This is a genomic window from Rhizobium sp. BR 250, assembly GCF_047445855.1.
In the GTDB taxonomy this organism is placed as follows: domain Bacteria; phylum Pseudomonadota; class Alphaproteobacteria; order Rhizobiales; family Rhizobiaceae; genus Agrobacterium; species Agrobacterium tumefaciens_I.
Window position 1 is genome coordinate 339,409 of sequence record NZ_JARWKW010000003.1, and the last position, 57,671, is coordinate 397,079.

51 protein-coding genes, 1 tRNA gene and 1 other RNA gene (2 of these 53 only partly in view) are annotated in these 57,671 nt (G+C 59.6%); 25 read left to right on the forward strand and 28 right to left on the reverse strand.

The window, feature by feature from the left end; all coding sequences use genetic code 11:
* From QD336_RS06970 to QD336_RS06980, 3 genes are all read right to left on the reverse strand, one after another.
* On the reverse strand, positions 1 to 857 hold the 5' portion of the coding sequence (locus QD336_RS06970) for a diflavin oxidoreductase (RefSeq protein WP_499169971.1). Its footprint begins 913 nt before the window's first position; only the first 857 of its 1,770 coding nucleotides appear in the window; its start codon is at positions 855 to 857; its stop codon lies beyond the left edge, outside the window.
* Positions 854 to 6,358, reverse strand: a complete 5,505-nt coding sequence (locus tag QD336_RS06975) for a glutamate synthase-related protein (RefSeq protein ID WP_499169972.1) — start codon at positions 6,356 to 6,358, stop codon at positions 854 to 856. Before QD336_RS06975 ends, QD336_RS06970 begins: the two co-directional genes overlap by 4 nt.
* 406 nt (positions 6,359 to 6,764) lie before the next feature.
* Positions 6,765 to 8,087: an MFS transporter gene (locus QD336_RS06980; protein WP_269341474.1), complete on the reverse strand. Its 1,323-nt coding sequence runs from the start codon at positions 8,085 to 8,087 to the stop codon at positions 6,765 to 6,767.
* A 306-nt stretch (positions 8,088 to 8,393) separates the two neighbouring features.
* Here QD336_RS06980 and cyoA point away from each other — a divergent pair, with 306 nt between their 5' ends.
* From cyoA to QD336_RS07025, 9 genes are all read left to right on the forward strand, one after another.
* Entirely contained in the window at positions 8,394 to 9,467 is a 1,074-nt protein-coding gene (cyoA, locus tag QD336_RS06985; protein WP_269341473.1) for a ubiquinol oxidase subunit II, read from the forward strand.
* Positions 9,468 to 9,543: 76 nt separating this feature from the next.
* The gene (gene cyoB / locus QD336_RS06990; RefSeq protein WP_269341472.1) at positions 9,544 to 11,547 is read left to right on the forward strand and encodes a cytochrome o ubiquinol oxidase subunit I; all 2,004 of its coding nucleotides are present in this window, start codon (positions 9,544 to 9,546) and stop codon (positions 11,545 to 11,547) included.
* Positions 11,548 to 11,553: 6 nt separating this feature from the next.
* Positions 11,554 to 12,180 carry a cytochrome o ubiquinol oxidase subunit III gene (gene cyoC / locus QD336_RS06995; RefSeq protein ID WP_499169975.1) on the forward strand — a complete coding sequence of 209 codons (627 nt, stop codon included), beginning with the start codon at positions 11,554 to 11,556 and terminating at the stop codon, positions 12,178 to 12,180.
* Positions 12,180 to 12,575 carry a cytochrome o ubiquinol oxidase subunit IV gene (cyoD, locus tag QD336_RS07000; RefSeq protein WP_499169976.1) on the forward strand — a complete coding sequence of 132 codons (396 nt, stop codon included), beginning with the start codon at positions 12,180 to 12,182 and terminating at the stop codon, positions 12,573 to 12,575. Before cyoC ends, cyoD begins: the two co-directional genes overlap by 1 nt.
* Before the next feature lie 179 nt (positions 12,576 to 12,754).
* On the forward strand, positions 12,755 to 13,516 hold the full coding sequence (locus QD336_RS07005; RefSeq protein WP_499170031.1) for an SURF1 family protein: 762 nt from the start codon (positions 12,755 to 12,757) through the stop codon (positions 13,514 to 13,516).
* A gap of 114 nt (positions 13,517 to 13,630) precedes the next feature.
* Positions 13,631 to 14,851 carry a phosphopentomutase gene (locus QD336_RS07010; RefSeq protein WP_499169977.1) on the forward strand — a complete coding sequence of 407 codons (1,221 nt, stop codon included), beginning with the start codon at positions 13,631 to 13,633 and terminating at the stop codon, positions 14,849 to 14,851.
* Complete coding sequence (locus QD336_RS07015) at positions 14,848 to 15,825, forward strand: adenosine deaminase (RefSeq protein WP_499169978.1); 978 nt, start codon at positions 14,848 to 14,850, stop codon at positions 15,823 to 15,825. Before QD336_RS07010 ends, QD336_RS07015 begins: the two co-directional genes overlap by 4 nt.
* Positions 15,826 to 15,920: 95 nt before the next feature.
* Positions 15,921 to 16,550, forward strand: a complete 630-nt coding sequence (gene upp / locus QD336_RS07020; RefSeq protein ID WP_269341467.1) for a uracil phosphoribosyltransferase — start codon at positions 15,921 to 15,923, stop codon at positions 16,548 to 16,550.
* A 133-nt stretch (positions 16,551 to 16,683) separates the two neighbouring features.
* Positions 16,684 to 17,205: a TIGR02281 family clan AA aspartic protease gene (locus QD336_RS07025; protein WP_499169980.1), complete on the forward strand. Its 522-nt coding sequence runs from the start codon at positions 16,684 to 16,686 to the stop codon at positions 17,203 to 17,205.
* On the opposite strand, the gene deoA is transcribed toward QD336_RS07025, so the two are convergent.
* From deoA to QD336_RS07075, 10 genes are all read right to left on the reverse strand, one after another.
* On the reverse strand, positions 17,198 to 18,514 hold the full coding sequence (gene deoA, locus QD336_RS07030; protein WP_499169981.1) for a thymidine phosphorylase: 1,317 nt from the start codon (positions 18,512 to 18,514) through the stop codon (positions 17,198 to 17,200). The two genes, QD336_RS07025 and deoA, sit on opposite strands and share 8 nt — an antisense overlap.
* On the reverse strand, positions 18,511 to 19,284 hold the full coding sequence (gene deoC, locus QD336_RS07035; protein ID WP_269341464.1) for a deoxyribose-phosphate aldolase: 774 nt from the start codon (positions 19,282 to 19,284) through the stop codon (positions 18,511 to 18,513). Before deoC ends, deoA begins: the two co-directional genes overlap by 4 nt.
* Positions 19,285 to 19,286: 2 nt before the next feature.
* Positions 19,287 to 20,087, reverse strand: a complete 801-nt coding sequence (locus tag QD336_RS07040; RefSeq protein ID WP_006309954.1) for a purine-nucleoside phosphorylase — start codon at positions 20,085 to 20,087, stop codon at positions 19,287 to 19,289.
* Complete coding sequence (locus tag QD336_RS07045) at positions 20,087 to 20,491, reverse strand: cytidine deaminase (protein WP_269341463.1); 405 nt, start codon at positions 20,489 to 20,491, stop codon at positions 20,087 to 20,089. Before QD336_RS07045 ends, QD336_RS07040 begins: the two co-directional genes overlap by 1 nt.
* 4 nt (positions 20,492 to 20,495) lie before the next feature.
* Entirely contained in the window at positions 20,496 to 21,467 is a 972-nt protein-coding gene (locus QD336_RS07050; RefSeq protein ID WP_499169984.1) for an ABC transporter permease, read from the reverse strand.
* 6 nt (positions 21,468 to 21,473) lie between these two features.
* Entirely contained in the window at positions 21,474 to 22,577 is a 1,104-nt protein-coding gene (locus tag QD336_RS07055; protein WP_269341461.1) for an ABC transporter permease, read from the reverse strand.
* A gap of 7 nt (positions 22,578 to 22,584) precedes the next feature.
* The gene (locus QD336_RS07060; RefSeq protein WP_499170032.1) at positions 22,585 to 24,090 is read right to left on the reverse strand and encodes an ABC transporter ATP-binding protein; all 1,506 of its coding nucleotides are present in this window, start codon (positions 24,088 to 24,090) and stop codon (positions 22,585 to 22,587) included.
* 83 nt (positions 24,091 to 24,173) lie between these two features.
* Positions 24,174 to 25,166 carry a BMP family lipoprotein gene (locus QD336_RS07065; RefSeq protein ID WP_269341460.1) on the reverse strand — a complete coding sequence of 331 codons (993 nt, stop codon included), beginning with the start codon at positions 25,164 to 25,166 and terminating at the stop codon, positions 24,174 to 24,176.
* A 213-nt stretch (positions 25,167 to 25,379) separates the two neighbouring features.
* Positions 25,380 to 26,030 (reverse strand): peptide-methionine (S)-S-oxide reductase MsrA, encoded by a 651-nt coding sequence (gene msrA / locus QD336_RS07070; RefSeq protein ID WP_499169986.1) that lies wholly within the window; start codon positions 26,028 to 26,030, stop codon positions 25,380 to 25,382.
* Positions 26,031 to 26,098: 68 nt separating this feature from the next.
* Positions 26,099 to 26,416 carry a hypothetical protein gene (locus QD336_RS07075; RefSeq protein ID WP_269341458.1) on the reverse strand — a complete coding sequence of 106 codons (318 nt, stop codon included), beginning with the start codon at positions 26,414 to 26,416 and terminating at the stop codon, positions 26,099 to 26,101.
* Positions 26,417 to 26,638: 222 nt separating this feature from the next.
* Between QD336_RS07075 and QD336_RS07080 the strand changes: the two genes are divergently transcribed.
* The 5 genes from QD336_RS07080 to dnaJ all read left to right on the forward strand — a co-directional run bounded on the left by QD336_RS07080 (position 26,639) and on the right by dnaJ (position 31,327).
* Positions 26,639 to 26,728 (forward strand) — tRNA-Ser (locus QD336_RS07080).
* A gap of 116 nt (positions 26,729 to 26,844) precedes the next feature.
* Positions 26,845 to 27,660 (forward strand): APH(3')-I family aminoglycoside O-phosphotransferase, encoded by an 816-nt coding sequence (locus tag QD336_RS07085; RefSeq protein ID WP_499169988.1) that lies wholly within the window; start codon positions 26,845 to 26,847, stop codon positions 27,658 to 27,660.
* An 88-nt stretch (positions 27,661 to 27,748) separates the two neighbouring features.
* Positions 27,749 to 27,916 (forward strand): hypothetical protein, encoded by a 168-nt coding sequence (locus QD336_RS07090; protein ID WP_499169989.1) that lies wholly within the window; start codon positions 27,749 to 27,751, stop codon positions 27,914 to 27,916.
* A 282-nt stretch (positions 27,917 to 28,198) separates the two neighbouring features.
* Positions 28,199 to 30,100 carry a molecular chaperone DnaK gene (gene dnaK / locus QD336_RS07095; protein ID WP_499169990.1) on the forward strand — a complete coding sequence of 634 codons (1,902 nt, stop codon included), beginning with the start codon at positions 28,199 to 28,201 and terminating at the stop codon, positions 30,098 to 30,100.
* 90 nt (positions 30,101 to 30,190) lie between these two features.
* Positions 30,191 to 31,327 carry a molecular chaperone DnaJ gene (gene dnaJ / locus QD336_RS07100; RefSeq protein ID WP_003507223.1) on the forward strand — a complete coding sequence of 379 codons (1,137 nt, stop codon included), beginning with the start codon at positions 30,191 to 30,193 and terminating at the stop codon, positions 31,325 to 31,327.
* Between the two features lie 67 nt (positions 31,328 to 31,394).
* Here the strand turns inward: dnaJ and QD336_RS07105 are convergent, their stop codons facing one another.
* The 10 genes from QD336_RS07105 to polA form a co-directional block, all read right to left on the reverse strand.
* Positions 31,395 to 31,946, reverse strand: a complete 552-nt coding sequence (locus tag QD336_RS07105; protein WP_269341456.1) for a DUF924 family protein — start codon at positions 31,944 to 31,946, stop codon at positions 31,395 to 31,397.
* An 11-nt stretch (positions 31,947 to 31,957) separates the two neighbouring features.
* The gene (locus QD336_RS07110; protein ID WP_269341455.1) at positions 31,958 to 32,170 is read right to left on the reverse strand and encodes a SlyX family protein; all 213 of its coding nucleotides are present in this window, start codon (positions 32,168 to 32,170) and stop codon (positions 31,958 to 31,960) included.
* 149 nt (positions 32,171 to 32,319) lie between these two features.
* Entirely contained in the window at positions 32,320 to 33,825 is a 1,506-nt protein-coding gene (locus QD336_RS07115; protein ID WP_269341454.1) for a tripartite tricarboxylate transporter permease, read from the reverse strand.
* A gap of 9 nt (positions 33,826 to 33,834) precedes the next feature.
* Positions 33,835 to 34,296, reverse strand: a complete 462-nt coding sequence (locus tag QD336_RS07120; RefSeq protein ID WP_269341453.1) for a tripartite tricarboxylate transporter TctB family protein — start codon at positions 34,294 to 34,296, stop codon at positions 33,835 to 33,837.
* A gap of 99 nt (positions 34,297 to 34,395) precedes the next feature.
* Positions 34,396 to 35,379 (reverse strand): tripartite tricarboxylate transporter substrate-binding protein, encoded by a 984-nt coding sequence (locus QD336_RS07125; RefSeq protein WP_269341452.1) that lies wholly within the window; start codon positions 35,377 to 35,379, stop codon positions 34,396 to 34,398.
* 198 nt (positions 35,380 to 35,577) lie between these two features.
* On the reverse strand, positions 35,578 to 36,924 hold the full coding sequence (locus QD336_RS07130) for a sigma-54-dependent transcriptional regulator (RefSeq protein WP_269341451.1): 1,347 nt from the start codon (positions 36,922 to 36,924) through the stop codon (positions 35,578 to 35,580).
* Positions 36,921 to 38,723, reverse strand: a complete 1,803-nt coding sequence (locus QD336_RS07135) for a sensor histidine kinase (protein ID WP_499170034.1) — start codon at positions 38,721 to 38,723, stop codon at positions 36,921 to 36,923. Before QD336_RS07135 ends, QD336_RS07130 begins: the two co-directional genes overlap by 4 nt.
* Positions 38,724 to 38,909: 186 nt before the next feature.
* Entirely contained in the window at positions 38,910 to 39,095 is a 186-nt protein-coding gene (gene rpmF / locus QD336_RS07140; protein WP_003507205.1) for a 50S ribosomal protein L32, read from the reverse strand.
* 192 nt (positions 39,096 to 39,287) lie between these two features.
* Positions 39,288 to 40,007: a DUF1868 domain-containing protein gene (locus QD336_RS07145; RefSeq protein ID WP_499169992.1), complete on the reverse strand. Its 720-nt coding sequence runs from the start codon at positions 40,005 to 40,007 to the stop codon at positions 39,288 to 39,290.
* Between the two features lie 75 nt (positions 40,008 to 40,082).
* Positions 40,083 to 43,079 (reverse strand): DNA polymerase I, encoded by a 2,997-nt coding sequence (gene polA / locus QD336_RS07150; protein ID WP_499169993.1) that lies wholly within the window; start codon positions 43,077 to 43,079, stop codon positions 40,083 to 40,085.
* 416 nt (positions 43,080 to 43,495) lie between these two features.
* Between polA and QD336_RS07155 the strand changes: the two genes are divergently transcribed.
* Positions 43,496 to 43,930 carry a MarR family winged helix-turn-helix transcriptional regulator gene (locus QD336_RS07155; protein ID WP_499169994.1) on the forward strand — a complete coding sequence of 145 codons (435 nt, stop codon included), beginning with the start codon at positions 43,496 to 43,498 and terminating at the stop codon, positions 43,928 to 43,930.
* A gap of 227 nt (positions 43,931 to 44,157) precedes the next feature.
* Positions 44,158 to 45,549 carry a dipeptidase gene (locus QD336_RS07160; RefSeq protein WP_499169995.1) on the forward strand — a complete coding sequence of 464 codons (1,392 nt, stop codon included), beginning with the start codon at positions 44,158 to 44,160 and terminating at the stop codon, positions 45,547 to 45,549.
* A 405-nt stretch (positions 45,550 to 45,954) separates the two neighbouring features.
* Here the strand turns inward: QD336_RS07160 and QD336_RS07165 are convergent, their stop codons facing one another.
* Positions 45,955 to 46,164, reverse strand: coding sequence for a cold-shock protein (locus QD336_RS07165; RefSeq protein WP_003492998.1), 210 nt, complete (start codon positions 46,162 to 46,164; stop codon positions 45,955 to 45,957).
* Positions 46,165 to 46,632: 468 nt separating this feature from the next.
* Between QD336_RS07165 and QD336_RS07170 the strand changes: the two genes are divergently transcribed.
* The 3 genes from QD336_RS07170 (at position 46,633) to QD336_RS07180 (ending at position 50,554) form a co-directional block, all read left to right on the forward strand.
* Positions 46,633 to 47,091, forward strand: coding sequence for a YbaK/EbsC family protein (locus tag QD336_RS07170; RefSeq protein WP_269341447.1), 459 nt, complete (start codon positions 46,633 to 46,635; stop codon positions 47,089 to 47,091).
* Positions 47,092 to 47,237: 146 nt separating this feature from the next.
* Positions 47,238 to 49,538 carry a transglycosylase domain-containing protein gene (locus QD336_RS07175; protein WP_499169996.1) on the forward strand — a complete coding sequence of 767 codons (2,301 nt, stop codon included), beginning with the start codon at positions 47,238 to 47,240 and terminating at the stop codon, positions 49,536 to 49,538.
* A gap of 290 nt (positions 49,539 to 49,828) precedes the next feature.
* Positions 49,829 to 50,554: a sugar transferase gene (locus QD336_RS07180; RefSeq protein WP_499169997.1), complete on the forward strand. Its 726-nt coding sequence runs from the start codon at positions 49,829 to 49,831 to the stop codon at positions 50,552 to 50,554.
* A 96-nt stretch (positions 50,555 to 50,650) separates the two neighbouring features.
* Here the strand turns inward: QD336_RS07180 and QD336_RS07185 are convergent, their stop codons facing one another.
* Positions 50,651 to 51,232, reverse strand: a complete 582-nt coding sequence (locus QD336_RS07185; RefSeq protein ID WP_269341444.1) for a c-type cytochrome — start codon at positions 51,230 to 51,232, stop codon at positions 50,651 to 50,653.
* A 150-nt stretch (positions 51,233 to 51,382) separates the two neighbouring features.
* On the opposite strand from QD336_RS07185, the gene QD336_RS07190 reads away from it, so the two are divergent.
* Both QD336_RS07190 and QD336_RS07195 read left to right on the forward strand, forming a co-directional pair.
* Positions 51,383 to 52,138 carry a 3-deoxy-manno-octulosonate cytidylyltransferase gene (locus tag QD336_RS07190; protein WP_269341443.1) on the forward strand — a complete coding sequence of 252 codons (756 nt, stop codon included), beginning with the start codon at positions 51,383 to 51,385 and terminating at the stop codon, positions 52,136 to 52,138.
* An 11-nt stretch (positions 52,139 to 52,149) separates the two neighbouring features.
* Positions 52,150 to 53,013, forward strand: coding sequence for a prephenate dehydratase (locus tag QD336_RS07195; protein ID WP_269341442.1), 864 nt, complete (start codon positions 52,150 to 52,152; stop codon positions 53,011 to 53,013).
* 15 nt (positions 53,014 to 53,028) lie between these two features.
* On the opposite strand, the gene nudC is transcribed toward QD336_RS07195, so the two are convergent.
* Complete coding sequence (gene nudC, locus QD336_RS07200) at positions 53,029 to 53,991, reverse strand: NAD(+) diphosphatase (protein ID WP_499169998.1); 963 nt, start codon at positions 53,989 to 53,991, stop codon at positions 53,029 to 53,031.
* A complete protein-coding gene (locus QD336_RS07205) occupies positions 53,991 to 54,419 on the reverse strand; it encodes an HIT domain-containing protein (RefSeq protein WP_003524313.1) in 429 nt (142 codons plus the stop codon). The genes nudC and QD336_RS07205 overlap by 1 nt, the downstream gene beginning before the upstream one ends.
* Before the next feature lie 65 nt (positions 54,420 to 54,484).
* Here QD336_RS07205 and ffs point away from each other — a divergent pair.
* The 3 genes from ffs to QD336_RS07220 all read left to right on the forward strand — a co-directional run bounded on the left by ffs (position 54,485) and on the right by QD336_RS07220 (position 56,883).
* Positions 54,485 to 54,581: signal recognition particle sRNA small type (gene ffs, locus QD336_RS07210), an RNA gene on the forward strand.
* 79 nt (positions 54,582 to 54,660) lie between these two features.
* Entirely contained in the window at positions 54,661 to 56,535 is a 1,875-nt protein-coding gene (locus tag QD336_RS07215; RefSeq protein WP_499169999.1) for a DNA polymerase III subunit gamma/tau, read from the forward strand.
* Between the two features lie 24 nt (positions 56,536 to 56,559).
* Entirely contained in the window at positions 56,560 to 56,883 is a 324-nt protein-coding gene (locus QD336_RS07220; RefSeq protein WP_269341439.1) for a YbaB/EbfC family nucleoid-associated protein, read from the forward strand.
* A gap of 88 nt (positions 56,884 to 56,971) precedes the next feature.
* Here QD336_RS07220 and QD336_RS07225 read toward each other — a convergent pair whose 3' ends face one another.
* Complete coding sequence (locus QD336_RS07225) at positions 56,972 to 57,607, reverse strand: MOSC domain-containing protein (protein ID WP_499170001.1); 636 nt, start codon at positions 57,605 to 57,607, stop codon at positions 56,972 to 56,974.
* 37 nt (positions 57,608 to 57,644) lie between these two features.
* On the opposite strand from QD336_RS07225, the gene recR reads away from it, so the two are divergent.
* Positions 57,645 to 57,671: the start of a recombination mediator RecR gene (gene recR, locus QD336_RS07230; protein WP_077983270.1), read on the forward strand. It continues 579 nt past the right edge of the window; 27 of the gene's 606 nt are visible here — the first part of the coding sequence; it begins with the start codon at positions 57,645 to 57,647; its stop codon lies beyond the right edge, outside the window.

The following is a 57,671-nucleotide window of genomic DNA, read 5'->3' on the forward strand; positions in this document are numbered from 1 at the left end:
CCTATGCCGAAGTGTTCGAGCAGCGCGCCGGCCAGTTTCGGGTCGTTAAGGGGAACGACGCCAAGCGCATCACCCGCCTCATAGTCGAGCCCGCTTTCGCCGAGACCGAATTCATAGTGACGGATTTCCTTGGACGAGCCGGGACCGGACAGGCGGCGATTGACGCTCACCGCGGCCGAATAGGGGTTCTTGCGGTTCCAGCCCGGTTTTGCCCGCGCGGGCGGCTCGGCGATGTCCGGCATGGTGACAACGGCCGCCTTGCCGCCATCGACCGCAAGGGCAAGCGGCAGGGTCTCACCAATCCACGCGGCGGCCGCATCTTCAAAATCGATATCGCAATCGATACGCGTCTTCATGCGTTTGCCGCCGAGTTGCTCGAAGCGCGTGTCGATGAGCTTGCCCGCCTGGCAGAAACCATCATAACCGGTGTCACCAAGCGCAAGCACGGCGAAATTCATCTCATCCAGCCGTGGCGCGCCGTCAGCTGCAAGCGCCTCCCAGAAAAGCTGGGCATTATCGGGCATTTCGCCTTCACCATAGGTCGAGGTGACGACAATGACCCGCTTCATGGAGCCAAGACTATCCATGGAAACATCGTCCAGTGCGGCCACCACCGGCTGCATGCCCTGCGCCCGGGCAGCGGCGGCGATATCCATTGCCAGAGCCTCGGCATTACCGGTCTGGGTGCCGAACAGGATGTTGAGCACGCTGGCCGCCGCTTTGGGAGTGGCGGCGGCAACGGATGCCTCCATGCCGATGGCGACGCGGGAATGCAGCCCGGCCAGAAAGCCGGCAAGCCAGGCGCGCTGGTCGCCATTGAAGGGCGCATCTTCGGGTATGTAAGGTATCTTCATCATGCTGCCCTGTTCTGGCTGGATACGGTGGCGAGGTCCGGAATGGCACGGGCCGCGAAAAGCTCCTCGAAGCCCGGCAGGCGGCCGATCTTCTCGATGTTTTTCCGGTTCTGCTGGATGATCCAGCCATAGGTGCCGGGGCTGTCCACCGACCAGATGTTGCGTCGCGCCAGCGCCTGCTTGTAATCATCGAGGCGCTTGGCGGCGATCATCACCGCAAGCTGTTCGTCGTCATGATCGGAAAGCGCCTCACGCGCATATTTCAACAGACGCTGCATCAATGCGTAGTCTTCCGTGAGGATGAGATTGCGCACGGCTTTTTCGATTGCCGGATCGGAAGGGCCTGACGCAATCGGCAGCCGCTGAAGGGCAATCGCCTGCGCCATGCTCAACACCGTGTAGTTGTTGATGAGCGCATACATGTCCTCCGTGTCCGTCTCGCCATAACCCGGCACCGTTCCGTTCAACACGGACTTGCGATCGCGATAGGCGAGCTTGAACTTGCGCAGCTGATGAGCGGCAAGCGCGGAGGCCAGTTCTTCCAGAAGTTCCTTGCGGGGCTTAGCCTTCAGAATTTCGTCGCTGTCCTGATAGAGTAGCAGGGCGCGCGGCATGCCGTAGACGAAATTGTGCTGTTCGCTCTCCCAGTTTTCCAGAAGCCATGCCGCCTTGGCCGAGCCGGTTTCCGCCACATGCCAGCTCAGAAGCTGATGAACGGCCTGATTATGGATCGCGGCCTGTTCATCCTCACCCGTGATCGAGCCGAGCAGGATCGAATCATGACTGACCTTCTTCGGCAGATCGCCATAGGGATCATATTGGTAGACGAAACCGCCGCTCATGCCGTTGCCGAAACCCTTGCCGAAACTGCCGAGGTTCAAGACTGCGCCATTGGTCATATATTCGCAGGCGAAGTCACCCACACCTTCGACCACGGCGGTGGCGCCCGAGTTACGCACTGCGAAACGGTCACCCGCCTGACCTTCCACAAAGGTGCGGCCGCCGGTGGCGCCGAACAGCGCAAAATTGCCGACCAGCACATTGCCGCCCGCCTCTTGCGAACCGCCGCCGGGAGAGCGCACGACGATGGTGCCGCCGCAGGCGCTTTTGCCGACGCCGTCATTGCAGGTGCCGGTATGGACCATGACCATGCCGTCATTGCAGAAAGCGCCGAAAGACTGTCCTGCCGAACCGGATGTGTCGATGCGCACCGACCCCGCTTCCAGGAACCGGCGGCCACGGCTGTCCCGCTTCACCGCCGGCAGCGCATCCACCTCTTCGTCGGAAAGCTCATAGTTCAGCATGCGTTCAATATCGACGGCGAGCTGGCCGCCAACGCTCTTGTTGCAATTGTTGAGGAAACGGTTGCCGCCAAGCTCGATGCTTTCCCGCTTGCTGTCGACCAGCGCCGAACGCACGAGTTCGATGAAGGCATCGTCCAGCGCGAAATCCTTTTCCATGTAGACAGGACTGTCGATCTTCACCTCTTCGACCACGGCAAGCATTGCCCGGAGGTCAAGCTGGCCGACGCTCGCCGGATGATCGAGGAGGTGAAGAAGATCGGAACGGCCGCGTGCCTCCCGCAACGAGCGCAGCCCGAGTGCGGCCAGAATTTCACGCGTTTCGTGGGCGATATTCATGAGATATTGCGCCAGCGCGCGCGGGTCACCGTTGAAGGCTTCCTGATTGGTGGTGAGACCGGCCGGGCACTTGATGTTGCAGTTCTTCGCCATGACGCATTTCAGCATCATCAGCGCCGTGGTGCCGAATTCGAAGCTGTCGCCGCCGAGAAGAGCCGATTTCACCACATCGCTCGCCGTCTGGTGCGCGCCGGAGCAGCGCAGCAGCACCTTGGCGCGCAGGCCAGTGGCGCACAGCGCCTGATGCACTTCCGCGATACCGATTTCCGCAGCACGGCCGGTATATTTGAGGCTGGTGACGGCAGCAGCCCCCGTGCCGCCGGTATTCCCGGCGACATTGATGACATCCGCACCCGCCTTGGCGACACCGACCGCGATCGTGCCGATACCCTCCGACGAGACGAGCTTGACGATGACGCGCACGCGCGCCGCCTTGGCGTCATGGATGAGCTGGGCCAGATCCTCGATCGAATAAGTATCGTGATGCGGCGGTGGCGAGACGAGCTCTACGCCGGGCGTGCCACCACGCGCGGCGGCGATTTCCACCGTCACCTTGGGAGATGGCAGCTGCCCGCCCTCGCCCGGCTTTGCGCCCTGGCCGATCTTGATCTCGATCTCTTCCAGCATCGGATCGGCAAGATAACCGGCCCATACACCGAAGCGGCCCGAGGCGAACTGCTTGATGCGGGAAGCACGGATGGTGCCGTAACGGGAAATATGCTCGCCGCCCTCACCCGAATTCGACATGCCACCGACCATGTTGGTGCCATGCGCCACCGCCTCATGGGCAGCGGCGACCAGCGCGCCATGGCTCATGGCGCCCGATGCAAGCGTCCTGGTGATCTTGCTTGCCTTCTGCACCGTGTCGAGCGGAATGCTCTGTGGCGCGGTGCGGATCAGCGACAGATAGGCGGAGGCCTCACCCCTGGCCTGAACCAGCAGCGCGCCGCCTTCCAGCCAATGGCCGGCGATATCGTCACCAAAACGGTCGAGCAGTGACTGGCCAAGCGCCGCAAGGCGGGCAAGTTCGTGGCCGTGCGAGCCGGTCAATTGCAGCCGGAACGTACCTTCTTGAGCCTCTTCGCAGCGCAATCCGCGCACCATGAAGCTGTTATTGCCCTGCCGGGAAAAACGGCCCATTTCCCGGCGGAATTCTTCCGCCGACCCCGCGAACGTCACGTCCGCCGGCAGCTCCAGAACATCGCGCAGGGCGGCAGGGCGGCGCGCCCTTTCTTCCGCCATCATGCGGGCGAAGGCGCGATAGCCGGGCGTCACCTCGAATTTATCGATCGCTTCCGGAGTCAGCCGGTCGAAGCTGTTGTGATAATAGGCAGCATCGTTAAGACCGAAGGCATCTTCCAGCCGGTTGAGCGGCAGCAGGCGCAGTGCCTCCTCGTTTTCGGTCCCCTCATCGAAACCGATCTTTTCCTCCGTCATGTCCACGAAACCGCGAACCGCCGTCGTGCCATAGGAATGGCCCGCACCTTCGGCACGCTCCTTGAAGAGACCCAGCAGCGGAATGTCGTTTTCACCCTTCACGGACAGCGCCTTGCGGTGCCAGTCCGCCACCGCCTGGGCGATGACGGTGAAATTGACGCCACCAACCGGGGTCTTCACATTCGGGAAATAACGCTTCAGCACCGGATCGTCGGTATCGAGGAAATTCGGCTCGAAGAACTCACCACCGATGTAGCTTTCCGCCGTGCACAGGCCAACCTTGCCCATGGTCTTCATCAGCGACTTTTCTGCCGCCTTGGCGAAGCGCTTGAAGGCCTTGTCGGCCTCGGCGCCGAACTTCTCCTCGGCGCGGAACTGCACGCCGAGCGGATAGATCGCCGAAGCGCCGAAGCCCAGGCCGGCTGCGATGTGATGCGAGGAGGAAAACTGCCCGCTTTCGACGATCAGGGAAACACGCAGCCGCAGGCCTTCCTCGATCAGCCGCTGATTGATGGCGGAAACGACCATGATCATCGGCAGAGCCGCACGGCCGGCCGAAACGTGCCGGTCGGTGACGACGGCAATGCCGCCTTCGTCAGCCGCGAAAGCGACGACCTCGTCGCAGAGACCGTCGATAGCCTGCCGCAAGGCCGCTTCATTGGCCTCCGCAACATCGAAGACTGGCGTATAGAGCATTTCGAAACGGCGAACCGGCGTCTCGGGCTGTTCGCGAATGCGCAGCATATCGAGGTGGGTCAGGATGGGCGACCGCACGACGATCTGGCGGGCCTTCTTCGCACCGCTGTTCGGCTTGGCGCCGAGAGCCACCCGCAGCGTCATGCCATCGGCCTCGCGAATACTGTCAAGCGGCGGGTTGGTGACCTGCGCGAAACGCTGCGAGAAATATTTGGCGACCCCACCTTCCTGATCGGAAAGCGCGTTGATGGCATTGCCATAACCCATCGCCGATATTTTTTCCGCGCCGGAGGCCAGCATCGGGTCCATCAGGAACTTGAAGCTTTCCTGATTGTGCGAGTAGGCGACGTAACGCTGGTGCCGTTCCAGATCACCATTGTAACGCAGCGGCGAGCCCTGCTTTTCCGCCAGCACTTCCGGCAAATCTTCCAGCATGACTCGCGCTTCGGACAGCAGCGACGGATAGTCCCGCCGCGAGGCGAGAAGCTCCAGTGCCTCAACGGTGGAAAAAGCGCGCCGTTCGGCGTGATCGTAATAGAGCATGCCGCCCGCCTCGATACGGCCGCGGCGGATGACTATTTCTGCGGGAAAGGCTATCTGCCCCGCTTCCGACATGACACAGAGATAATCCTCCGTCTCGACCGTGCGTAGCGGGCGCAGACCGAGGCGGTCAAGACGCGCGCCGATGATGGTGCCGTCGCCGAAGATCAGTGCGGCCGGGCCGTCATTCTTCTCCTCATAGAGCGAGAAATATTCCAACATCGCCTTCACGCCCGGCGACAGCGTGTCGTCGTTTTCCCATGCCGGCGGCATCATGGAAACCACGGCGGTCACGAGGTCGAGCCCGTCCTCCATCACCCGCGCCTGCAAGGTCTGGTCCAGACGGCAGCTATCCGACTGGCCCTTCGGCCGGATGATGCTGGCATTCTTCGCCAGCGCCACGGCCGCTTCCGACAGGCGGTTCTTCTTGTCTGTATTGAGCTCGCCATTATGCGCCATCAGGCGGAAGGGCTGCGCCATGGAAGGGTGCGGATCGGTATTGGTGGAGAACCGCGTGTGGAAATACATCGTATGCACTTCATGACGCGGGTCGGTAAGGTCGCAGAAATAGGGCATGACCTCATGCGAGTTCAGGCGCCCTTTCAGAACCTGTGTCCGCGCGCTGAGCGACAGCGGATAAAAGCCTGCAAGGTCCGGCACGGTATAGGCAAGCGCCTCGATGGCGAGCAGCGCCTTGTGGATGCGCCAGTCGAATTCGACAAGGCTTGCACATTCGGCCGGGGCAGCGAAAACCCATTGCCGGATCGGCAACTGATAGGGGATGGCGGCGGGACGGATGGCCGCGTCATTCACCGGCGCATCGCGGACGAGGAGGACCGAAAAGCCCTGCTCCTGCAATGCGTCGCCGATGATGGCAACCGCCTGATCGTGAAAAGCGACGTTCTGCGGCAGAAAGAAATTGCCGACGCCAAACCGGCCGGCCTGCAAACCTTCGTCACCGGTCAAGGTCCTGAAGAAGGAGAGCGACAGATCCAGCGAAACACCGGCGCCATCACCCACGCCTTCCGCCGACATACCACCGCGATGCGGCACGGCACAGAGCGCTTCATGGCCGCGCTTCAGCACATCATGCGTCTGCACGCCATCCTTGCGGGTGATGAAACCGACGCCACAGCTGCTTTTCTCAAAAGCCGCATCGTAAAGGCCGAATTTTTGCTCCGTCACACTCAAGGCACTCTCCTCTCGTTGCGCATTTCGCGCGGCATCGCCCTCTTTTCCCGAAACCCGGCGCGGCAGCCGGCACTCTGCGGGCGGAGCCGCAGGCGACCTGGCTGCTCCTATTCTTCTGCTTATCGGCGTTTAATGGCGCGAACGGTCGTTTTGCGGCCGCCAAACGGCGTGGCGGCAATGGCCGCTTTCTCGCAAATAATGATCGTCGTCGTTCGCATCGCGTTCCCTGAAGGCCGGCTTTCCGGCGGTGAGACACACTGAATTATGTCAGTATTGCTTACATAATATTTGGTGACCGGCCGAGTCAAGATTAAAATCGGCCAGACGCAATAAAAAAACAAAAACGCCGCGAAATCCGACAGGATTCCGCGGCGCGATAGCTGCAAGGATTGTTAAATTGCCCAGATCACTCCGAGGGCATATCCAGCGTGCGGCTGAACCAGAGCGCAACCAGCGTGCAAAGCGCACCCGACATCAGGTAAATCCCGACTGCGAACAGTCCGAATTTGGACGAAAATCCGAGTGCGACCAGCGGTGCGAAACCGGCGCCGATCAACCAGGAAATATCCGAGGTGAGCGACGCGCCGGTATAGCGGTATTCCCGGCTGAAGCGGGATGCGAGCGCTCCGCCCGCCTGGCCGAAAGACAGGCCAAGTAGCGAGAAACCGATCAGCACGAACAGATAGCGGCCGATATCACCCGAACTCAGAAGAACCGGAGCAACGAGGCTGAAGAGGCCGATGAGCACCGCTGCGACAGCCAGAAGCTTTCGCCGGCCGATCCGGTCGGCCAGAATGCCCGATACCACGATCATGCCGCCGGCGATGATGGCGCTGACGAACTGCACGAACAGGAAGTCCGAAACGCGCTGGCTGGTGTTGAGGGAGACCCAGCTCAGCGGGAAGACCGTGACGAGATGGAAGAGCGCGAAGCTTGCCAGCGGCACGAAGGCACCGGTGACGACGACGGGGAACTGCGAGCGCAGCATCTTGAACATCGGGCGCGGCTCCAGCTCATGCTGTTCCAGCATGGCCTGGAATTCCGGCGTCACAATCATGCGCAGGCGGGCAAAGAGCGCCAGTACATTGAGCGCCAGCGCCACGAAGAAGGGGAAACGCCAGCCCCAGGCGAGGAATTCCGCATTGGAAAGCTGCGTGACGAAAACGATGAAGAAGGCGCTGGCGAGACCGAAACCCATGGCCGCACCGATCTGCGGCATCATGGCGTACCAGCCGCGCTGCTTCGGCGGTGCATTCATGGCGAGGAGAGAAACGAGACCGTCCCAGGCGCCGCCGAGCCCAAGGCCCTGACCGATGCGGAACACGGCCAGAAGACAGGGCGCAAGCATGCCCGCTTCCGCATAGGACGGAAGAAAGCTGATCGCCATGGTGGAACCACAGAGTGTGAAAAGCGCTGCCATCAGCTTGACGGCCCGGCCGAACCTGCGGTCGAGCTGGAGGAAGATCAGCGAGCCGATCGGCCTTGCTATAAAGGCAAGCGAGAACACCGCGAAGGAATAAAGCGTGGCCGTCAGCGGGTCGACGAAGGAAAAGAAGACATGCGGGAAAACGAGCGCGGAGGCGATGGCATAGATAAAAAAGTCAAAGAATTCAGTCATTCTTGCAAGAATGACCGCAATCGTGATGCGATCCGGATCGACGCTCGTGGGGCCAGCCCCGTTTGCCTCCGGCGCCTGCCCAAAGGATGGAGCAGCATTGGTATAACTCATAATATCCCTCCTGCGTCATGGACGAACCATTTCCTGTAACGCGCGGGCTCCTCTTCCGTTGCGTTACGATGCGACGGATTGTCACACGCACCCTACGTAACGTCAATTGAAGTTTGGCAAGAAAGGCTTGCCCAGCCGGTCGACCATGCGATAATGCAGCCGCTCCGCCTTCAAACGCAGCTCTGCCCGGTACATGGTGCATCGCGAAGGTTTCGCTGCACCGCGACAATATACCTCATTTGAAAAATGATGTTCGGCAATTATTCGCGGCATAATCCAAACTGTACGAGTTCAAAGAACGTGCGCATGATCAAAAAAATCCCGTCCGCCCTTCTGGCAATCCCGGCCCTGCTGTTGCTCAGCGGCTGCAACCTCGTCGTCATGAACCCCTCGGGCGACGTCGCCATCCAGCAGCGCGATCTTATCATCACGTCCACGGTCTTGATGCTGCTGATCATCGTCCCGGTCATCGTCCTGACGCTGTTCTTCGCCTGGAAGTACCGCGAATCTGCGAAGGCCGAAGATTACGATCCCGAGTGGCACCATTCCACACGCCTTGAAATGGTGATCTGGTCGGCTCCCGTCGCCATCATCCTGATGCTCGGCACGGTGACCTGGATTTCCACCCACCGCCTCGACCCCTACCGCCCGCTGGAGCGGATCGACGAGAACCGTCAGGTGACCGCCGATATCAAGCCGATCACGGTCGAAGTGGTGGCCATGGACTGGAAGTGGCTGTTCTTCTATCCCGAACTCGGCATCGGCAGCGTCAATGAATTCGCCGCGCCGGTCGATGTTCCGATCAATTTCAAGATCACCGGCACGACCGCGATGAACTCCTTCTTTGTTCCGGCACTTGCCGGCCAGATCTACGCCATGGGCGGCATGCAGACCAAGCTGCACGCGGTCATCAACAAGGAAGGTGTCTATGACGGCATCTCGGCCAACTTCTCCGGCCCCGGCTTCTCGCACATGCGCTTCAAGTTCCATGGCCTCAGCCAGCAGGGCTTCGAGCAATGGGTTGCCAAGGTGAAAGAAGGCGGCAAGGGCTTCGGCCGGCAGGAATATCTGGAATTCGCCAAGCCTTCCGAGCGTGAGCCGGTGCAATATTTCGCCTCGGTCGACCCGGAACTCTACAATGCCATCCTCAACCGCTGCGTGGAACCCAACAAGCTCTGCATGCGCGACATGATGCATATCGACGCCAATGGCGGCGGCGGCAAGGAAGGCATCGATATCGCCAAGGCGCTCAATTCCGTCGTCTGCACCCCGCTTGCGCCTTACGGTGTCGCCAGCGGGCCCCAATCCACTCCGGCTGCGATCAAAGGTCAGACTTTTGAACCCGCAGCGCTGCCGGAAACGAAACAAGTCGCTGGCTGACGGATACGTCCCGGCATTCTGCGGCGCGGCCAATGGCTGCGCCGATCTTACGTCTTAGAATCGCAAGAGGCTGAAAATGATCGTCAATTCCGATCAAACGTCGTTCCTGTTCGGGAAGCTGACATGGGAATCCATCCCGCTTCACGAGCCCATTCTTGTCGCCACCTTCGCGGCTGTGGCCCTGGGCGGCATCGTCGTCGTCGGCGCCCTCACCTATTTCCGCCTGTGGGGCTACCTCTGGAATGAATGGTTCACGAGCATCGATCACAAGAAGATCGGTATCATGTACATCATTCTGGCACTCGTCATGCTGTTGCGTGGCTTTGCCGACGCCATCATGATGCGCGTGCAGCAGGCGATCGCCTCCGGCGGCTCGGAAGGTTATCTTCCGCCACACCATTACGACCAGATTTTCACGGCCCATGGCGTCATCATGATCTTCTTCATGGCCATGCCGATGATCACTGGCCTCATGAACTTCGTCGTGCCGCTGCAGATCGGCGCCCGCGACGTTTCGTTCCCCTTCCTCAACAACTTCTCCTTCTGGATGACCACGGCCGGCGCCGTCATCACCATGATCTCGCTGTTCGTGGGTGAATATGCGCAGACCGGCTGGCTCGCCTATCCGCCGCTGTCCGGCATCGATGGCAGCCCGGGGGTCGGGGTGGATTATTACATCTGGGGCCTGCAGATCGCCGGTGTGGGAACGACGCTATCGGGCATCAACCTGATCGTGACGATCATCAAGATGCGCGCGCCGGGCATGACCATGATGCGCATGCCGATCTTCGTCTGGACGTCGCTGTGTTCGAACATCCTGATCGTCGCATCCTTCCCGATCCTGACTGCGACGCTCGCGCTTCTGACCCTTGACCGCTACGCTGGCACGAACTTCTTCACCAACGACCTCGGCGGTAATCCGATGATGTATGTCAACCTCATCTGGATCTGGGGTCACCCCGAAGTCTATATTCTGGTGCTGCCGGCTTTCGGTATCTTCTCCGAAATCGTCGCCACCTTCTCGGGCAAGCGTCTCTTCGGTTACGCATCGATGGTTTACGCCACCGCCGTCATCACCATCCTCTCCTACCTCGTCTGGCTGCACCACTTCTTCACCATGGGTTCGGGCGCCAACGTCAATGCCTTCTTCGGCATCACCACGATGATCATCTCGATCCCGACGGGTGCGAAGATCTTCAACTGGCTCTTCACCATGTACAAGGGCCGCATCAAGTTCGACGTGCCAATGTTGTGGACGATCGGTTTCATGATCACCTTCGTCATCGGCGGCATGACCGGCGTTCTTCTCGCCGTTCCGCCGGCGGACTTCGTACTCCACAACTCGCTATTCCTCATCGCCCACTTCCACAACGTCATCATCGGCGGCGTGGTGTTCGGTGTACTTGCGGGTATCGTCTACTGGTTCCCAAAGGCGTTCGGTTACCGCCTCGATCCGTTCTGGGGCAAGCTGTCCTTCTGGTTCTGGTTCATCGGCTTCTATTTCGCCTTCATGCCGCTTTACGTGCTCGGCCTGATGGGGATTACCCGTCGCGTCAGCCAGTTCGAGGACAATTCGCTGCAGATCTGGTTCGTGATCGCCGCCTTCGGCGCCTTCCTGATCGCGCTCGGCATCGCCGCCTTCATCATCCAGCTCATCGTCAGCTTCCTGAAGCGCGACCAGCTGCGCGACGTGACCGGCGATCCCTTTAACGGCCGCACGCTGGAATGGTCGACCTCGTCGCCGCCGCCGCAGTACAACTTCGCCTTCACGCCGGTCATTCATGACGTGGATGCCTGGCATGACATGAAGAAGCGTGGTTACAACCGTCCGCTGGAAGGCTTCATTCCGATCCACATGCCGAAGAATACCGGTGCAGGCGTCATCATCAGCGCCATCAGTGTGGTGCTCGGCTTCGCCCTGGTGTGGCACATCTGGTGGCTCGCTGCGCTCTCCTTCATCGGCGTCGTTGCGGTCTCCATCGCCCACACCTTCAACTACAATCGCGATTATTACATTCCCGCGTCCGACGTTTCGACCGTCGAGGCGGAGCGTACGAAGCTGCTCGCGAAACAGGCGTAACGGAACATGGCTCATACACCTGCACAAAGCGTCGACGGCGCTGAACCACCGGTCTTTTACCTGAAGGAAGACCACCACCCGGAAAACGGCACTTCGATCGGCTTCTGGCTCTATCTGATGAGCGACTGCCTGATCTTCGCCGTGCTTTTCGCCACCTATGCCGTTCTCGGCCGCAGCTATGCGGCCGGTCCTTCGGGCGCGGATCTGTTCGATCTCAAGCTCGTGGCCGTCAACACCGGCTTCCTGCTTCTCTCCTCCATCACATATGGCTTCGCCATGCTGGAAATGGAAAAGCAGAAGGTGAAGTCGACGCTGGTCTGGCTCGGCATCACCGGCCTCTTCGGCCTCGCCTTCCTTGCCGTCGAACTTTACGAGTTCCACCACCTGATCGAAGAAGGTGCCGGACCGCAACGTTCGGCGTTCCTGTCGTCCTTCTTCGCTCTGGTCGGCACGCACGGCCTGCACGTCACCTTCGGCACCATCTGGCTCGTCACGCTGATGGTTCAGGTGGCAAAACATGGCCTGATCGCCGCCAACAAGCGTCGCCTGATGTGCCTTTCGATGTTCTGGCACTTCCTCGACGTCATCTGGATCGGCGTCTTTTCCTTCGTTTACCTCATGGGAGTTCTTTGATGAGTTCCGAAGCACACGCACATCACGACGCGCATGGCGACGACCATCATCACCATGATGGCGCAAGCCACGGCACTTTCAAAAGCTACATGATCGGCTTCATCCTGTCGGTCATTCTGACGGCGATCCCCTTCTGGCTGGTCATGGGTGGCGTTCTTGAAAACAAGACCCTGCTCGTCATCGCCATCATGGGCCTCGGTGTCATCCAGATCTTCGTGCACATGATCTACTTCCTGCACATGGACACCAAGTCCGAAGGCGGCTGGACCTTCATGGCGCTGATCTTCACCGTCGTGGTGCTCCTGATCACGCTCTCCGGCTCGCTCTGGGTCATGTACAACATGAACAAGAACATGATGCCGCTGCACATCGAAGATGTGAAGAACCTGCCCTGAGCAGGCACAAATCAGCGGCCTGCCGGGTTTCCGGCGGGCCGCTTTCCGCGCCAACACATAACCCCATGAATCGTGGCGCGATTTATGGGGTTATTTGCTGGAGGAAGCGCATGCGGGTGCAAGAAGGCCCGCCGGAGCAGATGATCTCCCTGCCAGAGACGCTTCACAAGGACCGTGACATGAGCGAAATCGCACCCCAAAACCGGCGCATCCGCCCTGCGGCAATCGTCGTCCTGTTTTTGACCATTATCCTGACAGGCTGCCTGCTGGCGCTTGGAACATGGCAGGTGCAGCGCCTTTTCTGGAAGCTCGACCTGATCGAGCGCGTTGACGCCCGCGCCCATTCCGAGCCCGTCAATGCGCCTGCCGCCAGCGAATGGCCGGCCCTCGGCAATACCTCGGATTACGAATATCGTCGTGTGAAACTGGCCGGAACCCTCCTCAACGACAGGGAAGTTCAAGTCTACACGGTCACCGATCTCGGCCCGGGTTACTGGGTCATGACCCCGCTTCGGCGCGACGATGGTTCAAGCATCATCGTCAATCGCGGCTTCGTGCCCTCCGACCGCCGCGATCCGTCCTCGCGCCGGCAAGGTGAACCGACCGGAAACGTCGAGATTGTCGGACTGATGCGCGCGCCGGAAACCGGCGGGCTTTTCCTTAGAACCAACGATCCGGCAAATGGCCGCTGGTATTCCCGCAATATTCCTGAGATCACGCAGGCATCCGGGCTTTCCGACGTTGCGCCCTTTTATGTCGATGCGGATGCGACACCCAATCCGGGTGGCCTGCCGGTTGGCGGTAAAACCATGCTCACCTTCCCCAACAACCACCTCTCCTATGCCGTGACATGGTATATTCTGGCAGCCATGGTGGTAGCAGCCGGCTGGTATGTCCTGCGCAATCTCAATGCGCCGAAATCGAAACGGGATGCTGATTGAACCGCTGGTTTTACCGGATGGTTCATAAAAGCACTTCCTTCTTCACGTTTTGCTGATCTATAACGACAGTTCGGCCTGACATTGCCCGTCGGCGCAATTTTGTTTCGGTGAGTTATGGCAAGAGCATTTCTTCTCGTTCTGGATTCCTTCGGCGTCGGCGGCGCGCCTGATGCGGAGCGTTATGGCGACCTTGGTGCTAATACGCTCGGTCACATCGCGGAATTCTGCGCCGCAGGTGCGGCGGATAGAGCCGGGCTTCGGGCCGGCCCGCTGAAGCTGCCGAACATGTGTTCGCTAGGCCTCCTGGAGATCGCAAGGCAGGCAAGCGGCGACATTCCCGCCAGTATGGAGCCGCCGGAGCGGATTTTCGGCCTGCACGGCTCAGCCAGCGAGGTTTCAAAAGGCAAGGACACGCCGTCCGGCCATTGGGAGATCGCCGGAACGCCAGTGATATTCGACTGGGGTTATTTCCCGACGGAGGGCGACGCCTTTTCCCCGGAGCTGGTTGAAGCCATCTGCAAGGAGGCCGATATTCCTGGCATCCTCGGCAATTGCCATGCTTCCGGCACCGAGATCATCGCGGCGCTCGGTGAAGAACATATCAGGACCGGCAAACCGATCTGCTACACCTCTTCCGATTCCGTGTTCCAGATTGCCGCGCATGAAACCCATTTCGGCCTCGCACGGCTTATCTCGCTCTGCGAGACTGTGCGGAAGCTGCTCGATCCGCTGAATATCGGCCGTGTGATCGCCCGCCCCTTCATCGGTGAGACAGTCGCGACCTTCGAACGCACCGGCAACCGCCGTGATTTCTCCGTCCTGCCGCCCGAACCGACCCTGCTCGACCGGCTGGTGGAGGCGGGTCGCAAGGTGCATGCGATCGGCAAGATCGGCGATATCTATGCCCATCAGGGCGTCTCGCGCGTTATCAAGGCAAATGGCAACGCGGCCTTGATGGATGCGACACTGCAGGCCATCGACGAGGCACAAAACGGCGATCTCGTCTTCACCAATTTCGTCGATTTCGACATGCTTTATGGCCATCGCCGTGACGTTGCCGGGTATGCGGCCGCACTCGAGGCCTTCGATGCGCGTATTCCGGAAATCCACCGCAAGATGGCGCCTGGCGATATAGCGCTTCTCACCGCCGACCATGGTTGTGATCCCACCTGGCGGGGCACGGACCATACGCGCGAAAGGGTGCCGATCATGGCATTCGGCCCCGGCATCCGTTCCCGCGATGTCGGCATTCGTTCAAGCTACGCCGATATCGGCGAAAGCATCGCCCACCATCTTGGTATTGACGCCGGTTCACACGGCAGGAGCTTCATTTGACATCGCATTTGCTGAAAGCGGAAATTCACTGCCACCTCGAAGGTGCGGCACCGCCTGCCCTTGTTGCGAAACAGGCGGAGAAATACGGCATAGATACGAGCGGCTTTCTGCGTGACAGCCAATATGTCTGGTCGGATTTCGCCGAATTCATCCAGTGCTACGATGCGGTGGCGCAGGTGTTCAAGACGGATGAGGACTATGCGCTCCTGACAGAAACCTATCTGGCGGAACTGGCCGAGGCCAATACGATCTATAGCGAGCTGATCATCTCGCCGGATCACGGCGACCGCATCGGGCTTGGCGCAGACGCCTATCTCGCCGGCATCGCCGAGGGCATTCGCATCGCCAAGGAAAAGACCGGCATCGAAACCCGCATCATCGTCACCGGCGAGCGGCATTTCGGCCCGGAACGGGTGATAGCAGCGGCCGAATATGCGGCACGCGCCGGGCATCCGCTGGTGACCGGCTTCAACATGGCGGGCGAAGAGCGCATGGGCCGGGTTGCCGATTACGCCCGCGCCTTCGACATCGCCCGCGATGCGGGTCTTGGCCTGACGATCCATGCGGGTGAGGTTTGCGGACCGGAAAGCGTTGCCGATGCGCTTGACCTCGTCAAACCGTCACGCATCGGCCACGGCGTGCGCTCGATCGAAGATGCCGGTCTTGTTTCCCGGCTGGTCGAAACGGGAACGGTTCTCGAAGTCTGCCCCGGCTCGAATATCGCGCTCAGTGTCTATCCCGATTTCGCCAGCCACCCGCTGAAAGCCCTGAGCGATGCCGGGGTGCGCGTCTGCATCAGTTCCGACGACCCGCCGTTCTTCTTCACCTCGCTTGCGCGGGAATATGCACTGGCTGCGGACGCCTTCGGTTTCAGCGATGCCGAGATCAACCACATGACCCGCACCGCGCTGGAATGCGCCTTCGTGGACGAGGCAACGCGCCAGCGACTGCTGGCAAGACTGGACCACGCCTGAGACGGCTGTTGGCAGGGTAAAACCGTGAAGAAGACTTGCGAAAAGTGCGCTTTCGGTGAATGACAAGGGCAGAAGATAAAAGGAAGGCCAGTTTCATGGACGGCGTCACAGTCATCGAACATCCGCTGGTGCGGCACAAACTCACCATCATGCGCAAGAAGGAAACTTCCACGGCCGGCTTCCGCCGCCTGCTCAGGGAAATTTCGACGCTGCTTTGCTATGAGGTGACGCGCGATCTTGAAATGACGATGGAAACCATCGACACGCCGCTTGAGACCATTCAGGCACCGGTTCTGGAAGGCAAGAAGCTGGTTTTCGCCTCCATCCTGCGCGCCGGCAACGGCCTGCTGGAAGGCATGCTCGAACTCGTGCCTTCGGCGCGCGTGTCCCATATCGGCGTCTATCGCGACCACGATACGCTGGAGGCCGTCGAATATTATTTCAAGGCGCCGGAAAGCCTCGATGCCCGTCTCATCATCGTGGTGGATCCGATGCTGGCGACCGGCAATTCCTCCATCGCCGCCGTCGAAAAGCTGAAGGAGCGCGGTGCGAAGAACATCCGCTTCCTGTGTCTGCTCGCCGCACCCGAGGGCATCAAGAATTTCCGTGAAGCGCACCCCGATGTGCCGATCTACACGGCTGCGATCGACAGCCACCTGAATGAAAAAGGCTATATCGTTCCCGGTCTCGGTGATGCCGGTGACCGCATGTACGGCACCAAGTAACGCCATTCATCATTGCTTAACCGTTTGAGCCATTCGCCGCAGGCAACGCGGCGGATGGCTTTTTCTTTTAAGGTTTCAGCATGTTTTGCGCCTATGCTGCGCATGGATAACCTTGTCCTTGGGGAGCAATCACTTGCTGGCGCGTGCGACTTTTCTGCTTGTCGGTCTTTCGGTCGGCGTCACGCAATTTCCGGCGCTGATGGAAAAATTTCAGCCGCGTCCGGAAACCGGCGCGGCAAAATCCGGCGCAACCGTCGAAGTTGCCAAGCCCCAGCCGGTTTCGCTGGGCAGTGTCAGCCTGAAAGCGGATGCGCGCGGTCACTTCAATGCCACCTTCCGTATCAACGGCAAATCCTTCGACGGGCTTGTCGATACCGGTGCCTCGACGGTGGCGATCAACGAAACGATTGCGCGCCGGCTTGGTTACGGCGTCAACAGCCTCGATTTCAAATATGCCATCTCGACAGCCAATGGGCAGACCCAGGCGGCCCTTGTAAAACTCGACCGGGTGGAAATCGGCGCGATCCGCGTTCAGAATGTCGATGCCATGGTGCTGAAGGACAATGCGCTGAGCAAGATGCTGATTGGCATGAGTTTTCTGAAGCAACTATCGTCGTTCAAGGTGTCTGGCGGCGAAATGCGGCTGGTCAGATAATCCGCTCAAGAATGGGGGCCGCGATTTCCGGGGCGTTGTCCGCAATCCCGTAACAGCCCTCTATTCTCTTGATCGCACGTTCCGCGTCTTCGCTGGAAGCTGCATAAACGATGGCGATCGGCTCACCCTTCTCCACCCTTACGCCAAGCGGCAGGATATCCGAAATACCGACTGCCGGATTGATGGTGTCCGACGGCTTTGTTCTGCCGCCTCCGAGTTCGACAACGACCATGCCGAGATCGCGTGTTGCGCAGGATGCAAGCCAGCCGCTTCGTATGGCAGGAACCGGGATGACGACCGGCGCAGAGGGCAGGTAACGGGATGGATTCTCGACAAAATCCGACGGGCCTCCCAGTGACGAAACCATCCGCCCAAAGACCTCCAGGGCTCGGCCTGAGGAAAGAACCGCCGACGCCAGCGCCTCGCCCTCCTCCAACGTCGCGGCTTTCCGAGCCTGCACCAGCATTTCCGCCGCGAAGGACAGAACCACCGTTTCCAGACGGGTGCCGGCCTTGCGACCGGCCAGAAACGCCAGGCAATTGACGATTTCGACGGCATTGCCCGCCGCATCGCCAAGCGGCTGGTTCATGTCGGTGATCAGCGCGCTCGTCGGCAGGCCCGCACCATTCGCCACGTCGACCAGCGCGCGGGCGAGAATGCGGGCATCCTCCAGGCTTTGCATGAAGGCGCCGTTGCCGACCTTCACGTCAAGAACCAGCGTCTCAAGCCCGGCTGCGAGCTTCTTCGAGAGAATGGAAGCGGTAATCAGCGGAATGGAATCGACCGTCGCGGTCACATCGCGAATGGCATAAAGGCGTTTGTCGGCGGGTGCGAGATCGCCCGTCTGGCCGATGATGGCGCAGCCGACCGACTGTACCGTCCGGCGAAACAGAGCCTCATCCGGCATGACATCATAACCGGGGATCGCTTCCAGCTTGTCGAGCGTGCCACCGGTATGACCGAGACCCCGACCTGAAATCATCGGCACGGCAAGACCGCAGGCGGCAACGATGGGAGCCAGCATCAGGGAGACATTATCGCCCACGCCACCGGTGGAGTGCTTGTCCGCCACCGGCCTGCCGATGTCGCGCCAGGAGAGGACATCGCCACTGTCGCGCATCGCAAGCGTCAGCGCCACCATTTCGTCGCGGTTCATGCCACGGAAGAACACCGCCATGGCAAAGGCGGCCGCCTGCCCTTCCGATATGCTGTCTTTCGACAGCGCTTCGATGAAAGCGGCAATCTCCTGTGGCGCGAGCGACAGGCCATCACGTTTGCGACGGATGATCTCCTGCGGGATCAAGCTCAATACCCGCTGGCGGCCTTGGCCGGTTCACCACCGGCCAGCACGTTCAGCACATCATCGAGAATGCCGGACGCGCCGAAACGGAAGGTAGACGGCATGGCCCAGTTGGGCGCCATGATGGTTTCCGCCAGCCTGAGATAAAGCGTGGCGTCCTCCACCGTGCCGATGCCACCGGCGGGCTTGAAGCCCACCTTCTGCCGGCTGTCGCGGATTGCCTGCAGCATGATATCGGCCGCTTCCAGCGTGGCATTGATGGCAACCTTGCCGGTCGAGGTCTTGATGAAATCGGCCCCTTCGGCGATGGCGATTTCCGAAGCGCGACGGATCAGCGCCTTGTCCTTCAGCTCACCGGTTTCGAGAATGACCTTGAGCAGCACGGGGGCTGCGCAGGCCTTGCGCACGGCCGCTACCATTTCAGCAACCGCCGATTCATCGCCAGCCATAAATTTACGGTAGGGGATGACCAGATCGATTTCGTCGGCACCGTCGCCGATCGCGGCTTCCGTTTCCGCAACCACGGTTGCGACATCGAGTTCACCCGAGGGGAAATTGACGACAGTGGCGATGCGGATCGCGTGTTCTTTTCCGAAAGCGGCACGCGCCTGCGCCACGAAACGTGGCCAGATGCAGATGGCGGCCGTGTTGCCAAACTCCGTATGCGCGCGCTGACATAGGCCAGCGATCTGCTCCGGCGTGCAGTCTTCCTTGAGATTGGTCAGGTCCAGCAAGGACAGGGTGAGGGCAGCCGCTTCGCGCGGACGCTGGAGTTCCATGGTCACGCTCCTCCTGCGATCATTTCCTTCAGAATAGCGGCAAGCCTCTTGCCACCCACGGGAGCCATGTCCTTGGTTTCTTCATGGCTCAGTTCCGCACCGGTCATGCCGGCACCGTAATTGGTAATAACCGATGCGGCGGCAACGCGCATCCCGAAAAAGCGCGCGAGGATGACTTCCGGCACGGTGGACATGCCGACGGCATCCGCACCCAGCACCCGCGCCATGCGGATTTCCGCCGGCGTTTCGAAGCTCGGGCCGGAAAACCACATATAGACGCCGCCGAACAGCGGCACCGTCGCGCGGATCGCGGCATTGCGCATCGCGAGCATCAGGTCCGGGTCATAAGCAGTCGTCATGCCAACGAAACGGCGGTCGCTTTCTTCGCCGATCAGCGGGTTCATGCCGGAATAATTGATGTGATCGGTGATCTGCATGACGGAGCCGGGGGGCATATCCTGCCTGACCGAACCCGCCGAATTGGTGAGGATGAGCGACTGCACGCCGAGACCGGCGAGCGCCTCGATGACCGCGCGCATGGCGGCCGGATCGCCCTTTTCGTAATAATGCACCCGGCCGGAAAGCATCATCACCGGCTCACCACCCAGATAACCTGCCACCAGCTCACCGGCATGGCCGGAAACGCCGCTTGCGGGAAAACCGGGAAGATCGGCATAGGGCACACGGATCGGATCGCTCACCTCCTCCACCAATGACCCCAGGCCCGAGCCGAGAACGATGGCGACACGCGGCATCAGGCCGTTCAGGCGCTCTACCAGAATATCGATCAAACCATCCGTCATCAGGGCAGCTCGGTCTTGAAGACGGAAGGCAAAAGCTCTTCCATGGTCATGACCTTCTGAACGCCGGTTTCGTCGCAAAGATAAATCTTCGTCTGCGGCGTGGCGAATTCCGCGATCTTCTGGCGGCAGCCACCGCAGGGCGAGCAGAGCGGCAGCTTTTCGGCAAAGACGGCGACTTCGCTAATCTTTTTCGCTCCGCCCATGATCATGGCGCTGATGGCGGAAGGCTCCGCGCACCAGCCCTGCGGGAAAGAGATATTCTCGATATTGGCGCCCTTGTAGATTTTTCCATCTTCGGCGCGGATCGCCGCACCGACCGGAAATTTCGAATAGGGCGCATAAGCAAAGGCCATGGCCTCCACTGCCGCCTCAAACAGGGCATGGGATTTGGGGTCGGAGGACATAGGTTTAACGCTCCTTCGCATAGGCAACGCCACCGGCCTTGGGGGGCTTGGCAACGCCGATGAAACCGGCAAGCAGGATGCAGGTCAGAATATAGGGCATGGCCTGGAATATCTGCACCGGCACCTCGCCTATGCCAGGCACGGATTTGCCCTGCATGAAATTGGCGAAGGCATCGAGAAAACCGAAGAGCAGGCAGGCGAACATGACCGGCACCGGCTTCCATTTCGCGAAGATAAGCGCTGCGAGCGCGATATAACCCTTGCCGGCGGACATGTTGGCGATGAAGGCAGCCGACTGCGCGACGGCGAGATAGGCACCGGAGAAACCGCAAAGGAAACCGGCAACGATGACGGCGCGGAAGCGCATCCACGTCACCGAGATGCCTGCCGTATCGACAGCACCCGGATTTTCACCGACGGCACGCAGGCGCAGGCCGAAACGGGTGCGGTAAAGGACCCACCAAGACAGTGGCACCGCCAGAAAGGCGAAATAGGTCAGGATATTGTTGCCGGAAATGACGTTCGCATAAAGCGGGCCGATGAAGGGCACTTCGCGCATCGCATCCGCACCGGGCAGAATGATCGGAGCAAAACGCCCTTCGCCCGGAAGCTGCGGTGTGCGGCCGCCCTGACCGAACCAGGCCTGCCCCAGAACCACCGTCAGGCCAGCGGCGATGAAATTCAGCGCCACGCCCGACACGATCTGGTTGCCGCGATTGGTGATGACCGCAAAGCCATGGATCAGCGAGAACAGGATGGAGACCGCGATACCGGCCAGCAGGCCGGCCCAGGGATTGGCGGTGATATAAGCGACGCAGGCGGAAGCGAATGCCGCCGCCAGCATCTTGCCTTCAAGACCGATATCGAACACGCCGGCGCGCTCGGAAAAAAGCCCGGCAAGCGCGGTGAAGAGCAACGGAATGGTGAGGCGGACGGTCGAGCCCAAAATGCTGACCAGCATATCGAAGAAATCCATATCAGCTCACCCCTTTGCCAGACGCTGGTAGATGCGGACGACCGCCGGCCGGTACATATATTCCAGCGCGCCGGCAAACAGGATCACCAGACCCTGGATGACCACGATCATCTCGCGGGTAATGTTAGGCATCTCGAAGGAAAGGTCTGCACCGCCCTGATAGAGAATGCCGAACAGCAACGCCGAGAAGATGATGCCGAGCGGGTGACTTCGCCCCATCAGCGACACTGCGATGCCGACAAAGCCCGCACCACCGACAAATTCCACCTGCAGGCGCGCTGAAGCGCCCATGACCGGGTTCAGCGCCATCATGCCCGCCAGACCGCCGGAAATAAGCATGGCGATGATGACAGTGCGGGCATAGGGAATGCCGGCGTATATGGCTGCGGACGGGCTGATGCCGAGTGTGCGCATCTCATAACCGAGCTTGGTGCGCCAGATCAGCACCCAGACGAGGAAACACATGACCAGCGCGATGATGAAGGACACGTTGAACGGCGCAGGCCCGAGCTTGAGGCCAAACAGCGCCATCAGCCAGTCGAGCTTCGGCAATTGGCCGCCGGGAAGGAATGTGCGCGTTTCCGGCGCCATCTTGCCTGGCACGATCAGCACGTTCACCAGGAGATAGACCATCAGCGCCGCGGCGATGAAGTTGAACATGATGGTGGTGATGACGACGTGGCTGCCGCGCTTGGCCTGAAGCCAGGCCGGAATGAAGGCCCAGGCCGCGCCGAAGAGGGCCGCGCCGATGACGGCGAAGGGCATCGTCACATACCAGGGCACATAACGATCAAGCGCCAGCGCCACCAGCGCCGCACCGAGACCACCAATATAGGCCTGGCCTTCGGAGCCGATGTTGAACAGGCCGGCATGGAAGGCCACGGCGACGGAGAGGCCGGTGAAGATGAAGCTCGTCGTATAAAACAGCGTGAAGCCGATGGCGTCACCGCGGCCGAGTGCGCCTTCGATGAGCAGGCGAAGCGCCGCCAGCGGATTTTCACCGATGGACCAGACGACGAGGCCGGAAATCAGAAAGGCGGTGACGACGTTCAGCAGCGGCAGAAGGCCGTAGCTGATCCAGTTTGGCAGGGGGGTGGAAGCGGTGCTCATTCATGCCTCATGCGGCGATGCCGGCCATCATCAGGCCCAGCGTCTGTTCTTCGGCTTCCGCCGTTTTTTCTCCAACGACACGGCCCGCGAACATGACCATGATCCGGTCCGAAAGGGAACGGATTTCATCGAGTTCGACCGAAACCAGCAAAATCGCTTTTCCGGCATCGCGCATTTCGATGATGCGGCGATGGATGAATTCGATGGCGCCGATATCCACGCCGCGGGTCGGCTGGCCGATGATCAGCATCTTCGGGTCGCGTTCGATTTCGCGGGCAACGACGATCTTCTGCTGGTTACCGCCGGAAAAATTGGCGGTCTTCAGCTGCGGGTTCGGCGGGCGGATATCGTATTTCTCGATCTTCTCGACCGCATCCTTGCGAATGGCCTCCGGGTTGAGGAAAGGTCCCCGGCCGTAACGCTCGTCATGGTGATAACCGAGGATGGAATTTTCATATTCCTCGAATTTCAGCACCAGCCCCATATGGTGACGGTCTTCCGGAATGTGGGCCAGACCAAGCTTGCGCAGGATGGCCGGATCGGGGTGGTCTACCTTCTGTCCGTCCACCCAGATTTCACCGGAATGGGGCTTGCGGATGCCTGCGATGGCTTCCAGCAGTTCCGACTGGCCGTTGCCGGCAACACCGGCAATACCGACGATTTCACCGGCACGGACATCGAGCGAAACATCATCCACCATGGTGACGCCGCGGCTGTCCTTGACGGTGAGATTGCGGATGGAGAGGAGAACCTCGCCCGGCGTCGTCTCGCCCTTTTCCACCCGAAGCAGCACACGGCGGCCGACCATCAGTTCGGCCAGTTCCTCGACGCTGGTTTCGGAGGTCTTGCGGGTCGCCACCATCTCGCCGCGGCGCATGACGGAGACGGAATCCGTAATCGCCATGATCTCGCGCAGCTTGTGGGTGATGAGGATGACGGTCTTGCCCTGCTCGCGCAGGACACCGAGAATCTTGAACAGGTGATCGGCCTCGGCCGGGGTCAGAACGCCGGTCGGCTCGTCGAGGATCAGGATTTCGGCGCCACGATACATGGCTTTCAGGATTTCGACGCGCTGCTGCAAGCCGACGGGCAATTCCTCGATCACCGCGTCGGGATCGACTTCCAGCCCGTAATCATCCTCGAGACGCTGCAACTCCTTGCGTGCCGCCGCCCGGCCCTTGGCAAGCGATGCGCCGCCTTCCGCGCCCAGCATGACATTTTCCAGCACGGTGAAATTTTCCACCAGCATGAAGTGCTGGTGTACCATGCCGATGCCTGAACTGATCGCAGCCTGACTGTCACGGATCGCGACGGGCGCGGCGTTCACGCGGATTTCACCGGCATCCGCTTGGTAAAAACCGTAGAGGATCGACATCAGGGTCGATTTTCCGGCACCGTTTTCACCGATGATGCCGTGGATCGTACCCTTGGCAACGGTCAGATTGATATTTTTATTGGCGTGAACGGCACCGAATTTCTTGTCGATGCCCACGAGCTCGATTGCAGGGTCCATACTCAAACCGAAACCTCTCCGAAGGCTGGATATGAAAAGGGCGCAAGGTGAAAAATCACCATGCGCCCCAGACACATATCATATCATTTCGGGCAGGAATTGTCCGCCATATAGTCATGAACCTTGACGGTGCCGGCAATGATGTCGGCCTTCGCCTTGTCCACGGCAGCAGTCATTTCCGGCGTGATCAGGGCCTTGTTGTTGTCGTCCAGCGCGTAGGCCACGCCGTCTTCCTTGACACCGAGAGCAACGATACCGGAGGTGAACTTGTCGTCCTTGGCATCCTTATAGGCGTTGTAGACGGCCAGATCGACGCGCTTGACCATGGAGGTCAGAACGGAACCCGGATGCAGGTGGTTCTGGTTGGAATCGACGCCGATCGAGAACTTCTTGTTGTCGGCCGCGGTCTGCAGCACGCCGATACCGGTCGCACCGGCCGCCGCGTAAATCACATCCGCACCCTGGTCGATCTGGTTCTTGGTGAGTTCACCGCCACGCACCGGATCGTTCCAGGCAGCGCCGGTGGTGCCGGTCATGTTCTGGAAGACTTCGATCTTGTCGTTGGCAGCCTTGGCGCCCTGTGCATAACCACAGGCGAACTTGCGGATCAGCGGAATGTCCATGCCGCCGATGAAGCCGACCTTGCCGGTCTTGGAAGCCATGCCCGCCAGAAGACCGACGAGGTAGGAACCTTCATGCTCCTTGTAGACGACGGAGCGGACATTCGGCAGCTCGACGACGGAATCGACGATGACGAACTTGGTGTCGGGGAATTCGGCCGCGACCTTTTCCATGGCCGAGGTCCAGGCGAAGGATACGGCAACGACCGGGTTGAAGCCCTTGCTGGCGAAGTTGCGGATGGCCTGTTCGCCCTGCGTGTCGCTGGTCGGTTCGAAGTCACGGAACTCGATGCCCGTTTCCGCCTTGAACTTTTCAGCGCCGGCCGCAGCGGCCTCGTTGAACGACTTGTCGAACTTGCCGCCCGTGCCATAGACCAGCGCCGGCTTGATATCCGCAGCAAGCGCGGAAGCCGACATTGCGGCAAGCGCAAAAAGTGTCAGAAGGGATTTTTTCATTGTGCAGCCCTGTTGTTGCAATTGATATTTTAGGGTCCTCCCGCAATCCCGTTGACCGGGAATGTCTGCGGAACCGCCAGCCGTTATCCCGGCTGTGCTTGCCTCATATCCTTGCATGGCTCAATGAAAAATTCATCCGGTTTTTTTGACCCGGTGGAAAAACTTTGATCTGGCGTTTTTTTAGCCTTTCCACCGGGGTTACCTGCAAAAAATCTAGCCTATATTGCAGCTTACGCCGGTTCCCCTGAGGCCGCAGTAGCCGCCGGGGTTCTTGGCAAGATATTGCTGATGATAGTCCTCGGCATAATAAAATGTTTCCAGCGGGCCGATTTCGGTGGTAATGGCGCGATCATGGCCGGCCTCGTCCAGAGCCTGCTGAAAAGCATCATGCACCTTCTGCGCCTGCTGCAACTGGCCTTCCGTCGTCGCATAGATGGCGGAACGATAGGTCGTGCCGACATCGTTGCCCTGCCGCATCCCCTGGGTCGGATCGTGCTCCTCGAAGAATATTTTGAGCAGGCCCGACAGCGAGATCACGGCCGGATCGTAGACCACCTTCACCACTTCGGCGTGACCCGTCTGGCCGGTCGTCGTTTCCTGATAGGTCGGGTTGCGGGTGAAGCCGCCGGCATATCCGACCGCCGTTACCCACACGCCCGGCGTTTTCCAGAACAGCCGCTCCGCGCCCCAGAAGCAGCCCATGCCGAGATAGATGATTTCCAGACCGTCCGGATAAGGACCCTTCAAAGGCCGGCCATTCACGAAATGGTTTTCCGGCACCGCAAGCGCCTCTTCACGGCCGGGCAAGGCCGTTTCTTCGGTCGGCATCGTCGTCTTTTTTGAAAGCGTATCGAACAGGAACATTCGGTCCTCCGTGCGGCCGGTTCCGCCGCGTCTTAAGGGTTCACATCCGCGCGGCGCGCTTCCCCCTGTCAGACTGCTGAACGCCTCAGCACTTTGCGCTTCCTGTAGCCAGCCATCCAGCAAAGCAGGGATAGGGCCAGGAAAAAGACAAATGCGGGCAGTCCCGACAGGGCATTTTCAACGAAGCGCCACGCTTCAGGGTGAATATAGTGAGCCATGGCCGCTTCCACCATGGTGCGCGAGGCAGGAAGAAGATAGTTCCAGACCCACAGGATGCCGGTGATGTTCACCGAGGATGTGGAAACCGAGCGGATCGAATCGAGCACGCCGAGAAAAATCGCCGCAATGAGGAGAAGAAAGCTCAAAAACCGCAAAAAAGCTTTCATTTGGCACACCTCGGCTACGGCCCATCATTTCGACAGCCACGTTTTGAAACATATATTGCATCGATAAAGCCGGGAAAACCGCTTTGCAACCGCGTCGAAACGCAGGAAATTGCCGACATTTCAAAAAACTGTCAGATTCGTGTTGATCCCTGCGAATTCATCGGTATATATCGCGCCGTTCCAGTGATTTGCATTTCTTCAAAACATGCAGATTTGAAAAAAGGACAGGTGGCCGAGTGGTTTAAGGCGCACGCCTGGAACGCGTGTGTGCGTGAAAGCGTACCGTGGGTTCGAATCCCACCCTGTCCGCCATTCACCACAGATAATCAGACACCAGCAGCAACGCGACGCCAGCCTCGGCCGGCTCCTCCCCCTTTGCAGATTTTTCGTCCTTCGCTATCAAGTGATGCCAGCGAAGGGAAAGCCAGTTGATGGATATGGATCGCGAAGAGCACTCTGCGGCAATAGTGGTGCCGGCAGGCGCATCTGTCGAGTTGAGAGGGTACGAGTGGTCGCGGAACAATGTCGGCCAGTCCGGCGCAGCCGTCTATCGGCTCTACGGCAAGCCGGGAGCTCCCGATCTTTTCCTGAAACACGGCCGCGGCACCGTCACTGATGATCTGATTGACGAGATGACCCGGCTGCGCTGGTTGGCGAAGCACATTCCGGTGCCGGCAATCCAGCATTTTGTCGTCACCCCTGACGAAGCATGGCTGCTGACGACCGCACTGCCCGGAAAAACGGCCTACGAGGCTCTGAAAGAACGGCCCGAAGACAACATGGCCATTGTCGATGCGCTTTCAGACTTTCTCCAGAGCCTCCATGCGGTTCCCATTCATGATTGTCCGTTCAATAGCGATCATGCCTACAGGCTCGGCCTCGCGCGAAAGAGAATCGATTCAGGCTTGGTGGAGGAAGACGATTTTGATGCCGAGCGAGAGGGCTGGACGGCCGAGCAGGTCTGGCAGGCCATGCACGACCTGCTACCCTTGGCCTCCGATCCGGTCGTGACCCATGGCGACTTTTCGCTCGACAATCTCCTGATGGTGGATGGCAAGGTTATCGGCTGCATCGACACGGGACGTGTTGGTATTGCGGATCGGTATCAGGACATTGCCATAGCCTGGAACTGCCTCGAAGAGTTCGGGGGTGATCTTCAGCGCAGGTTTCTCGCGCGATATGGGGTGCCGAACCCCGATCAGGCCAAGCTGCAATTCCACCTGATGCTCGACGAGCTTTTCTGAATGGGGATGCAGCCGTGAAGATTGCAAAATCCAATGGCATCGAACTCGCCTGGGACAGTTGCTCGTCATCCATGGAACCGACAATCCTTTGATCCCGCCAGCCTGCGGTCAGGATACGGCGCTTTCGATCCCGAACGCGATTTATCTGCCAATCGATGGCATGGGACATGATCTGCCACGCGAGCCCGACCAGACGGTGATCGACGCCATAATCAATGTGGCGAAGCAGGCCCTTCCCGGGCCAAAGCCGCTCTGAGACCGAATTTGCCGCTCTTGCTGCGCCGCATGGGATGACGCTGCAACGTAATGCCGAAGTCGCGTTTTTCCATTTCGGCAGGCGTGGATGGCTATGCTTCTGCACAGACAGGGGTTTCTTGCGCTTTTTTGGTGCGCTTCCCCCTCTCTTGCGCCTTGCAGCAGGAAAAATCGCTCCTTATATACGCCGCAGAACTGCAGCGAATGTTGCAAATCCAAGTCAAGGAGCTGCCACAAGAATGCCTCACGGGGTTCCGGCAGCTCGCTTCAAGGAGAGAAGAGCATGGCAAAAGTAATCGGTATCGACCTTGGCACGACCAATTCCTGCGTCGCAGTGATGGACGGCAAGGACACGAAAGTCATTGAAAACGCAGAAGGCGCGCGTACCACGCCGTCCATGGTGGCATTTTCCGACGATGGCGAACGCCTTGTCGGCCAGCCGGCCAAGCGCCAGGCGGTCACCAACCCGACCAACACCCTGTTTGCGGTGAAGCGCCTCATCGGCCGTCGTTATGAAGACCCGACCGTCGAAAAGGACAAGGCCCTCGTTCCCTTCGAAATCGTCAAGGGTGACAATGGCGACGCCTGGGTGAAGGCACAGGACAAGAATTATTCCCCTTCGCAGATTTCCGCGATGATCCTTCAGAAGATGAAGGAAACGGCTGAATCCTATCTCGGCGAAAAGGTCGAGAAGGCCGTCATCACCGTTCCGGCCTACTTCAACGACGCGCAGCGCCAGGCAACCAAGGATGCTGGCCGCATCGCCGGTCTTGATGTTCTGCGTATCATCAACGAGCCGACTGCAGCAGCACTGGCTTACGGCCTCGACAAGAAGGACGGCAAGACCATCGCCGTTTACGACCTTGGCGGCGGTACCTTCGATATTTCCGTTCTGGAAATCGGCGACGGCGTCTTCGAAGTGAAGTCCACCAATGGCGATACCTTCCTTGGCGGTGAAGACTTCGACATGCGTCTGGTCGAATATCTGGCCGGCGAGTTCAAAAAGGATCAGGGCATCGACCTGAAGAACGACAAGCTCGCCCTGCAGCGCCTCAAGGAAGCTGCCGAAAAGGCAAAGATCGAGCTTTCGTCCTCGCAGCAGACCGAAATCAACCTGCCGTTCATCACGGCGGACGCTTCCGGTCCGAAGCACCTGACGCTGAAGCTGACCCGTGCCAAGTTCGAAAGCCTGGTCGATGACCTCGTGCAGCGCACTGTCGCGCCGTGCAAGGCAGCGCTCAAGGATGCTGGCGTTTCCGCTTCCGAGATCGATGAAGTCGTTCTCGTTGGTGGCATGAGCCGCATGCCGAAGGTTCAGGAAGTCGTCAAGCAGCTGTTCGGCAAGGAGCCGCATAAGGGCGTAAACCCGGATGAAGTGGTTGCCATGGGCGCCGCCATCCAGGCAGGCGTTCTGCAGGGCGACGTCAAGGACGTTCTGCTGCTCGACGTGACCCCGCTGTCGCTCGGCATCGAAACGCTGGGTGGCGTCTTCACCCGTCTGATCGATCGCAACACGACGATCCCGACGAAGAAGAGCCAGACCTTCTCGACCGCCGAAGACAACCAGTCGGCCGTGACCATCCGCGTCTCGCAGGGTGAGCGCGAAATGGCTCAGGACAACAAGCTGCTCGGCCAGTTTGACCTCGTCGGCCTGCCGCCGTCGCCGCGTGGCGTTCCGCAGATCGAAGTGACCTTCGATATCGACGCCAACGGCATCGTGCAGGTTTCGGCCAAGGACAAGGGCACCGGCAAGGAACAGCAGATCCGCATCCAGGCCTCCGGTGGTCTCTCCGACGCCGACATCGAAAAGATGGTCAAGGACGCCGAAGCCAATGCCGAGGCCGACAAGAAGCGCCGCGCCGGTGTCGAAGCCAAGAACCAGGCCGAAAGCCTCATTCACTCCACCGAGAAGTCGGTGAAGGAATATGGTGACAAGGTTTCCGAAACCGACCGCAAGGCGATCGAAGACGCCATTGCCAGCCTGAAGACCGCTGTCGAAGCCGCTGAGCCTGACGCAGACGACATTCAGGCCAAGACCCAGACCCTCATGGAAGTCTCCATGAAGCTCGGTCAGGCCATCTACGAAGCGCAGCAGGCCGAGGCCGGCGATGCTTCTGAAGGCGGCAAGGATGACGTCGTCGATGCCGACTATGAAGAAATCAAGGACGACAAGAAGTCCGCATAATCGCGCGGCTTCCCGACTCCTCACACCATATGCAAGACATCCGGCTGCCGACGTGCAGCCGGAAATCCATTTGCGGGGCTTGTTAACTTAATGGCGAAAGCAGACTTTTACGAAACACTCGGCGTCAGCAAAACCGCGGACGAAAAAGAGCTGAAAAGCGCCTTCCGCAAACTCGCGATGAAATACCATCCGGACAAGAACCCGGATAACGCCGAATCCGAGCAGAAATTCAAGGAAATCAACGAAGCCTACGAAACGCTGAAGGACCCGCAGAAGCGCGCGGCCTATGACCGTTTCGGCCATGCGGCCTTTGAAAATGGCGGCATGGGCGGCGGTGGCGGCTTTGGTGGCGGCGGTTTCGCCAATGGCGGTTTCTCCGATATTTTCGAAGACATCTTCGGCGAGATGATGGGCGGCGGCCGTGCGCGCCGGTCTTCCGGTGGTCGCGAACGCGGCGCCGATCTTCGCTACAACATGGAAATCACGCTGGAAGAGGCTTTCACCGGCAAGACGGCGCAGATCAGGGTTCCGACCTCGATCACCTGCGATGTCTGCTCCGGTTCGGGCGCCAAACCCGGCACGCAGCCCAAGACCTGCGCCACCTGTCAGGGTTCCGGCCGCGTGCGCGCGGCACAGGGTTTCTTCTCGGTGGAACGCACCTGCCCCACCTGCCACGGCCGCGGACAGACGATCTCCGACCCCTGCGGCAAGTGCCACGGCCAGGGCCGCGTGACCGAAGAGCGTTCGCTTTCCGTCAACATTCCCTCGGGCATCGAAGACGGCACCCGCATTCGCCTGCAGGGCGAAGGTGAGGCCGGCATGCGTGGCGGGCCGGCGGGCGATCTCTATATCTTCCTGTCCGTGCGTCCGCATGAGTTCTTCCAGCGCGACGGTGCCGATCTTTATTGCACCGTGCCGATCTCGATGACCACGGCAGCACTTGGCGGCACTTTCGATGTCACGACGCTCGATGGCACGAAATCGCGCGTCACGGTTCCGGAAGGTACCCAGCCGGGCAAGCAGTTCCGTCTGAAGGGCAAGGGCATGCCGGTGCTGCGTTCGGCGCAGACAGGCGACCTCTACATCCAGATCCAGATCGAAACGCCACAGAAGCTCAGCAAGCGCCAGCGCGAGCTGTTGCAGGAGTTCGAGCAGCTTTCCTCCAAGGAGAACAACCCGGAATCGACGGGCTTCTTTGCCCGGATGAAGGAATTCTTCGACGGCTGATTTCCACCGGTCTTAAAAATCAGAAACGCCGCCATCCTTCGGGATTGGCGGCGTTTTTGTTTCGGGTTCAGCCTGAAAAGCCGCCCTCTTCCAGATATTGCCGTTCCTCAGGCGTCGTTTCCCGCAGCAATATGTCGTTGCGATGGGGAAAACGGCCGAAACGCTCGACAATATCGCGATGCTCTTCGGCGTGGTGGAGATACAGCCCGCCCAGCGGCCTGTTGAGATCGCAGGCGCGCCGCTGGGCCACGATGTCCTCCGCATGGGAAAAGGGTAAATAGAAGAAAACCCGCAGATCCTCGCTCACGGCCTGATCATGACCACGGCGGATGGCCTCGTCGGCGAAAAGTCGCGCCAGCGGATCGGTGGCATACATATGGGCGGTGCCACGAAAGCAGTTGCGCGGGAACTGATCCAGAAGAAGCATTAGCGCGAGGCTGCTTTCCGCCCCCACCAGCCAGCCGTCCAGCTCGCGCCTGGCCGCAGCAAAATGAGCCTCCCGAAAACGGTCGTGGAAATGGCTGTCGAAGGCGGCGTCCTTGTCGAACCACTTGTCAGGTCCGGCCTCTTTCCAGAAATCGACAATATCGGCGGCAAGCGCGGCTCTATCGTTCTTCATGGGGCTCTTTCTCAATAATGCGGTGGTCGGGTGATGGCGGGCGCTTCGAGCGATTGTTCCTCGAGACTGAGGAACCTTTCCGTCAGCCGGTCGAGCTTGGCCCGGGTCTGCTCCACCACCTTCCACTGTTCCGCCAGCTGGTCGGACAGTTCCTCTATCACCTTCGCCTGATGGGCGATCGTCTCTTCGAGCGCGATGATCCGTTTTTCGGTTTCCGACGTCATATCGACCTCTCTTTCCAGCCCCTTCCTTGGGCCTAAAGGCTCCCGAGTCAACCATATGTCGCTTTCGTGTAGCGAATTCGTCATGGCCGATCCTCAAACGGAAAAAGCCGGCAATGTTTCCATCGCCGGCATCAGAAGTTTGATATTGCTTAGTCTTCTTCTACGAAAACCTCTTCGCGCTTCTTCTTCACGCTTGGCAGGAAAACGACGATCAACACGGCCAAGGCGATGAAAAGCAGGGTGGCGCTGATCGGCCGGGTGACGAAGGTAGTCGGATCGCCACGGGATAGAATCATGGCGCGCCGCAGGTTCTCTTCCAGCAGCGGTCCGAGCACGAAGCCCAGGAGCAGCGGCGCCGGCTCGCAGCGCAGTTTCACCAGCACGTAGCCGATGAAGCCGAAGAAGGCGACGGCATAGAGATCGAAGACATTGGAATTGACGCTGTAGACCCCGATGGCGCAGAAGGCCATGATGATGGGGAAAAGCACATAATAAGGCACCGTCAGCAGCTTCACCCACAGCCCGATCAGGGGCAGGTTCAGGATGACGAGCATCAGATTGCCGATCCACATGGAGGCGATGATGCCCCAGAACAGCGCCGGCTGTTCGGTCGCGACATTCGGACCCGGCACGATACCCTGGATGATCATGGCCCCAATCATCAGCGCCATCACCGGATTGGCGGGAATGCCAAGCGTCAGTAGCGGGATGAAGGAGGTCTGCGCACCGGCATTATTGGCGGATTCCGGACCGGCCACACCGGCAACCGCGCCATGCCCGAATTCCTCCGGGTTCTTGGAGACGCGTTTTTCCACGGTGTAGGATGCAAAGGCCGCGAGGATGGCGCCGCCGCCCGGAAGGATGCCGAGCGCCGAGCCGATGGCGGTGCCGCGCAGCACCGGACCGACCATGCGTCTGAAATCATCCTTGGTCGGCATCAACCCGCTGACCTTGGCAATCAGCACCGAGCGGGTCCGTTCATTCTCGAGGTTGCGCAGGATTTCGGCGATACCGAACACACCCACGGCCACGGCCACGAAATTCAGACCATCGGCATATTCACGGATGCCGAGGGTGAAGCGCGGTGTGCCGCTGTAGATATCCGTGCCGACGAGACCGAGCAACAGCCCCAGCACGACCATGGCCAATGCCTTGACGATGGAGCCATGGGCAAGCGCGATGGACGAGACGAGGCCGACAACCATCAGCGAGAAATATTCCGCCGCACCGAACTCCAGCGCAATCGCCGTCAAGGGCGGTGCGAAGATAGCCACCAGGAAGGTGGAGACCGTGCCGGCAAAGAATGAACCGATGGCGGCGATGGCGAGCGCGGCACCGGCTTTGCCCTTGCGCGCCATCTGATAACCATCGATGGCGGTAACGGCCGACGACGATTCGCCCGGCATGTTGATCAGGATGGCCGTGGTGGAACCGCCATATTGCGCACCATAATAAATGCCGGCGAGCATGATCAGCGACGAGACCGGCTCAAGCTGAAAGGTGATCGGCAACAGCATGGCGATGGTTGCCGTCGCGCCGATACCGGGCAGCACACCGATCAGTGTGCCAAGCAACACGCCGATCAGGCAGAAGAACAGGTTTGCCAAAGACGAGGCAGTGACGAAACCGAGAGCAAGATTATCAAGCAAATCCATCACGGCACCTCAAAATTTAAGCCAGGGGCCGAAGCGCTGGAACGGCAGGCCGAGACCATAATTGAAAACAGCAACGGAAAAGACCGTGATGGCCGCGGAAAGAATGACCGCCATGAACGGGTTCATCCTGTGCGAGGCAAAGGCTGCGATGAGCGCGCTGAAAAAAAGTGCCGGCACGAAGCCGAGACCCCGGACAGTGAGACCGAAGAAAATCGGCGCCGGCAGGATGAAAAATATTCCCCGCCAGGCGATGGCGCCTACGGCCTCGCCCTGCACGCGTGTGGACCGCAGGAATATCACCCCGCCAAGCAGGACCAGAATGACCGCCAGCACGAGCGGAAAATAACCCGGCCCCATCCGGAAGGCGGTTCCGATCTCCAGCCCGTAGGACTGCAAGGCGAAAAATGCGCCAAGCCCGATAAAAATTGCCCCACAGATTGCTTCGGCAGGGTCAACAATAAACGATTTCATGAAAGATGCCCCTCCACTGCGGCCAGTGACAAACCGTTCCGCGCGTTAAAATGATGGCTGGAGACCGGCGGCAGATTGCCGCCGGTCATCCCTTTACCATCAGTCGGCATATTGTCCGGCAGCCTCGATCACCGGCTTCCAGCGGGCGATTTCGCTTTCAAGCTTGGCCTTCAGCGCCGCCGGCGTCGCATCGCTTTCCGACGAGGGCGTCGTGCCGAGTTCAGCAAAACGGGCCGCGACATTCTTGTCCTTCAGCGCGACCTGCAGCGACTTGGAAAGCTTCTCGTTGATTTCGGCAGGCGTGCCCTTGGGCGTATAGATGCCGTGCCAGATGCCCACTTCGAGTTTCGGCAGGCCAGCTTCGACAACCGTCGGAACGTCCGGCAGCACATCAAGCCGCTTGGCCGTGGTCACGGCATAGGCCTTCACGGTTCCGCCCTGGATTTGCTTGGTGGTGTTGGTGGTCTGGTCGCACATGATATCCACCTGGCCGCCGAGCAGATCGGTCATGGCCGGGCCGGTGCCCTTGTAAGGAACAGTGACCAGCGGTGTTTCGATGGCGCTCATGAACAACATGCCGCACAGATGCGAAGCGGCACCGATGCCGGCATTGGCGACGGTGACCTTATCCTTGTTCGCCTTGGCGTATTCGATCAGGCCCTTGAGGTCCTTCGTCTCGAGGTTCTTGCGCGACAGGATGGTCATCGGCACTTCGGTGACGAGACCCACATATTCGAAGGCGTTCAGCGTGTCATAGGCGAGCTTGCGATAGAGCGTGGCACTCGTCGCCATGCCGATATGGTGGAGAAGGACGGTGTAACCGTCCGGATCGGCCGACGCCACGCGACCGGCTCCGAGCGTGCCGCCCGCGCCGCCGACATTTTCAACAATGATCTGCTGGCCGAGATCTTTCGACATGGATTCGGCGACAAGACGCGCGACCGTATCCGTCGGACCGCCGGCGGCAAAGGGCACGACCATGGTGATGTTGCGCTCGGGATAATTCTGAGCGGATGCGGACAGCGCAAAAAGGGAAACGGCAGCGGCGGCGGCAAGGCCGGTAACTGTCTTCAGTATTTTCATCGATTCCTCCCGGATGAAAATGATCGCCACTTCAGCCGCGCATGCTCCTCCATGGCGGCCGGGGTGACGATATTTGCGATCCGCGATTGCCGTTCAGCAACGGCGGTCTTGCCGCAACATCCACTTTTATCGCCCTCATCGCGGACAATGGGTGGATTTCGACCCATAGGGCCTCTTTCATGGGTGGAAATCCACCCATCAGACTTCGGTCATGTGCCGATGCAGCCCGTATTTCTGCATTTTCTCATAAAGCGTTTTGCGTGAAATGCCGAGACTTTCATAGACGGATTTCAGATTTCCGCCATGCACAGCAATGGCATGTGCTATCAGGCTTTTTTCATAAGCGGCAACCCGCGGCGCCAGCGTCGAGGTGCCGTCATCATGAAGCGCCAGCGACACCTCGGACACATCACTTTCCAGACCGAGCACGAAACGATCCGCGGCATTGCGCAATTCCCGCACGTTGCCCGGCCATTCCCTGAGCGAAACGGCGGAAAGCAGATGCTGCGGCACCTCCATGTCTTCCCGCCCGTAACGGGCGGCGGCTTCCCGCACCAGATGCAGGAAGAGCAGCGGTATGTCCGCACTGCGCTGCGAAAGCGACGGCACAAGAAGCGTCGCTACATTCAGGCGATAAAGCAGATCGGCGCGGAACCGGCCGGCGGCGACCTCCTGTTCGAGATCGACCTTGCTGGTGGCGATGAAGCGGACATCGAGCTCGACCGTCTCATTGGAGCCGAGGCGGGTAATCACTCGCTCCTGCAACACACGCAGGAACCGGCCCTGCAATTCGAACGGCATGGAGCCGATCTCATCCAGCAGGATGGTGCCGCCGCGGGCATGCTCGAACTTGCCATAGCGCGGTCTTAGCGCACCGGGAAAAGCTCCGGCCTCATGGCCAAACAATTCGCTTTCGATCAGCGTCTGGGGAAGAGCGGCGCAATTGATCGCGACGAAAGGCCGGTTGGCTCTGGCGCTGATATCATGCAGCGCCCGCGCCACCACCTCCTTGCCCGCGCCGGTATCACCAACGATCAGCGTATCGGCGTCCGTCGCGCCGATGGCGCGGATGCGATACCGCAGATCGACCATGACCTGGGTTCTGCCGGGCAGGCGCGTTTCAAGATCGTCATGCTTGCCGGCCACCGCCTTCAGGCGGCGATTTTCCAGCACCAGCGCCCGTCGGTCGTTTGCTCTTTTGATGATGCCGGCGAGATATTGCGGGGTGAATGGCTTCTCGATGAAGTCATAAGCGCCGTTGCGCATGGCGTTGACGGCAAGCTGCACATCGCCATGGCCCGTCATCAGGATGACGGGTATTTCCGGGTCGAGTTCCCGCACCTTTTGCAGCAGCGTCATGCCATCCATGCCGGGCATGCGAATATCGCTGACCACGACACCATCAAAGCTGTAACCGATGAGCTCCAACGCGTGTTCGGCGCTCGCCAGCATCGTGACGGCGAAACCGGAAAGCTCCAGCGCCTGCGCGGTGGAAAAGCGCAGTTCCTCCTCATCATCGATCAACAGAACCCGCGACATGGTCATTCCGCAGCCGCCTCCACACGCCAGGCGGCGGCTGGCAATTCGATCTCGAACTCCGCTCCGCCATCCTCATGGTTTCTCACCCGCAGCTGGCCGCCAAAATCCTTGATGATGTTATAGGAGATGGAAAGGCCGAGACCAAGGCCGCGGCCCACACCCTTGGTGGTGAAGAAGGGGTCGAAGATGCGTTCGCAAATTGCCGCAGGCACGCCCGGGCCCCGGTCACGAATGAAAATCGATACCATCTGGCCACGCTGCACGGCCTGCAGCGCAATGCGGCGATCTTCACGCCCTTCCACGGCATCGGCGGCATTGGAGATGATATTGACGAGCACCTGCTGCAACCGCACCGGCCCGGCCTTCACCGCAAGCGGCACCGGGCCAAGATCGACATCCAGCATTGCATCGGCGGCCTTCAGCCGCGGACCGACGATTTCGAGCGTATCGCGAAGGACGGTTTCCAGACCCACCGCTGCCGTTTTCTCGTTGGGCTTGCGGGCGAAGTTCCTGAGATGTTTGCTGATCGACGCCATGCGATCGATCAGGCCCGAAATGCGCCTGAGGTTTTCCGTCACCTCTTCCTGTCGTCCCCGCTCCAGAAGAAGCGAGGCGTTTTCGGCATAGTTCTTGGCGGCGGCGAGGGGCTGATTGAACTCATGCGACAGCGCCGCCGACATCTGCCCAAGCGCCGCGAGCTTGCCTGCCTGCACCAGATCGTTCTGCATCTTGCGCAGCTGCTTTTCGGTCTGGCGGCGTTCGGCGATTTCGTGCTCGATTTCCTGATTGACCCGTGCCAGATCGGCCGTGCGCTCCTCCACGCGGCGCTCCAGTTCCGCCTGCGCCTCCGCCTGGTGGGTCAGGCGTTCGCGCAGACGCCGCCGTCTTTGCAGCATGGCGGCAATCAGCGCCGCAGCGAGGCACAGGCAGAGGATGATCGCAATCATCGCCGTCTTGACTTGCGTGCGGAGCGAGCCCGTATCCATCAGCACGCTGACGGTCCAGCCCGCATCCGGCATCGGCTGCGACAGGACCATATATTCCCTGTCACCATCATTCTGGGCGATCGTCATCAGCTGGTGCGAGCCGAAATTGCCATTTTTAAGCGGCAGTTCCGTGAGGATCGCATTGGCGTAGCGACGGGAGGCTTCGGTGCGCGCCAGCCTCTCCGGTGTCAGCGGCATCAGGCCGGAATAAAGCCATTGCGGCGTGCCTGTCATGAAGATGATGCCTTCCGGGTCCGAAACCAGAATGCGGTTTTCGCCGTCCCCGAAGGACGCCTCTATGCCTTCAATATCCACCTTGAAGACGATGACGCCCTTGATCTCTTCATTAAAGAGAATCGGCGCGGAGAAATAATAACCGCGCTTGTGGGAGGTGGTGCCGAGCGCAAAAAAGCGGGACTTGAAGCCCTTGGCGGCATCCTGAAAATAGGGCCGGTAACTGAAATTCTCACCGACAAAGCTCGTCGGCCCATCGTAATTGCTGGCCGCGATGGTCTCTCCATCCAGCGTGATGATGTAGATATCGGAAGATTCCAGCAGGGTGTTGATGGATTTGAGATAGACATTGGCGCGCTGGCGCAGGGCTTCATCCTTGGGATGCGCGACCAGTTCCTCGATGTCGTCGTGATCGGCAATCAGCGCAGGAAGTGGCTCATAGCGGCTCAGGAGCCCGCCCAACGCCGAGACGGCGAGCCGTAGCGTCGTGCGACCCTGATCGGACATTTCGCCGAAATAGCTTTCCGCAATGATGCCGCCACCTCGCGTCACGGCGCCATAACCGAGACCGAGGCCGAGAAGCATCAACAAAATCCAGCGATATTTCACCGAAGCTCCTCTCCCACTTCAGGCTCCAGCCTGTTCTCCCGGACAGAGTGTAAAAGGAGTGATCTTATTTTCCAAGTGAGCGGCTTTGGACCGGCGCCACGTTCAGAAAACAAAAAACCGGCCACAAGGACCGGTTTTTTGCAAAGATGATTTCAGAAAAGCTTATGCGCTTTCCTTCGGCGTCAGAACCTGACGGCCGCGATACATACCGGTCTTCAGATCGATATGGTGCGGACGGCGCAGTTCGCCGGAGTTCTTGTCTTCAACGTAGGTTGCAGACTTGAGACCGTCAGCCGAGCGGCGCATACCGCGCTTGGACGGGCTTGTTTTTCTTTTTGGTACAGCCATTTTTGTTACTCCACTTAAGCGGCGAAACAACGGAACCGGCCAGAACCAAAGGCCGAATGTCGGATGTCTCGATATCGGAAATTTGGCGCGCTTATACATGCCCAAACGGGCTTTGACCAGCCCTGATGCGCATTTTTTCCGATTCAGCGGAATCGGTATGCAGAACCGCAGCGGGTCGCCGCAAATCACACCTCACCTCTTATCGAAAACGACAAGTTCCTTGAAGTGGTTCATATCCTTGAATTCACAGAAAGCCGGCGGGCGCATCTCTATGAAGGGCGACGCGGCGCGCAGCTTTTCCAGTTCCTCATCGAGCATCGCCTGCCAGCGCGGCAAGCAGTCGGGCTCGAACCAGCGGACAATGTAGGACAGGGTGATATGGAACTCATAGCTATCATGATCAGGATGGCGATAGCCGAAGAAATCGGCGAATGTGTCCCGCCAGAGAGCCACGATGCGATCGTCCTCGGCGGTCGCTCCTTTCATGACCAGCCCCACCGGGCGCAAACCCGTGACCTGCATGTTGAACCCCGGCAGGGTCGGGAACGCGGAAAGACGGTCGCGATAATAATCAGTCATCGCGTCAATCGGCGTATCGAGCGGCATGTTTTCCGGCCAATGGGGCAGAGCGCGCCGAAACTCAATGATACCTTGAAACACTGTCATGTGCAGACTGGAAATCGGCGTGAAGGCAAGCTGAGGGGCCTCCGGCATATCCAGAAAACGCTGACGCGTCGCGACGATCGCCTTTTCAGTCTGCGATCCCTCGACAAGATGGCAGACGACCGTATTGCCGGGTTCTGGCAGGAACTCGCCATCCGCATTGAAGCGGCTGCCCAGATGGCGCGGCGGCCGATCGTGGTTGGCGGCGGAGATATACTCAAGGTCTTTCGAAACGAGCGGGGCGTGCATGGGAAACTCCTTGTGAGACGTTTCCCCTAGTCTCCACGCACGACAAGGCAATGACATCGACCGCTCTAAGGCCGCTCAATGTGCCTCGTCCCAATTGTCGGCCGCACGGGCATCCACTTTCAGCGGGACCTTCATGGAAATGGCCGGCATGGCCGCGTTTTCCATCACCGAGACGACGACGGGCAGGGTCTTTTCGATTTCCGCTTCCTCGACTTCGAAGATGAGTTCGTCGTGCACTTGCAAAAGCATACGGGCGGAGAGCTTTTCCGCCTCCAGCGCCGGTTCGATACGGATCATGGCGCGGCGGATGATATCTGCAGCCGAGCCCTGGATCGGCGCATTAATGGCTGCGCGTTCGTTGAAGGCTTTCACCGACGGGTTGGAAGAGCGGATTTCCGGATAATGCGCACGGCGGCCGAAAATCGTTTCGACATAGCCGTTTTCGCGCGCGAACGCCTTGGTCGCTTCCATGTAATCGCGAATGCCGGGAAAACGCTCGAAGTATTTCTTGATATAGTCCCCCGCCTCCGAGCGGGCGATGCTGAGCTGGTTGGCGAGGCCAAAAGCGGAAATACCGTAAATGATACCGAAGTTGATGGCCTTGGCACGGCGGCGCACTTCCGAGGGCATGCCTTCCACCGGCACGCCGAACATTTCCGATGCGGTCATCGCATGAATGTCGATGCCATTTTCGAAAGCGTTTCTAAGCTGCGGGATATCGGCAACATGGGCAAGTACACGCAGTTCGATCTGGCTGTAGTCTGCCGACAGAAGCTTGTGTCCGGGCGTGGTGATGAAGGCCGTGCGAATCTTGCGGCCTTCGGCCGTGCGGACCGGGATGTTCTGAAGGTTCGGCTCCGATGAGGACAAACGCCCCGTGGTGGTGGAGGCGAGCGCGTAAGAGGTGTGCACCCGCTTCGTTTCGGGATGGATATAACCGGGCAGCGCATCCGTATAGGTGGATTTCAGCTTGGTCAGCTGCCGCCAGTCGACGATCTTGCGCGGCAGTTCCACACCTTCCGCTGCGAGATCCTCCAGCACCTGCGCCGATGTCGACCATTGGCCGGTCTTGGTCTTGGAACCGCCGGCCAAGCCCATCTTGCCGAACAGGATATCGCCGAGCTGCTTCGGCGAGCCGATGTTGAAACGCTCGCCCGCCAGCTCGTAGATTTCCTCTTCGAAGCTCGCGGCCTTCTGGGCGAGTTCGCCCGAAAGGCGCGACAGAATCTGCCGGTCCACGGTGATGCCACGCTCCTCCATATGCGCCAGTACCGGCACGAGAGGACGTTCCAGTCGTTCATAGACCTTGGTCAGCCGTTCCGAGACGAGCCGGGGCTTAAGCGCCATCCAGAGCCGCAGGGTGACATCCGCATCTTCCGCCGCGTAAGCGGTCGCCCTGTCAATATCGACAAAATCGAAGGTGACGCTCGACTTGCCCGATCCCGCCACGTCCTTATAGGCAATGGGCGTGTGGCCGAGCCAGCGTTCGGACAGGGAATCCATGCCATGTGTGGCCTTGCCGGCCTCAAGCACATAGGAAATCAGCATCGTGTCGTCGAAGCTCTGCATGACGACGCCCTGGCGTTTCATCAGCAGGTAATCGTATTTGAGGTTTTGCGCGACCTTGAGGACAGCTTCGTCCTCAAGCAGGTCCTTCAGACGCACCAGCGCTTCGGCAAAGGGCACCTGCCCTTCGGCAAGCTTGATGCCGTCGCTGAACAGATCGCCGCCGGAGCCGGTCTTGTGGGTCAAGGGAACATAGGCGGCGCGGATATCCGTCCCCGAGGCATCCTTGCCATTATCGGCAATGGCCAGCGAAAAACCGACAAGTTCGGCCTGCATCGGGTCGAGCGAAGTCGTTTCCGTATCGAAGGCGACGACACCCGTTTCCCGGGCGGCGGCAATCCAGCGATCCAGCGTCGCGAGATCCCTGATCGTCGTGTAGGTGGTGGTATCGATCTTGGCGGCAGCAAAAAGCGCCTGTCGGGCCGTGGCGAGATCGGCGGGCGCGCTGCCTTCACCCACCATCTTTCTTGCGGGAGCGGCGGCCGAAGCCGGCGTATTGTTTGCCTCCGGAGACACGTCACCAGCCGCAGCGGCGGCGGGCGCTTCGAGATCGGGGCCATGGGCATCGACGCCCCATTGCACCGGCACGGTGGCGGCGTCGACGGCCGAGGCATCCGTTTCCGTCGCTTCGGCAACACGGCGGGTCAGCGTCGTGAACTCCATCGCCTTCAGGAAGGCAATGAGCTTCGGGCCATTCTGCGGTTCCAGCACCAGTTCTTCGAGAGTCTGTTCCAGCGGCACATCGGTTCTGAGCGCTACCAGCTGTCTGGAAATACGGGCAAGATCAGCATTGGCGATGATGTTTTCCCGACGTTTCTGCTGCTTGATTTCCCCTGCCCGCGCCAGAAGCGTATCGAGATCGCCATATTCCTCCAGCAATTGCGCCGCCGTTTTCGGGCCTATGCCGGGAATGCCGGGGACGTTGTCGGTGGAATCGCCGGTCATAGCCTGCAGGTCGATCATCTTTTCAGGGCCGACGCCCCATTTTTCGATGACGTCGGGAATGCCGATCTGCTTGTCCTTCATGGCATCGTACATATGCACATTGGTCGTGACGAGCTGCATCAGATCCTTGTCGGACGAGATGATGGTGACATCGGCGCCGATCGCCTCGGCCTGCCGGGCATAAGTGGCGATGATATCGTCCGCCTCGAAACCTTCCGTCTCGATGCAGGGAAGATTGAAGGCGCGCGTCGCTTCGCGGATCAGGCCGAATTGCGGCACCAGATCCTCCGGCGGCGCCGAACGATTGGCCTTGTAGAGATCGTAAAGCTCGTTGCGGAAGGTTTTTGACGAATAGTCGAAAATCACCGCGAAATGGGTCGGCGTGACGCCGACATCGGTATTGCGCGCATCTTTCAGGAGCTTCCACAACATGTTGCAGAAGCCGGAGACGGCGTTGACCGGCAGCCCGTCCGACTTGCGGTTCAGCGGCGGGATGGCATGGAAGGCCCGGAAAATGAAACCGGACCCGTCAACGAGGAAAAGATGATCGCCTTTTTTCATGGGTAGCATGGATAGCGCGGGGCTGTTTTGACGTCCACCGAAACTTCGCACAACACACCGTAAAGCGTGGGGAATGCGGCTGATCGCGAGACCCGTAAAATTCACCTGAACGTTACCGATTTGTAATCCGCCCTTCCCTTGAAAAGCCGCATTTGCAGACACATTTCTTAGGGGACGGCGCCTGATCACGCCGTAGTCTGATAGCTGGCTCGTCCCCCGCCGCGTCAGACCGGACAAAGGCCTTTCCCCCTCTCCGGGCCTTTGTCCTCCAATATGACCGCCATGGCCGTCCCCTCCCGGCCATGGCGGTTTTATTTTGCGCCTCGTTTCGCGCTGGCCTAAACATATCATGCGATATATATCGCACTATCGACATTGCCGGTCCGCACCGGCCACGCTGCTTTACGGACGGAAGAATGGGTTTTTCCCGGGACGAATCGGCAATCTATCTTGCCGCGAAAATGGCGCGGGAATTCACCATGGCGCTGCAAAAGAGAGCCGCCGCGCTGGGTTTCTCCCCGGGACAATTTCCCATCCTTATCGAGCTTTGGCACGAGGAAGGCCTGACGCAACGGCAATTGCTTGATCGAATAGACATCGAGCAGGCAACGCTCGCCAATACGCTTTCACGCATGGAACGGGACGGGCTGATTATCCGCAAATCCCATCCGAGCGACCGCCGCGCCCAGATCATCGAACTGACCCAGCGCGGCAGGGATCTGGAAGCGAATGCCATTGCCGCTTCCGAAGCTACCGAAGACACATTGCTTACGGATTTCCGGCGTTTTGAGCGGCAACTCCTGCTGGAATATATGCGCCGGGCGATCGAAAGCGCCAAAAAAGCGAAATAACAGCTACAACCCGGAACCTCTTTCGTACCGGAGCGCTGAAACTCCAAGTTTTGTTTCTACGCATTTTCGGATGGAAAAGCGCTTCGCAGTTTTCGTGAACTGCTCTATCGTTCCCGCGGCCACGCGCTTGCCGATTCACGGCAAGCCCGCCCCTTGTTTCCCGCGATGTGCGATGCCCGGATATTTCGTCTTTTCGCCGGGTCACGACAGACATGACAGGATCAGCGATGACAGACGTTTCCCCTATTCTTTCCAACGCCGACGACAATCTGACCTCCAGCCTCGAGCGGCTGTTCGAACTCGTGCGCATTCCGTCGATTTCCACGGACCCGGCCTATAAGGCAGAATGCCGCAAGGCGGCGGAGTGGCTGGTGAGGACGCTTTCCGCGCTCGGTTTTACGGCTTCCGTCCGCGATACGGCCGGTCACCCGATGGTGGTTGCGCATCACGATGCGGCCACCAAGGATGCACCGCATGTGCTTTTTTACGGCCATTATGACGTTCAGCCGGTCGATCCGCTCGATCTGTGGGAAAATGATCCCTTCGAGCCGGCCATCAAGGATGTCGGTGCCGGCCGGAAAGTGATTACCGGGCGCGGCACGGCTGATGACAAGGGCCAGCTGATGACCTTCGTGGAGGCCTGCCGCGCTTACAAGGCGGTCAATGGCGGCCTGCCGGTGCGCGTCACCATTCTTTTCGAAGGCGAAGAGGAATCCGGCTCACCCTCGCTGAAGCCATTCCTCGATGCCAATGCGGCAGAACTGAAGGCCGATTACGCGCTGGTCTGCGATACCGGCATGTGGGATCGGGATACACCCGCCATCGCCGCTGCCCTTCGCGGCCTGGTTGGCGAAGAGATCGTCATCACCGCAGCCGACCGCGACCTCCATTCCGGCCTTTTTGGTGGCGCCGCCGCAAACCCGATCCACATCCTCACCGATATCCTTGCGGGACTGCATGACGAAACCGGCCGTGTGACGCTTTCCGGCTTTTATAACGGCGTGGAGGAAACCCCCGCCAATATAAAGGCCTCCTGGGAAACGCTCGGGCGCACGGCGGAAACCTTCCTCGGCGAGGTCGGGCTTTCCGTTCCCTCGGGTGAAAAGGGCCGCTCCGTACTGGAGCAAACCTGGGCGCGGCCGACGGCGGAAGTCAACGGCATTATCGGCGGTTACACGGGCGACGGTTTCAAGACCGTGATCGCCGCAAAAGCCTCCGCCAAGGTTTCCTTCCGCCTCGTTGGCGAGCAGGACCCGGCAGCCATTCGCGAGAGCTTCCGGGCCTATGTACGCTCGAAAATTCCGGCCGATTGCTCGGTGGAATTTCACGAGCATGGCGGCTCGCCGGCCATTCAGCTGTCGTACGACTCGCCCGTGCTGACCAAAGCCAAAAACGCACTTTCGGAAGAATGGCCGAAACCCGCCGTCGTTATCGGCATGGGCGGTTCGATCCCCATCGTTGGCGATTTCCAGAAGATGCTGGGCATGGATTCGCTGCTGGTCGGCTTCGGCCTGACCGATGACCGTATTCATTCGCCGAACGAGAAATACGACCTGCAATCCTTCCACAAGGGCATCCGCTCCTGGGTCCGCATTCTCGATGCGCTTGCGGCGAAATAATCGAAAAGAAGGAGGCGCCGGAACCGTCGCCTCCTTCTTTTAACCGCCCAAAAACAAAAAGGCCGGGCAAGCCCGACCTTTCCATCCGTTTTCCGTCAATGCCAGTACATCCGTGGTCAAAGCGTTCAAACGGTCTGATGCTCCAGAGCGCGTCAATAGGGTTAACGCTGCTTTCCGGCTCAGGATCGGCTGCTTTGGTTAATCTTTGGTTAACACAACAGCAGCGGCGCTCTTGTAAAGCGCCATTCCCGGCAGTTCCGGTCCGGAGCACTGTTGAACCCTATATTGGTGTGCGGTCCGGCTTTTTCAAGAGCGGCCATTTCAGCACCACCCCGCAAAAGAAAAAGGCCGGAAAAATCCGGCCTTTCCATTCATGCGAATGACCCTTTCGGGCCAAAGCGCTTATCAGGCAGCAACGAGGTTGCCTGCGGACATCTTGCCCGAGCGGCGGTCCTGCATCAGCTCGTAGGAGAGCTTCTGGCCGTCGTTGAGGGCGGTAAGGCCCGCACGCTCAACAGCGGAGATGTGCACGAATACGTCCTGCGAACCGTCGTCCGGCTGAATGAAGCCGTAGCCCTTGGTTGCGTTGAACCACTTTACTGTACCAGTCGCCATAACGATTTCCTTCCGTTGGCAATTGTATTTGCACTGCGAACAGTGCGGACTTGGGTCGAATTTGAAGGAAAAGATCGTCGTGAGCGTCTGGAAAGACGCCGAAGCTCTGGTCGTCAAACAAATATCGATGGCGAAGTACGTAGGTTGGAAGGGGCTCAAAGTCAAGTTTCTTTGAACAGCGCGGTCTTTGAGGGGAGATGGATAAGGAGGCAACCGGATAGCCAAAACGCAAAAACCCGGCGCGGGAGGAGGTGCGCCGGGTTCTTGAAACTGACTGACAATTGGGAGGAGGAGTATTGTCAGTCCAATCGGGCGACGCTGGGAGGAGGAGTGCGTCGCTTCGATGATTTGAAGATACAGGATCATCGCTTAAAAAACAGACGTTTCATCGCAGCGCAGCATTGCGAAAAACGCATAGCTACTTCAGGGCGACTTGAAGCTCTTCCGCACAACGCCTAATAAATACGCATGTCTATCGAATCCGTCAGAGCCTTTTTCACCGAGAAGTCACCCGAAGTGACCGTGATTGAAACGCAAGCGAGTTCGGCGACGGTCGCACTGGCCGCCGAGGCGCATGGCGTCGATCCCGACCAGATTGCCAAAACCATCTGCCTGAAGGCCGGCGACACCATTCTTCTCGTCGTTGCCGCTGGCACCAGACGCCTCGACAACCGCAAATTCCGCGATCATTTTGGCGTAAAGCCGCGCATGCTCGGACCGGAAGAAGTAGTCGCGGTGACCAGCCATCCCATCGGCGGCGTGTGTCCTTTCGGCCTTCCTTCGGCTCTGCCTGTATTTTGCGACATATCGCTGAAAAACTATCACGAAGTGGTTCCGGCAGCCGGGGCCACCAATGCAGCGGTGAAGATTTCACCGGATATGATGGTCGAATTGACGGGGGCGGAATGGGTCGATGTCTGCCAATGACGCCGATTTGATCCGGCCAGGACTTAACCCCGCCTTAAATCGCCGCATTTACACTCTTCATCCTGGATTAAGGATCGCGCAGGCATAGAGGCCTGAAACCCGAACGGGGTAGGCGCGGTTTCGCGAATAGGAGCGACTTCGGCTGGATGGCAGGCAAAGGTAAATCACGCGAACGGGTAGAACCTTCTTTCGGGGATTTCCACGAGTCCGGCGATGATCTGCGCCTTGATGCCAGCGAGCGCATCAGCGGAACGACAAAACAGCCAACGAAAAAACCAAAACAGGCATCCGGCCGCAGCAAAGCCCAGAAGAAAGAAAAACGCAGCCGCCATTCCGGCCGTGGCGCGACGGGTTTCATCCGCTCCCTCGTTTACTGGTGCATCGTGCTCGGTATCTGGGGCGGCATCGGCGTTGCAGGCCTTGTTCTTTATTATGGCGCGCGCATGCCGAGCGCCAGCAGCTGGTCCATTCCCGAACGGCCGCCGAATGTGAAGATCGTTTCGGTCAATGGCAGCGTGCTTGCCAATCGCGGCACCACCGGCGGCGAGGCGCTCGCGCTGGAAGACATGTCGCCCTATATTCCGCAAGCGGTGATGGCGATCGAGGACCGGCGGTTTTATTYACATTTCGGGGTCGATCCGCTCGGCTTGGCGCGCGCCATCGTGACCAATGTGCTGACGGGACGAACCGTACAGGGCGGCTCGACGCTGACGCAGCAGCTGGCGAAAAACCTGTTTCTCTCGCCGGATCGCACGCTGGAACGCAAGGTTCAGGAAGTGCTGCTGTCTTTCTGGCTCGAACACAAATTCACCAAGGACCAGATTCTCGCGATGTATCTCAATCGCGTCTATTTCGGCTCCAACGCCTATGGCGTCGAGGCGGCCTCGCGGCGCTACTTCAACAAATCCGCGCGCGACGTCAATCTGGGCGAGGCGGCGACGCTTGCCGGGCTTCTCAAGGCCCCCTCGCGCCTTTCCCCGGCACGCGACCCGCAGGCAGCGGAAGAGCGGGCGCAGGTGGTGCTGCAATCCATGCGCGATGTCGGCTTCATCACCGATGACGAGATCAAGACCGCGATGTCGCAGCCGCCGGCAAAGGCGAAACGTTTCTGGTCCGGCGCCGAACATTACGCCGCCGATATGGTTCTGGATGAGGTCCGCGGCCTGGTTGGCGACGTCAAGCAGGATATCGTCGTCGATACGACCATCGACCCCAATCTCGAGCGAGACGCCGAAAAGGCGCTGACCCATGTGCTGCAGGGCGACGGCAAGAAGCAGGGCGCTTCGCAGGCCGCACTCGTTTCCATCGACGGCACCGGTGCGATCCGGGCCGTGGTGGGCGGGGCGGATTATGCCGAAAGCCAGTTCAACCGCGCCGTGAAGGCAAAACGGCAACCCGGCTCGGCCTTCAAGCCCTTCGTTTACGTAGCCGCACTCGAATCGGGGCTCACCCCCTATACGATCCGCAATGACGGGCCGGTTCGCATCGGCAACTGGACACCCGAAAACTACGAGAAGAAATATCGCGGCGAAGTGACGCTCGCCACCGCGCTCGCCAATTCGCTGAACACGATCGCGGCACAGCTGGTGATGGAAGTGGGTCCTGACCGGGTAACCCAGGTGGCACATCGCATGGGTATTGAATCCGAGTTGCAGAACAACGCCTCCATCGCGCTCGGCACCTCGGAAGTGTCGCTGATGGAGCTGACCGCCTCCTACGCCCCCTTCATGAATGGCGGCTACAAGGCGACGCCGCATATCGTCAAACGCATCACCGATGCGGATGGCAAGGTGCTTTACGAAAACAAATACGACAACCCGCCGCGCGTGCTGAGCGAAGAGATCGCCGCGACCATGAACAGCATGCTGTCGCGCGTCATCACCGAAGGCACCGGCAAGGCTGCGCGCCTGCAGGGCTGGCAGGCAGCCGGAAAATCCGGCACGACGCAGTCCTTCCGCGATGCGCTTTTTGTCGGTTACACAAGCAACCTGACCACGGGCGTCTGGTTCGGCAATGATGACGGCACCTCGATGAAAAAGGTCACCGGCGGCGGACTTCCGGCAAAGGCCTGGAAAGATTTCATGACCGCCGCCCACTCCGGCCTCTCGCCCTCGCCGCTCTTCGGGCTAGGCGCGGGCGGCGTGCCGCCACTCGGGGAAATGCAACAACCGGCGCCTGAAAATGCGCCTTCCTCCATCGGCGATATCATCTCCAATGCGCTCGGTGGCGGGACGACGGATACCCGCGCCTATCCCGAAGCCCCCGTTTCGCCGAACCCGAATCAGCCGGGCGCGCCCATGCCGCCGGCAAATATCCCCTCCCGCGATATCGAACCCGGCTATTCCGCCGGCAACGGCCCCGTGCCGCCCGCCGATATTGGCGGTCAGGCATCCGCGCCTTCCGGGCCGAAGCAGACGACCCTGCTCGACATTCTGATGGGAAATTGATCGCCTGAGAACGGCCGGCAGACGCTGATTTCAGGGTAAAGTGCGATATCGCCATCCCCTCGCCAACAATCCCATTTTGCAGCTTTCGCTTCCATCGGCGATGTCATAGCCGCAGCCACGGGCGGAAAAGGCGCGTTCCCTGCAATATATGCGTGCAGCCGCATTAACCGTAGATTGCCATTTGCGCAAAGACGACTACATTTCGGGTGACTTTTTAGGGTAAATGAATTATTAATCGTTCATATAAATTAATTTTCTTGTTTCAAAATAACTTTTCAGGGTTCCATATTATGCTGGGTACTAAAGGCTCATCGCATGCCGTTTTTTACGGCGCTCCCTATACTGCCGTCCCGTTTGAAACGGCGGAAATACAATCTCCCATCTCTGACAGGAAACCATCTGCTTTTCTGCGCAGCCAGTTTGCGCTCAAAAGAACCCTCGACATTACAGGGGCGTCCATCGCCCTTGTCGCACTTGCCCCCGTTCTGGCGACCGTCGCATTACTGGTGAAGCTCGACAGCAAGGGTCCGGTCCTGTTCTCGCAGGTCCGCTGGGGCATGAATGGACGAAAAATCCGCGTCTATAAATTTCGCTCGATGCGGGCGGAACTGGGTGATGCCACCGGGGTCGCGCAAACGGTGAAGAATGATCCGCGAATCACCCGTATTGGCGCCATTCTCCGCCGCACGAATATCGATGAACTGCCGCAGCTGATCAATGTACTGAAGGGCGACATGTCGTTGGTGGGCCCTCGCTGCCACGCCATCGGCATGCTGGCCGCCGGCCGCCTTTATGAGGAGCTGGTTCCCCACTATCACATGCGGCACCGGATGCGGCCCGGCATTACCGGCCTTGCCCAGATGCGGGGACTACGCGGCCCGACGGATCGCAGCGACAAGGCCCGCGCCCGAATCGTCTCCGATCTCTATTATGTCGATAATTTTTCGGTCTGGCTGGATATCAAGATCATGGTCGGAACGGTGATTTCGGAATTGCGCGGCGGCAAGGGCTTCTGATTCCTCAAAAGCGGGGCCCGCACCCTCGATCACTTCTTGGTAAAAATAAAAGCCCGGCAGCGATGCCGGGCTTTTATCATGAAACCATCATGATCATCAGTTCATCGGTGCGGGAGCAGCATTCGGATCCGGAAGCGGAGCCGGGTTTGCCGAAAGTGAGCGCAGATAAGCGATGAGGTCGGCTCTTTCCGTTTCCTTCTTCACACCCGCAAAGCCCATGGCCGTGCCGGGAACGTGTTTCTTGGGGGCTTCGAGGAAGAAGTTGAGATGATCGTAATCCCAATGCACGGAGGCGCCTTTGGAGAAATCCTTCATCCCAGCGGAGTAGCTGAAACCTTCGTGGCTGGCGATCGGCCGGTTGACGACATCGAAGAGATTGGGGCCGACCTTGTTTGCACCACCACTCTCTCCGGTATGACAGCTCGTACACTTCTTGAAGACCGCTTCACCCTTGGTGGCATCGGCGCTCGCAAGCAATTTTGCGATTGGCGTTGCGGCTGCAGCAGCTTCTCCGCCACCGGCTTCGCCACCGCCGCCACTCTCTGCCGCGGCAATGACGTAACCTTCCTTCTCGGGCGCGGGCGCATGGAAAATGCCCTCAGAGGCAATCGACACCGACATCAGGACGAAAACCGTGCCCAGCAACGCCCCAACGCCCATATTAACATAAGAATTCATCTATATGCGCTCCCTCGCATCCGCTCCATATAACCGGGCATCTTGAAATTGCTCGAAAGCTATGGCTTTTGCACAGCCTGCGCAACTTGAATAATGCTCCCCACACCGTGACGTTTTGACACTTTTCGGGCGGGATTTGAAGGGTGTCGGATGAAGAATCGGGATTTCGAGAAAGCTGTTGTCCTCATACCGGCGCGGATGGCCTCCACGCGCCTGCCGGGCAAGCCACTTGCCGACATTGGCGGCAAGCCGATGATCGTGCAGGTTGCGCTGAGAGCACGCGAAGCCGGTGCGGAGCGAATCGTCGTCGCGGTGGACGACGAACAGGTGTTTTCAGCGGTTAAAAACGCCGGTTTCGACGTGATGATGACGCGCGACGACCACCAGTCCGGCTCGGATCGCATTTTCGAGGCGCTGCAAAAGGCCGATCCCTATGGCACGGCAGAATACGTCATCAACGTCCAGGGCGACCTTCCGACCATCGAGGCGGAAACGATCCGCGCCTCGCTGCGCCCGCTGGAAAATGCCAGCGTCGATATTGCAACACTGACGGTCGAAATTATCGACGAGGACGAAAAAACCAATCCGAACGTGGTGAAAGTGGTGGGCAGCCCGCTTTCCGAAACACGGCTGCGCGCGCTTTATTTCACCCGCGCGACCGCGCCCTACGGCGATGGCCCGCTCTATCACCATATCGGGCTTTATACCTATCGCCGTGCGGCTCTTGAGAGATTCGTCAGCCTGCCGCCCTCGCCGCTGGAACTGCGCGAACGGCTGGAACAACTGCGTGCGCTGGAAGCGGGCATGCGCATCGATGCTGAAATCGTCCGCTCCGTGCCGCTCGGCGTCGACACGCCGCACGATCTCGAAAAAGCCCGCAAAATTCTCGCAAGCAGAACCCTTTAACGGACACACCCATGAGCTTGATTACAAATCGCATTGCCTTTCAGGGCGAGTTCGGCGCGAATTCCGACATGGCCTGCCGTGACATGTTCCCGGATATGGAGCCATTGCCATGCCCGACATTCGAGGATGCCTTCAACGCTATTGAAAATGGCGAAGCCGATCTCGGTATGATCCCGATTGAAAACACGCTGGCCGGCCGCGTCGCAGATATCCATCACCTGCTGCCCGAATCACGCCTGCACATCATCGGCGAATATTTCATGCCGATCCGTTTCCAGCTGATGGTGATCCCCGGCGTGACGAAAGACGAGATCCGCACGGTCCACAGCCACATCCATGCGCTGGGCCAGTGCCGCAAGATCATCCGCTCCAATGGCTGGAAGCCCGTCATCGCCGGCGATACGGCGGGCTCCGCAAGGCTCGTTTCCGAAAAGGGCGACCGCAGCATGGCGGCACTTGCGCCACGCCTTGCCGCGGATCTCTACGGTCTCGATATTCTCGCTGAAAATGTCGAGGATTCGGAAAACAACGTCACGCGCTTCGTGGTGCTTTCCCGCGATGAGAACTGGACCAAGCGCCAGTCGAGCGACGAAATCGTCGTCACGACCTTCGTCTTCAACGTTCGCAACATTCCGGCCGCGCTCTACAAGGCCATGGGTGGTTTTGCCACGAACGGCATCAATATGACGAAGCTCGAAAGCTACCAGCTTGGTGGAAAATTCGTGGCGACGCAGTTTTATGCCGATATTGAAGGTCACCCCGATGACGAACCGGTGCGTCACGCGCTGGACGAGCTGCGCTTCTTCTCGGAAAAGGTCCGCATTCTCGGCGTCTACAAGGGCCATGCGATGCGCGGCAAGCTCAACCAGAGCTGAGCCTGCCGAACGCGATTATTTTGTCCATTCCACCCAATCGCGCATCAGCCGATGCGCGATGGCGCCGCCGGGAGGCGCGGAAAAGCCTTCGCCCGTCGCCGTCTCCAGCATCTTGGCGACTTCCGCCCGTGTGAACCAGCGGCAATCCTCCAGTTCGATCTCATCACGCGCAATATCGAAAGATAGTGCCTCGGCATAACAGCCGATCATCAGCGTATGCGGCATCGGCCAGGGCTGCGACGCATGATAACGCACGCGGCCGATTTCAACGCCGGATTCCTCATGCGTTTCGCGGCGCACGGCCTGTTCGATGGTTTCACCCGGCTCCACAAAACCGGCAAGGCACGAATACATGCCCGGCGCAAAATGCGCACCGCGGCCAAGCAGGCAGAGATCACGCTCGATATCGATCGTCATCATGATAACGACGGGATCGGTGCGGGGAAAAATAGTGTGGCTGCAGGCGGCACAGATACGCTTGTAACCGCCGATGCGCAGTTCCATGGTGCCGCCGCACTTTCCACAAAAGCGATTGTCGGCGTTCCAGTGGGTGAGGCTGACGGCCTGGGCAACTTCGCTCAGCAATTCCTCATCGAGAAGATGGTCGCGATAAAGCGTGCGGGCATCGGCCAGCTTGTAATGGCTCGCCAGCTGATCCTCGGCAACGGCAACTGGCACCGCGATTCTCGGCTCGCCGGTTTCGCGATATCCGAGCAGCACGGCATTGTCGAAATCCGGCAGCAACTCGGCCAGCTCATAGGCGGAAAACAGGGGATCGATGACCTGTTCGTCGTGCTTCAGGACAAGCCGGTTGCCCGAAAAGGCAAAAATATGGGTGCCATCAACTTTCAGCGCATCGGCAACGCACTCCTCCGTCCGCTTTTCGGCGAAACGGTCGAGGGCATTTTTGGAAAAGGCCGTCAGCAGGCTAGCTTCGGGATGGGGGGCAGTGGTTTCAAAAATTTTCATGGAAATCATCAGAGAGCGCCGGAGATTTTTTTCATCAAAGTTTCCTTTTCGCCTGCAGCATAAGGCACAGGCGTTCCGTGACCCCAGATAGGACCCGGCCAGCAGGTGTCACCTTCATTGCGGGCGATAATATGGACATGAAGCTGCCGGACGATATTACCCAAGGCACCGACATTGATCTTGGTGGCCCCGGTGATTTCTTTCAAGGCTGACGCAACGAGATTGGTCTCGAATGTCAGCACGGCCTGATCGAGCGGGGTGAGATCGAACAATTCGCTAACGCCATCTCGCTGCGGCACCAGCACCAGCCAGGGCCAGCGATTGTCATTTTGCAAACGCAGTTCACATAGCCCCAAACGCGTCACAAGCACGCTGTCGCGCGCCAGCCTGTCGTCCAGCCGGAATGTCTCCAAGGTGTCCTCCATGTTTGTTTTCATCGTGATAGCAGTTTTTTGAAGGCTTGGCTTGCATTTGCTGTCGATATTGCCGATATGTGGCCCCGGGAGGTTGGTGGTGGACGAGCCACTCGCCAACCGGGTCAGGTCCGGAAGGAAGCAGCCCTAACGAGCCCGGCACGGGTCGCCGTGCCAGCCTCCCACCTGTTTTAAAAGACGTGCTCAGCTTTCGCCGGGCCAGTTCCGCGCCCCAAGACAACTGGCAAAACAAACTGGCGAGGCAATGAGCGATACCGTTCCCACCACATCAAGCGAATCCCAGGTCGGGACCGGCTACCGGGTGCTGGCGCGCAAATATCGTCCCAAGGATTTTTCCGATCTGATGGTCGGCCAGGAGCCGATGGTCCGCACGCTGACCAACGCGTTTGAGACCGGACGCATCGCGCAGGCCTATATGCTGACCGGCGTTCGCGGCGTGGGCAAGACGACCACGGCCCGCATTCTCGCCCGCGCGCTGAATTACAAGACCGACACCATCGACAAGCCGACCATTGACCTTCGTATTCCCGGCGAACATTGCCAGGCGATCATGGAAGGCCGGCACGTCGACGTGATCGAGATGGACGCCGCCTCCCATACCGGTATCGACGATATTCGCGAGATCATCGAGCAGGTGCGTTATCGTCCGGTCTCGGCGCGCTACAAGGTCTATATCATCGACGAAGTGCATATGCTTTCGACGCAGGCTTTCAATGGTCTTCTGAAGACCCTTGAAGAGCCGCCGGAACATGTGAAATTCATCTTTGCGACCACTGAAATCCGCAAGGTGCCGATCACCGTTCTGTCGCGCTGCCAGCGTTTCGACCTGCGTCGCATCAGCGCCGCCGATCTCGTCGGCCTGTTTACCGCCATTGCCGGCAAGGAAGGTTTCGAGGCCGAACCGCAGGCGCTATCGATGATCGCCCGCGCCGCCGAAGGTTCCGCCCGCGACGGTCTTTCCCTGCTCGACCAGGCGATTGCCCATGGCAGCGGCCGGGTGGAGGCCGAAGCGGTGCGCGGCATGCTCGGCCTTGCCGACCGTGCGCGCATCGTCGATCTATTCCAGCATGTCGTCAAAGGTGACGTGGCGGCTGCGCTTTCGGAATTCAACGGACAATATGAGGCCGGCGCGAACCCGGTTGTGGTCCTGAACGACCTTGCCGATTTCACCCATCTCGTCACCCGCATGAAATATGTGCCTGACGCGGCGGAAGACCCCTCGCTTTCCGAGATCGAACGCGTGCGTGGTACGGAATTTGCCGAAACCATCGCGGTGACGGCGCTGTCGCGCATCTGGCAGATGCTGCTGAAGGGTATTCCGGAGACGGAAAATGCCTCGCGGCCCGCTGGTGCGGCCGAAATGGTCCTGATCCGCCTTTCGCATGCCGCCAACCTGCCGGCACCGGAAGATGCGGCGCGGCGCCTGCTGGAGCTTTCCAGCGGCGACGGCGGTTACGCCAATGGCGGGCCTTCCGGCGGCGGCAATGGCGGCGGCGCGCGTGCCTATTCGTCGGTGCAGACCGTGGCGGCCGGAAGACCTGTCGATCTTCCCGCCCAGAGGCCTGCAAGTCCGCAACCATCCGCCATGCTGCGCGCTGTGCCCGATAGCCGCCCGCAGGAGATGCAGGTCGTGGCGCCAAGAACCGAAGAACGGCCAGAGCCCAAGGTTCCCGTCAATTCGGTGCAGGATATTGCCGAGCTCTGCCAGAAACACCGCGACCCGGTCATGCGGGCAAAGGTGCGCAACTTCGTGCGGCTGGTGCGGCTGGAGCCCGGCCGGCTCGACATGCGCCTCGGCGAAGGTGCGCCCGGCTCTCTGCCCGGTGAACTTGGCGTCAAGCTCAAGGAATGGACCGGCATCCACTGGATCGTCAGCCTCAGCAAGGAACAGGGTGAGCCGACCCTGGTCGAGGCTGAAGGCAATGCCCGAGACGCCCGTCTGGTTGATGCGCGTCAGGACCCTGATGTTGCCGCCATTCTGGCGCAGTTTCCCGGCGCAAAGATCACCGACGTGCGTATCCGTGCCGCGATACAGGATGAGGCGGAGGACATCGCGCCGCCATCGGTTGCCGAATCGAGCGAAGGCGACATCCTTCCCGGCGACGACATCGAGTTTTAAACAAAAAGAACAGGAGATTGGCACATGCGCGACATCATGGGCATGATGGGCAAGGTCAAGGAAATGCAGTCCAAGATGGAAAAGGTGCAGCAGGAAATTGCCGCCCTCGAAATCGAAGGCCGGGCCGGCGGCGGTCTGGTAACCGTCATTTTGAACGGCAAGGGCGAAATGCGCGGCCTGAAAATCGATCCTTCGTTGTTCAAGGAAGACGAGGTGGAAATCCTCGAGGACCTGATCGTTGCCGCCCACAAGGACGCCAAGGAAAAAGGCGAAGCACAGGCCCAGGAAAAGATGGCCAACCTGACCGCCGGTTTGCCGCTACCGCCCGGCATGAAGCTGCCGTTCTGATAGACATTTCCGATCCGTCATTCCGGCCCCGAGCCGGTATGACGGAAATTGCGGACATCTCCCGCCTCAGCGGGAATAGGTCCAGTTCTCAGGCTTCCAGCATGGCGCGAAACCGGCTTGCCAGCGGTGTTTCGAGGTAGGTCGCGCGTTCGGCCATATCGAGCTGCATCGGCCGGAAGCGCTGCAGAATAGTCGGTATGGGCAGCTTCGTTCCCTGATAGGGTTCGAACGAGATATTCTCACCGGCGGCGAGCATTCCGCCTTTCAGCACCCGGCAATAAAAACCCGGCTGGCCCGCCTGCCGGAAGCGCGGGGCGAAATCGGGATCGCCGATACGAGCCGACAGCGTGGCGCAGGGGATGCGGGCAGCAGTCACCTCCAGCACGACATCGCTGGTCGAGAACCTGTCGCCCACATGAAGTTTTGCGCTATCGACGCTCTCCAGAACGAGATTTTCACCAAAAAAGCCGGGTTCCACCACAAAGCCCAGGGAGCGCGACCAGAAGTCGAGATCGACGGAGCCCATGATGTAAATCGCCTGATCCGGCCCGCCATGGTGTTTGCGATTGCAGACCGCGTCACTGACAATGCCTTCCGCGTCGACCATGACCGGGCCATTCACGGCGTGTTTGAAGATGCCCGTCTTCACCGTCTTTCCCGGCAGGTTTTTTGCCTCACCCCGGCACACCGCCCTGATTTTCATGGACTGCCCTTTGCGCTTCATGATTCCCGTTTCCCGATTTATGCAGTAGAAAGCGCTTATGGCAAAACGAGTCACCGGTCCCGAA

Excerpts from the sequence above, each read along its gene's own strand:
- QD336_RS07205 (WP_003524313.1), bottom strand. The coding sequence starts at position 54,419 with ATGAAAACAAACATGGAGGACACCTTGGAGACATTCCGGCTGGACGAC.
- QD336_RS07060 (WP_499170032.1), bottom strand. The coding sequence starts at position 24,090 with ATGGACCCTGCAATCGAGCTCGTGGGCATCGACAAGAAATTCGGTGCC.
- QD336_RS07110 (WP_269341455.1), bottom strand. The coding sequence starts at position 32,170 with ATGACGTCGGAAACCGAAAAACGGATCATCGCGCTCGAAGAGACGATC.
- msrA (WP_499169986.1), bottom strand. The coding sequence starts at position 26,030 with ATGTTCCTGTTCGATACGCTTTCAAAAAAGACGACGATGCCGACCGAA.
- cyoC (WP_499169975.1), top strand. The coding sequence starts at position 11,554 with ATGGCTCATACACCTGCACAAAGCGTCGACGGCGCTGAACCACCGGTC.
- cyoB (WP_269341472.1), top strand. The coding sequence starts at position 9,544 with ATGATCGTCAATTCCGATCAAACGTCGTTCCTGTTCGGGAAGCTGACA.
- QD336_RS07050 (WP_499169984.1), bottom strand. The coding sequence starts at position 21,467 with ATGGATTTCTTCGATATGCTGGTCAGCATTTTGGGCTCGACCGTCCGC.
- QD336_RS07075 (WP_269341458.1), bottom strand. The coding sequence starts at position 26,416 with ATGAAAGCTTTTTTGCGGTTTTTGAGCTTTCTTCTCCTCATTGCGGCG.
- cyoA (WP_269341473.1), top strand. The coding sequence starts at position 8,394 with ATGATCAAAAAAATCCCGTCCGCCCTTCTGGCAATCCCGGCCCTGCTG.
- QD336_RS07005 (WP_499170031.1), top strand. The coding sequence starts at position 12,755 with ATGAGCGAAATCGCACCCCAAAACCGGCGCATCCGCCCTGCGGCAATC.
- dnaK (WP_499169990.1), top strand. The coding sequence starts at position 28,199 with ATGGCAAAAGTAATCGGTATCGACCTTGGCACGACCAATTCCTGCGTC.
- rpmF (WP_003507205.1), bottom strand. The coding sequence starts at position 39,095 with ATGGCTGTACCAAAAAGAAAAACAAGCCCGTCCAAGCGCGGTATGCGC.
- QD336_RS07225 (WP_499170001.1), bottom strand. The coding sequence starts at position 57,607 with ATGAAGCGCAAAGGGCAGTCCATGAAAATCAGGGCGGTGTGCCGGGGT.
- QD336_RS07220 (WP_269341439.1), top strand. The coding sequence starts at position 56,560 with ATGCGCGACATCATGGGCATGATGGGCAAGGTCAAGGAAATGCAGTCC.
- nudC (WP_499169998.1), bottom strand. The coding sequence starts at position 53,991 with ATGATTTCCATGAAAATTTTTGAAACCACTGCCCCCCATCCCGAAGCT.
- deoC (WP_269341464.1), bottom strand. The coding sequence starts at position 19,284 with ATGGAACTCCAGCGTCCGCGCGAAGCGGCTGCCCTCACCCTGTCCTTG.
- QD336_RS06980 (WP_269341474.1), bottom strand. The coding sequence starts at position 8,087 with ATGAGTTATACCAATGCTGCTCCATCCTTTGGGCAGGCGCCGGAGGCA.
- QD336_RS07120 (WP_269341453.1), bottom strand. The coding sequence starts at position 34,296 with ATGAAATCGTTTATTGTTGACCCTGCCGAAGCAATCTGTGGGGCAATT.
- QD336_RS07125 (WP_269341452.1), bottom strand. The coding sequence starts at position 35,379 with ATGAAAATACTGAAGACAGTTACCGGCCTTGCCGCCGCCGCTGCCGTT.
- polA (WP_499169993.1), bottom strand. The coding sequence starts at position 43,079 with ATGAAAAAAGGCGATCATCTTTTCCTCGTTGACGGGTCCGGTTTCATT.
- QD336_RS07180 (WP_499169997.1), top strand. The coding sequence starts at position 49,829 with ATGCTGGGTACTAAAGGCTCATCGCATGCCGTTTTTTACGGCGCTCCC.
- QD336_RS07055 (WP_269341461.1), bottom strand. The coding sequence starts at position 22,577 with ATGAGCACCGCTTCCACCCCCCTGCCAAACTGGATCAGCTACGGCCTT.
- QD336_RS07185 (WP_269341444.1), bottom strand. The coding sequence starts at position 51,232 with ATGAATTCTTATGTTAATATGGGCGTTGGGGCGTTGCTGGGCACGGTT.
- QD336_RS07170 (WP_269341447.1), top strand. The coding sequence starts at position 46,633 with ATGTCTATCGAATCCGTCAGAGCCTTTTTCACCGAGAAGTCACCCGAA.
- QD336_RS07065 (WP_269341460.1), bottom strand. The coding sequence starts at position 25,166 with ATGAAAAAATCCCTTCTGACACTTTTTGCGCTTGCCGCAATGTCGGCT.
- QD336_RS07215 (WP_499169999.1), top strand. The coding sequence starts at position 54,661 with ATGAGCGATACCGTTCCCACCACATCAAGCGAATCCCAGGTCGGGACC.
- QD336_RS07130 (WP_269341451.1), bottom strand. The coding sequence starts at position 36,924 with ATGACCATGTCGCGGGTTCTGTTGATCGATGATGAGGAGGAACTGCGC.
- QD336_RS07010 (WP_499169977.1), top strand. The coding sequence starts at position 13,631 with ATGGCAAGAGCATTTCTTCTCGTTCTGGATTCCTTCGGCGTCGGCGGC.
- QD336_RS07155 (WP_499169994.1), top strand. The coding sequence starts at position 43,496 with ATGGGTTTTTCCCGGGACGAATCGGCAATCTATCTTGCCGCGAAAATG.
- QD336_RS07160 (WP_499169995.1), top strand. The coding sequence starts at position 44,158 with ATGACAGACGTTTCCCCTATTCTTTCCAACGCCGACGACAATCTGACC.
- upp (WP_269341467.1), top strand. The coding sequence starts at position 15,921 with ATGGACGGCGTCACAGTCATCGAACATCCGCTGGTGCGGCACAAACTC.
- QD336_RS07190 (WP_269341443.1), top strand. The coding sequence starts at position 51,383 with ATGAAGAATCGGGATTTCGAGAAAGCTGTTGTCCTCATACCGGCGCGG.
- QD336_RS07040 (WP_006309954.1), bottom strand. The coding sequence starts at position 20,087 with ATGACGGATGGTTTGATCGATATTCTGGTAGAGCGCCTGAACGGCCTG.
- QD336_RS07115 (WP_269341454.1), bottom strand. The coding sequence starts at position 33,825 with ATGGATTTGCTTGATAATCTTGCTCTCGGTTTCGTCACTGCCTCGTCT.
- QD336_RS07045 (WP_269341463.1), bottom strand. The coding sequence starts at position 20,491 with ATGTCCTCCGACCCCAAATCCCATGCCCTGTTTGAGGCGGCAGTGGAG.
- QD336_RS07145 (WP_499169992.1), bottom strand. The coding sequence starts at position 40,007 with ATGCACGCCCCGCTCGTTTCGAAAGACCTTGAGTATATCTCCGCCGCC.
- dnaJ (WP_003507223.1), top strand. The coding sequence starts at position 30,191 with ATGGCGAAAGCAGACTTTTACGAAACACTCGGCGTCAGCAAAACCGCG.
- cyoD (WP_499169976.1), top strand. The coding sequence starts at position 12,180 with ATGAGTTCCGAAGCACACGCACATCACGACGCGCATGGCGACGACCAT.
- QD336_RS07105 (WP_269341456.1), bottom strand. The coding sequence starts at position 31,946 with ATGAAGAACGATAGAGCCGCGCTTGCCGCCGATATTGTCGATTTCTGG.
- QD336_RS07195 (WP_269341442.1), top strand. The coding sequence starts at position 52,150 with ATGAGCTTGATTACAAATCGCATTGCCTTTCAGGGCGAGTTCGGCGCG.
- QD336_RS07135 (WP_499170034.1), bottom strand. The coding sequence starts at position 38,723 with ATGCTTCTCGGCCTCGGTCTCGGTTATGGCGCCGTGACGCGAGGTGGC.
- QD336_RS07165 (WP_003492998.1), bottom strand. The coding sequence starts at position 46,164 with ATGGCGACTGGTACAGTAAAGTGGTTCAACGCAACCAAGGGCTACGGC.